At 37.9% G+C, this 57671-nt stretch carries 47 protein-coding genes (1 of these 47 running past the window's edge); 22 read left to right on the top strand and 25 right to left on the bottom strand.

What is annotated here, in order from left to right; translation table 11 throughout:
* Positions 1–778, bottom strand: a 778-nt coding sequence (locus tag AC4D4B_RS12995) for an MFS transporter (RefSeq protein ID WP_491000123.1), incomplete at its 3' end; no start/stop codon positions are given.
* A 14-nt stretch (positions 779–792) separates the two neighbouring features.
* Positions 793–1221, bottom strand: a complete 429-nt coding sequence (locus AC4D4B_RS13000) for a MarR family winged helix-turn-helix transcriptional regulator (protein ID WP_491000124.1) — start codon at positions 1219–1221, stop codon at positions 793–795.
* Positions 1222–1588: 367 nt separating this feature from the next.
* Between AC4D4B_RS13000 and AC4D4B_RS13005 the strand changes: the two genes are divergently transcribed.
* On the top strand, positions 1589–2563 hold the full coding sequence (locus AC4D4B_RS13005; RefSeq protein WP_491000125.1) for a cation diffusion facilitator family transporter: 975 nt from the start codon (positions 1589–1591) through the stop codon (positions 2561–2563).
* Between the two features lie 51 nt (positions 2564–2614).
* Here the strand turns inward: AC4D4B_RS13005 and cydC are convergent, their stop codons facing one another.
* The 5 genes from cydC to AC4D4B_RS13030 all read right to left on the bottom strand — a co-directional run bounded on the left by cydC (position 2615) and on the right by AC4D4B_RS13030 (position 9695).
* On the bottom strand, positions 2615–4363 hold the full coding sequence (cydC, locus tag AC4D4B_RS13010; RefSeq protein ID WP_491000212.1) for a thiol reductant ABC exporter subunit CydC: 1749 nt from the start codon (positions 4361–4363) through the stop codon (positions 2615–2617).
* Between the two features lie 19 nt (positions 4364–4382).
* A complete protein-coding gene (gene cydD / locus AC4D4B_RS13015) occupies positions 4383–6122 on the bottom strand; it encodes a thiol reductant ABC exporter subunit CydD (protein WP_491000213.1) in 1740 nt (579 codons plus the stop codon).
* Positions 6123–6124: 2 nt separating this feature from the next.
* Positions 6125–7135, bottom strand: coding sequence for a cytochrome d ubiquinol oxidase subunit II (cydB, locus tag AC4D4B_RS13020; protein ID WP_491000126.1), 1011 nt, complete (start codon positions 7133–7135; stop codon positions 6125–6127).
* Positions 7132–8523, bottom strand: coding sequence for a cytochrome ubiquinol oxidase subunit I (locus AC4D4B_RS13025; protein ID WP_491000127.1), 1392 nt, complete (start codon positions 8521–8523; stop codon positions 7132–7134). Before AC4D4B_RS13025 ends, cydB begins: the two co-directional genes overlap by 4 nt.
* 398 nt (positions 8524–8921) lie before the next feature.
* Entirely contained in the window at positions 8922–9695 is a 774-nt protein-coding gene (locus AC4D4B_RS13030; RefSeq protein WP_491000128.1) for an STAS domain-containing protein, read from the bottom strand.
* 226 nt (positions 9696–9921) lie between these two features.
* Here AC4D4B_RS13030 and AC4D4B_RS13035 point away from each other — a divergent pair, with 226 nt between their 5' ends.
* The 3 genes from AC4D4B_RS13035 (at position 9922) to AC4D4B_RS13045 (ending at position 12780) form a co-directional block, all read left to right on the top strand.
* A complete protein-coding gene (locus AC4D4B_RS13035) occupies positions 9922–11715 on the top strand; it encodes a M3 family oligoendopeptidase (protein WP_491000129.1) in 1794 nt (597 codons plus the stop codon).
* A 129-nt stretch (positions 11716–11844) separates the two neighbouring features.
* Positions 11845–12324, top strand: coding sequence for a GNAT family N-acetyltransferase (locus AC4D4B_RS13040; RefSeq protein WP_066104721.1), 480 nt, complete (start codon positions 11845–11847; stop codon positions 12322–12324).
* Between the two features lie 18 nt (positions 12325–12342).
* Positions 12343–12780, top strand: coding sequence for a GNAT family N-acetyltransferase (locus tag AC4D4B_RS13045; protein WP_077248058.1), 438 nt, complete (start codon positions 12343–12345; stop codon positions 12778–12780).
* Positions 12781–12924: 144 nt separating this feature from the next.
* Here AC4D4B_RS13045 and AC4D4B_RS13050 read toward each other — a convergent pair whose 3' ends face one another.
* Positions 12925–13176 (bottom strand): ester cyclase, encoded by a 252-nt coding sequence (locus AC4D4B_RS13050; RefSeq protein ID WP_491000130.1) that lies wholly within the window; start codon positions 13174–13176, stop codon positions 12925–12927.
* A 439-nt stretch (positions 13177–13615) separates the two neighbouring features.
* Here AC4D4B_RS13050 and AC4D4B_RS13055 point away from each other — a divergent pair, with 439 nt between their 5' ends.
* Positions 13616–16312, top strand: a complete 2697-nt coding sequence (locus AC4D4B_RS13055; protein ID WP_491000131.1) for an ATP-binding protein — start codon at positions 13616–13618, stop codon at positions 16310–16312.
* A 378-nt stretch (positions 16313–16690) separates the two neighbouring features.
* Positions 16691–17500 (top strand): class I SAM-dependent methyltransferase, encoded by an 810-nt coding sequence (locus tag AC4D4B_RS13060; protein ID WP_491000132.1) that lies wholly within the window; start codon positions 16691–16693, stop codon positions 17498–17500.
* Between the two features lie 49 nt (positions 17501–17549).
* Here AC4D4B_RS13060 and AC4D4B_RS13065 read toward each other — a convergent pair whose 3' ends face one another.
* The 6 genes from AC4D4B_RS13065 to AC4D4B_RS13090 form a co-directional block, all read right to left on the bottom strand.
* Entirely contained in the window at positions 17550–18179 is a 630-nt protein-coding gene (locus AC4D4B_RS13065; protein ID WP_490996151.1) for a nitroreductase family protein, read from the bottom strand.
* 216 nt (positions 18180–18395) lie between these two features.
* The gene (locus AC4D4B_RS13070; RefSeq protein WP_491000133.1) at positions 18396–19418 is read right to left on the bottom strand and encodes a DUF2804 domain-containing protein; all 1023 of its coding nucleotides are present in this window, start codon (positions 19416–19418) and stop codon (positions 18396–18398) included.
* Between the two features lie 126 nt (positions 19419–19544).
* Positions 19545–20987, bottom strand: a complete 1443-nt coding sequence (locus tag AC4D4B_RS13075; protein ID WP_491000134.1) for a C40 family peptidase — start codon at positions 20985–20987, stop codon at positions 19545–19547.
* Positions 20988–21477: 490 nt separating this feature from the next.
* Positions 21478–23397, bottom strand: coding sequence for a PTS fructose transporter subunit IIABC (locus AC4D4B_RS13080; RefSeq protein ID WP_490996154.1), 1920 nt, complete (start codon positions 23395–23397; stop codon positions 21478–21480).
* Between the two features lie 12 nt (positions 23398–23409).
* Positions 23410–24321, bottom strand: coding sequence for a 1-phosphofructokinase (gene pfkB / locus AC4D4B_RS13085; protein WP_491000135.1), 912 nt, complete (start codon positions 24319–24321; stop codon positions 23410–23412).
* Entirely contained in the window at positions 24318–25070 is a 753-nt protein-coding gene (locus AC4D4B_RS13090; protein ID WP_491000136.1) for a DeoR/GlpR family DNA-binding transcription regulator, read from the bottom strand. Before AC4D4B_RS13090 ends, pfkB begins: the two co-directional genes overlap by 4 nt.
* Before the next feature lie 276 nt (positions 25071–25346).
* Here AC4D4B_RS13090 and AC4D4B_RS13095 point away from each other — a divergent pair, with 276 nt between their 5' ends.
* Positions 25347–25742, top strand: a complete 396-nt coding sequence (locus AC4D4B_RS13095) for a thiol-disulfide oxidoreductase DCC family protein (protein WP_491000137.1) — start codon at positions 25347–25349, stop codon at positions 25740–25742.
* 53 nt (positions 25743–25795) lie between these two features.
* Here AC4D4B_RS13095 and AC4D4B_RS13100 read toward each other — a convergent pair whose 3' ends face one another.
* A complete protein-coding gene (locus AC4D4B_RS13100; protein WP_490996158.1) occupies positions 25796–26413 on the bottom strand; it encodes a cyclase family protein in 618 nt (205 codons plus the stop codon).
* 32 nt (positions 26414–26445) lie between these two features.
* Entirely contained in the window at positions 26446–27930 is a 1485-nt protein-coding gene (gene zwf, locus AC4D4B_RS13105; protein ID WP_491000138.1) for a glucose-6-phosphate dehydrogenase, read from the bottom strand.
* A gap of 232 nt (positions 27931–28162) precedes the next feature.
* On the opposite strand from zwf, the gene rnz reads away from it, so the two are divergent.
* Both rnz and AC4D4B_RS13115 read left to right on the top strand, forming a co-directional pair.
* Positions 28163–29080, top strand: a complete 918-nt coding sequence (gene rnz, locus AC4D4B_RS13110) for a ribonuclease Z (RefSeq protein ID WP_490996160.1) — start codon at positions 28163–28165, stop codon at positions 29078–29080.
* 286 nt (positions 29081–29366) lie between these two features.
* Complete coding sequence (locus AC4D4B_RS13115) at positions 29367–29843, top strand: GTP pyrophosphokinase (RefSeq protein ID WP_491000139.1); 477 nt, start codon at positions 29367–29369, stop codon at positions 29841–29843.
* 120 nt (positions 29844–29963) lie between these two features.
* On the opposite strand, the gene AC4D4B_RS13120 is transcribed toward AC4D4B_RS13115, so the two are convergent.
* The 4 genes from AC4D4B_RS13120 to AC4D4B_RS13135 all read right to left on the bottom strand — a co-directional run bounded on the left by AC4D4B_RS13120 (position 29964) and on the right by AC4D4B_RS13135 (position 33795).
* Positions 29964–31679, bottom strand: coding sequence for a methyl-accepting chemotaxis protein (locus AC4D4B_RS13120; protein WP_490996162.1), 1716 nt, complete (start codon positions 31677–31679; stop codon positions 29964–29966).
* Between the two features lie 279 nt (positions 31680–31958).
* On the bottom strand, positions 31959–32357 hold the full coding sequence (locus AC4D4B_RS13125) for a hypothetical protein (protein WP_491000140.1): 399 nt from the start codon (positions 32355–32357) through the stop codon (positions 31959–31961).
* A 175-nt stretch (positions 32358–32532) separates the two neighbouring features.
* On the bottom strand, positions 32533–33552 hold the full coding sequence (gene namA / locus AC4D4B_RS13130) for an NADPH dehydrogenase NamA (RefSeq protein WP_491000141.1): 1020 nt from the start codon (positions 33550–33552) through the stop codon (positions 32533–32535).
* Between the two features lie 126 nt (positions 33553–33678).
* On the bottom strand, positions 33679–33795 hold the full coding sequence (locus tag AC4D4B_RS13135; RefSeq protein WP_077248053.1) for a YjcZ family sporulation protein: 117 nt from the start codon (positions 33793–33795) through the stop codon (positions 33679–33681).
* 297 nt (positions 33796–34092) lie between these two features.
* On the opposite strand from AC4D4B_RS13135, the gene AC4D4B_RS13140 reads away from it, so the two are divergent.
* Positions 34093–34479, top strand: a complete 387-nt coding sequence (locus AC4D4B_RS13140) for an NUDIX hydrolase (RefSeq protein WP_491000142.1) — start codon at positions 34093–34095, stop codon at positions 34477–34479.
* Between the two features lie 184 nt (positions 34480–34663).
* On the opposite strand, the gene proC is transcribed toward AC4D4B_RS13140, so the two are convergent.
* The gene (gene proC, locus AC4D4B_RS13145; protein ID WP_491000143.1) at positions 34664–35512 is read right to left on the bottom strand and encodes a pyrroline-5-carboxylate reductase; all 849 of its coding nucleotides are present in this window, start codon (positions 35510–35512) and stop codon (positions 34664–34666) included.
* A gap of 402 nt (positions 35513–35914) precedes the next feature.
* On the opposite strand from proC, the gene AC4D4B_RS13150 reads away from it, so the two are divergent.
* From AC4D4B_RS13150 to AC4D4B_RS13160, 3 genes are all read left to right on the top strand, one after another.
* Positions 35915–36874: an MBL fold metallo-hydrolase gene (locus tag AC4D4B_RS13150; RefSeq protein WP_491000144.1), complete on the top strand. Its 960-nt coding sequence runs from the start codon at positions 35915–35917 to the stop codon at positions 36872–36874.
* Positions 36875–36901: 27 nt separating this feature from the next.
* Positions 36902–37696: an SDR family NAD(P)-dependent oxidoreductase gene (locus AC4D4B_RS13155; RefSeq protein WP_491000145.1), complete on the top strand. Its 795-nt coding sequence runs from the start codon at positions 36902–36904 to the stop codon at positions 37694–37696.
* A gap of 352 nt (positions 37697–38048) precedes the next feature.
* A complete protein-coding gene (locus AC4D4B_RS13160) occupies positions 38049–38357 on the top strand; it encodes a hypothetical protein (protein ID WP_491000146.1) in 309 nt (102 codons plus the stop codon).
* Between the two features lie 55 nt (positions 38358–38412).
* Here the strand turns inward: AC4D4B_RS13160 and AC4D4B_RS13165 are convergent, their stop codons facing one another.
* Genes AC4D4B_RS13165 through AC4D4B_RS13175 form a run of 3 tightly spaced genes read right to left on the bottom strand, consistent with a single transcriptional unit; the run spans position 38413 to position 40077 of the window.
* Positions 38413–39207 (bottom strand): DUF4097 family beta strand repeat-containing protein, encoded by a 795-nt coding sequence (locus tag AC4D4B_RS13165; protein WP_491000147.1) that lies wholly within the window; start codon positions 39205–39207, stop codon positions 38413–38415.
* A complete protein-coding gene (locus AC4D4B_RS13170; RefSeq protein ID WP_066104661.1) occupies positions 39200–39760 on the bottom strand; it encodes an HAAS signaling domain-containing protein in 561 nt (186 codons plus the stop codon). Before AC4D4B_RS13170 ends, AC4D4B_RS13165 begins: the two co-directional genes overlap by 8 nt.
* The gene (locus tag AC4D4B_RS13175; protein ID WP_490996170.1) at positions 39757–40077 is read right to left on the bottom strand and encodes a PadR family transcriptional regulator; all 321 of its coding nucleotides are present in this window, start codon (positions 40075–40077) and stop codon (positions 39757–39759) included. The genes AC4D4B_RS13170 and AC4D4B_RS13175 overlap by 4 nt, the downstream gene beginning before the upstream one ends.
* Positions 40078–40670: 593 nt before the next feature.
* Between AC4D4B_RS13175 and AC4D4B_RS13180 the strand changes: the two genes are divergently transcribed.
* On the top strand, positions 40671–42422 hold the full coding sequence (locus AC4D4B_RS13180) for an ABC transporter ATP-binding protein (protein ID WP_491000148.1): 1752 nt from the start codon (positions 40671–40673) through the stop codon (positions 42420–42422).
* Complete coding sequence (locus AC4D4B_RS13185; protein ID WP_491000149.1) at positions 42422–44464, top strand: ABC transporter ATP-binding protein; 2043 nt, start codon at positions 42422–42424, stop codon at positions 44462–44464. The genes AC4D4B_RS13180 and AC4D4B_RS13185 overlap by 1 nt, the downstream gene beginning before the upstream one ends.
* Positions 44465–44840: 376 nt before the next feature.
* Here AC4D4B_RS13185 and AC4D4B_RS13190 read toward each other — a convergent pair whose 3' ends face one another.
* On the bottom strand, positions 44841–45995 hold the full coding sequence (locus AC4D4B_RS13190) for an endo-1,4-beta-xylanase (protein ID WP_490996173.1): 1155 nt from the start codon (positions 45993–45995) through the stop codon (positions 44841–44843).
* A gap of 766 nt (positions 45996–46761) precedes the next feature.
* Here AC4D4B_RS13190 and AC4D4B_RS13195 point away from each other — a divergent pair.
* The 7 genes from AC4D4B_RS13195 to AC4D4B_RS13225 all read left to right on the top strand — a co-directional run.
* Entirely contained in the window at positions 46762–47058 is a 297-nt protein-coding gene (locus AC4D4B_RS13195) for a WXG100 family type VII secretion target (RefSeq protein ID WP_490996174.1), read from the top strand.
* A gap of 145 nt (positions 47059–47203) precedes the next feature.
* Positions 47204–50764 carry a type VII secretion protein EsaA gene (gene esaA / locus AC4D4B_RS13200; RefSeq protein ID WP_491000150.1) on the top strand — a complete coding sequence of 1187 codons (3561 nt, stop codon included), beginning with the start codon at positions 47204–47206 and terminating at the stop codon, positions 50762–50764.
* Between the two features lie 31 nt (positions 50765–50795).
* Entirely contained in the window at positions 50796–51236 is a 441-nt protein-coding gene (gene essA, locus AC4D4B_RS13205; protein WP_490996324.1) for a type VII secretion protein EssA, read from the top strand.
* Between the two features lie 14 nt (positions 51237–51250).
* A complete protein-coding gene (locus tag AC4D4B_RS13210) occupies positions 51251–51502 on the top strand; it encodes an EsaB/YukD family protein (RefSeq protein ID WP_490996176.1) in 252 nt (83 codons plus the stop codon).
* A gap of 29 nt (positions 51503–51531) precedes the next feature.
* A complete protein-coding gene (gene essB / locus AC4D4B_RS13215) occupies positions 51532–52893 on the top strand; it encodes a type VII secretion protein EssB (RefSeq protein ID WP_490996177.1) in 1362 nt (453 codons plus the stop codon).
* 72 nt (positions 52894–52965) lie between these two features.
* Positions 52966–57504 carry a type VII secretion protein EssC gene (essC, locus tag AC4D4B_RS13220; protein ID WP_491000151.1) on the top strand — a complete coding sequence of 1513 codons (4539 nt, stop codon included), beginning with the start codon at positions 52966–52968 and terminating at the stop codon, positions 57502–57504.
* Positions 57497–57671, top strand: partial view of a hypothetical protein gene (locus AC4D4B_RS13225; protein WP_491000152.1) — the 5' portion only. The gene runs 200 nt beyond the window's last position; the window shows 175 of its 375 coding nt (coding positions 1–175); the start codon lies at positions 57497–57499; its stop codon lies off the right edge, out of view. The genes essC and AC4D4B_RS13225 overlap by 8 nt, the downstream gene beginning before the upstream one ends.

Consider the following 57671-nt stretch of genomic DNA (forward strand, 5'->3'; position numbering starts at 1 on the left):
TTAGTATTAAACAAATAGAATACATGACAAAGAAGAAGCCTGCTGTCGATACTAAATTAAGCTCCTGAGAATATGAAGTTAAATAAGATAATATACTCGAATATGTAAATCCAATGACTCCAGCTGTAATAGCAATTGGCAGTGCGGCCAGCTCAAAGTAATCACTTATTTTATGACCTTTCATTGATTCGACTTGCTCAGCTGTATATTGCATCTTTGGAATATTCAAGAAAAGAGTGGCAATAAAACTTAACGAAGCAAAGACAACGGCAACCGAAAAGACAATTGTATAAGAAAAGGAATTGCTGATCATTAAGCCTAGAAACGGTCCAATGGCCATAGCCAGGTTTGTACTCATCGCGAAATATCCCATCCCTTCCCCTCTTCTGGATGAAGGTAATATTTCGGCCACAAGTGTTCCTGTAGCAGTTGATGCAAAACCAAATGAAATACCATGGATTAAACGAACGATTAGTAAGAGTGCTAGACTTGAAGTCATGAAATAGAGAATAGTTGCTACTAAAAATAAGGCTAGACTGATAGTAAGCATTTTTTTTGCTCCGACCAAGGCAATTCTTTTGCCAGCAATAGGCCTTACTAGCACAGCCCCGATAACAAATATACTTGAAGCGAGCCCAGCTATACTTTGGCTCGTATGAAAAATAGTAATTGTATAAAGTGTTAAGGTAACCATTAAGCTATAAAATGTTAAAAAGATAAATAAATTCGCTGAAGAGATTAATAGGAAGTTTTTTGTCCAAAGTCTTGGTTTTTCCATTTATAGTCACATCCTTATTCATGTTGTAATTGATTCTGCATTTTGCCAAGTATTTTCATCATAATTTTTAGTTCATCCTCTGATACACTTGACATTACTTTTTCTTCAAATTCACTGACATGGTGTATGCAAGTGATATAAATTTCACTTCCTGCTTCTGTTAATTGAATTCTTTTTTCCCGTTTATTATCACTAGGAATCTGCTCGATAATATCCCGCTCTTGCAGTTTGGAAACGGTTCTTGTAATAGTGGGCTTTTCCACATTCAAATAATTACTAATATCCACGAGGGTGGAAGGTCCATGGTGCTTTAAATAATAAATAATCGCCCATTGTGAATGGTATAGATTATGCTTGGCTAATTGATCATTCAATCGTTTTGTATATAATCGAGCTGTCTGCAAATATTGATGAAAAAAATACTGGTGCCCGGAAATAGACAATTGTACCACCACCTCGAAAATAGTTACCTAGGTAACTATACGCCCGTATTGATGTTAAATCCAGTAAAAAGCATCAATAAATTCATTTAGATTCTTTCTTCAAATTTAGTGTAAATACACTAGAGATGGGGAATAAAATGATGAGATAATTGAGGGAACTTAGAAAAAAGGTAAGGAGGTGGAGAAAAAACTGAAACATAGGAAAATAGCGTGAATCACTGAAGTGTAATCCAAAATGTTTAATGCTATTTTAAATCCTCGTAGTAATGGAATAGCTTAATAGTTTTCATTACAAGGATTGCCTAATCTTTACATATCCAGTTTTTCTATCTACATGTTTCTAATTTGAATTAAAGGAGTAGGGTCCATGGGTGAATTATTTCAGTTACTAAAAAAAGGAAATACAAGCGCAATTACAGCAGCAATCGTCAACTTAGTAATATCTATTATTAAAGGTGCAGCTTATATGTTTACTGGTAATGTGGCATTATTCGCGGAGACACTTCATAGTTTGGGAGATTCAGCCAACCAATTCTTTGTGTTTATCGGGTCAGCGTTAAGTAAAAAAGCACCTACAGAACGTTTTCCAAATGGATTTGGCCGCCTGGTAAATCTGGTTCTTTTAGGAGCGGTATTAATAGTAGGAATCATGTCTTATGAAACGATAAAAGAAGGATATATGCATATTTTACATCCTAGTGAATCCAGTTATTTTTGGGTGAGTATTGGTGTTTTAGGCATCAGTGTAATCCTTGAAACTTTTGTATTAGTAAAAGCAATGAAGGAAATTATGCATGAAGTCGGAGTGGAAGCGAAAGGCTTGTCCTTCCTATATAAAAGCTTCTCCTATTTTGGTAAAGCGAAGCCGGCAACAAGACTAGTGTTTTTGGAAGACCTAGTTGCTACTGCAGGTGGGGTTTTAGCGATGATTGCAATTGTCATTTCACATTTAACGAATCTGCACGCAGCTGAGGGTATTGCCTCCATTCTTATCGGAATGATGATGTTGTTTGTAGTGGGTAAAGTATTCCTTGACAATGCAGCCGGTGCCCTTGGTGAAGCTGATGAACTGATGGAGCAATATATTGGTGATCTGGTTCTTCTTGATAAAGATATCAAGGATGTACAGAAGGTAGTCGTAATTAAAGAAGGCGAGGATTTTCATGTGGAAGTCTGTGTTGAAATTGATTCGGCTTTAACCGTTGCCAATATGGATGATATTAAAGATCGTCTGAAAAAACAAATCTTAGCGGAAAAAGGCGTTGTGGATGTCATGATCGAATTCGATGAAGACGATGGCCTGGTAAATTGGAATCAAGCTGAGAAATTGTCGGCAGAATAAAAATAAAGCGCTTGGTGACGAATATCGTCTCAAGCGCTTTTGTTTTTAATTTTATATCTGTGGCATATCCAATTTATATAGTTTTGAATAATGGGGCACTGTTTGAAGAAGTTCTTCATGAGAACCGTTCATACTGATTTCCCCGTCTTGAAGAAACAGAACTCTGTCCATTTTTTCCACACCCATTAAGTGATGGGTAATCCAGATAATTGTTTTACCGTGTAACGTCTTAAATATGGTTTCAAGGAGGCTGCGTTCGGTTTGCGAATCAAGACCGACAGTTGGTTCATCTAGAATAACAATCGGATTTTTTTGCAAAAGTATTCTCGCAAGCGCAATACGCTGTCGTTCTCCGCCTGAAAAACGTCCTCCCAATTCATGCATACGCGTTTGATACCCCTTTGGAAGAGATTCAATATAATCATGCATCCTAACTAATTTAGCAGCTTCATATACCTCTTCATCGCTGGCATTTGGATTGCCCAGCCGTATATTATTCATAACGGTAGTATCAAATAAATGTGGTTTCTGATGCAGTACAGAAATGTAGCTTGTAATTTGAGAATCTAAAAGAGAAATATCTTTATCTCCTATACTGATTTTTCCTTGATCAGGTTTATATGCACCTAATAAAAGCTTTACGATTGTACTTTTCCCAGCTCCGCTTTTACCCAGCATCGCAATTTTTTCGCCAGGCTGTATGGTAAAGTTTAAATTCTTCAATACCTTTTCATCCGTAGAAGAATAAGAAAAACTAATCTGATCAAAGGTGATAGGCAATGCAGTTTGTGCCTTCAAATCATCAAATCCACTTGTATTTTCATCGCTTTTTAATCCCGTTAATTCTTTTGCTTCCTGTAAGCCATTCATTCGCTCCAATGAACTTTTATAACTGGAGACCTGGCTAACAGCATCGGATAATGGGGCAAAAGCATCGATTAATGGGAACACTACTAGAATAAAAGCTGCAATCCAAATAGGAGAGAATTGTCCGGCTTCCACCTGTAAGGTAATCCAGCAGGCAAGTGCCACAGTAATAACCAATATGACAGCTTGAAAAAGAAAATTACGTTTTCGTTGAAATTGATTGATCTTCGCTTCAAGTACATCAACCTTTTTTTCATCTTTTTCATAACGTTCGATAAAATCGGACTGCCTGCCACTAATCATCCAATCACCAATTCCCATAACAGCATCTGTCAGAGATTGATATAGTCCATTTCTTGCATTTTTCATTTGTGCATGTCTTGCTCTCGTCACTAATAGTGATATGAGAGGGAACAAAATAATCAGGACGAATAACAATAGAAACATTAAAAGCGCAAAAGGAATAGAAAAGAATCCTAGAGCCAGCACAATTAACATATATAAACCGATGCTAATGATAGATGGAAAGATTGTTTTAATATATAAATCTTGAAGATGCTCAATATCATCAGCCATTACACCAAGCAAATCGCCGGTTTTATATCGGGATTTGAAATCTAAAGCATCCGGTTCAAGTACCTGATATAAACGGACGCGCATACTCGATAGTATTTTTAAAACAAGGCTATGGCTGCTTAAGCGTTCAGCATAACGAAAGGCGGGCCTTGATACTCCAAACAGTCTTACCAGGACAATCGGTACATACACAAGGAGGATGTTTTCTGGTAAAGTGGCAGATTTAGATATTAAATAGCCAGATGTAAACATTAAAGCACCTGCGCTAAAGAACGTGCCAATACCAAGTACGATTACGATAGTTAAGAGCCACTTATTTTGGGATAAATAAGGACCAACCCAAGAGTTAGTGAGAATGGATATATAGTCTTTTTTCTTAGCCATGGTGCACCTCATTTCCCCCTAAGTGTTCTTTAACTAATTGATAATAATGGCCTTCTTTATTCAATAGTTCCTCATGACTTCCGATTTCAACGATACGACCTTGATCTAAAACGATAATTTGGTCCATATCTGTCATCCAATGAAGTCGATGAGTTGCAAAGAACACAAGATGATCGTCAAATAAAGGAACGATATTTTGCTTTAATTCATATTCCGTCTCTATATCAAGGTGAGCAGTTGGCTCATCAAATAAGAGGATTTTTCTGTTTTTATCAAGGAATGCCCGTGCTAAAGCAACTCGCTGTTCCTGACCGCCGCTCAGCATACGGCCGCTTTCTCCAATTTGTTCATCCAAACCATTTGGTAGGGAGTCAACAACTTCTCTTAATCCAGCTCGCTCAATAGCCAACTGAAGTTCTTCTTCACTGGCATTTGGAGTGTAAAATGTAATATTATTTCGTACAGTATCGTTAAATAGATAAGGATGCTGTGGAATATATAGCAATTGATCCTGCCAGCTCATTTCTTCAAAAGAGGAATGGGAATGATTGTTAATAGTTACTGTGCAGGATGTAGGGTTTAAAAATCCGCCAAGTACATCAATTAAGGTAGATTTTCCGGCACCGCTTGCGCCAATAATACCGATTTTTCCGTATCCCTTCCATGAAAATGATAGATCTTTCAGAGCGGATTGATTGGATTCCATATGTTGGACTGTCAAGTTGCTAATGGTTAAGGAATCCTGATTTGACCAAGTAGAGAATTTGGTATTTTGTTTTTGTTTTAGATCAAGCGGCCAATTAATAATCCGTTGAATAGCAGACATGCTGTTTTTTCCGTCTAAAGTAGCGTGGTAATCTGTTCCAAAATCCCGAATCGGTAAAAAGTATTCAGGAGCAAGGATTAATACCGTAAGTGCCGGTCCTAATAAAATTGCACCTTCCATAAGCCGAACACCCAGGAATAAGGCGACAATAGCGACTGAAAGGGAGGTGAAGAAATCGAGCGCAAATGTTGAAAGGAAAGCAATTCGCAATGTCCCCATCGTTGCTTTTCGGTAACGTTCACTTACGTTTTGGATATTTCGATCGTACTTTTTACTTAAGCCCAGAAGTCGTAAAGTTTCCAAGCCACGTAAGGAATCAACAAAATGGTTGGAAAGGATTTGATAGGATTCATATTGTTTATCAGCCTTACGCTTTGCTGCAATACCAAGCATAGCCATAAAGAATAAAAGAATAGGGAGTACAATGATTACAATTCCCGCAGAAGTCAAATCAAGTGTCAGCATAAACCCTACAATTAACAGAGGAATCAGGAACATACTCATCATCTTGGGCAAGAATAACTTTAAATACGTTTCAACCTGGGAAACACCTTCCAAAGCCATCGTTACTAAGCTGCCTGTTCCTTCGGATTGGGTGAATCGCGGGCCCAATTCAAATAATTTCTTCAATAATTCTTTTCGCATCGCTGTACCTGATTCGGAGGCAAAGCGATCCATCCATTTATCACGAATAAAAGTCAAAAGGTGGCGCCCCAAAAAAGCTAATACGAATAAAAGGAAGGGGATAAGCTGTTCAGACAGCTTTTCCCCATTAAATAAGTTTGTAATTCCTTCAGCAAGGTAGATGGCCTGAATAATAATGGCAATCCCCTGTACTAAAGAAATCACGAATAGGAATGTCATGGTGCTCTTTATTCCTTTTATAGATAAAATCTCTTTGTTTATCATTAATGACTCACCGGTTCCTTATCAGAAATACGCTTTCTGAATACATAATAGCTCCATATTTGATAGCCAAGAACGAAGGGAAGTAATATTAATGCTACGATGGTCATCACCTTAAGGGTATATGGTCCACTGGAAGCATTCAAAATAGTTAAGTTATATTCGGAACTAATTGAACTGACCATTACTCTTGGGAACAGACCAACAAATAACATCGTAACAGTAAATAGCATAGTTAAAGCCGTCATAGTGAAGGCTAAAGCTTCCCTTTTCTTTGCTGAGAATACATAACCTAATACGGTTGTTACTACTGCACCGACCAGGAATAATGGTGTAGCGAGCGGCCGTACTTCAAATAAGTCAGTCATTGTATAGGTTAGTACAGCGAAAACTATCAGACCTGCTAATAGAATTAAATATATTTTTGATACTAAAGAACGTGCACGATCACGAATCTGTCCCTCTGTCCGAATGCCGATGAATGTTAAACCATGCACAAGGCATAACACAATCATCGCAATTCCGCCAACAATTGAGTAGAGATCAAAATAATCTCCAAAGCCTGCATACATATTTTTAGATGCATCAATTGGCATACCGCGTACAAGGCTGGTGAATAGTACACCCAGCACAAATGCAGGAATGATACTGCCGACAAATATCATCCAATCCCAGAAACTGATCCACTTTTCATGGACTTTATGTCTGAATTCAAAAGCAACTCCTCGTACAATTAAGGCCAACAGGAATAAAACAAATGGTAGATAGTACCCACTGAACATGGTTGCGTACCATTCAGGGAATGCCGCAAAAATAGCACCGCCTGCAGTAATCAACCATACTTCATTTGCATCCCAGAAAGGCCCGATGGTAGAAACCAACTGATTCCGCTCTTTTTGATTACGTGCGAGAAAACGAGTTGACATTCCAACACCAAAGTCAAATCCTTCTAAAACAAAGAAACCAACAAATAATACTGCTACAAGGATAAACCATAACTCATTTAAACTCATGCTCCAAAGGCCTCCTTGTCAAATAAATCTACATCTGGTTTTGTATCGTTTGTATGATATGGACCCTTTTTGATTTCTTTCACAATCAGAGTGATTAATACGAAAGCAAGAATGGTATAGGCTCCTAAAAATACAATGATTGATGTTAAAAGCTCTCCTGCTGTTACATTTGGAGAAACAGATTGTGCTGTCGTATATAAACCAAAGACTGTCCAAGGCTGACGACCGATTTCAGTCATAATCCAACCTGCTGTATTGGCCATAAATGGAAGGGCAATTGCGCCAACCATAGCTTTTAAATAGAGTGATTGATTCACTAGGATATTTTTCTTTAAGAATAACAGCCCCAATGCTGCTAATCCCATTATTATTACCCCGGCAATTACCATAATGCGGAAGCTCCAATATACAGCTTCAACGGGTGGAATATAATCTCCCTCACCATAAAGCTCCGTGTATTTCTCCTGGAGTGTATTCATTCCCTCTACAGATCCCTCAAAACTGTTATAGGCTAAGATACTTAAGGCATAAGGGATTTCAACAGACCATTTGTTTTCACGATTTTCTTCATCAATATTAGCGATTAGCGACCAGCTAGCCGGGTCACCGCTATCTTCCCATAGACCCTCACTCGCTGCCATTTTCATAGGCTGTGAGGACATTAAATGCTGTGCCTGCCAGTGACCAGTAAAGGCGATTCCCAGTCCTGAAATCATTGCTACAATCATTGCAATTGTAAATGATTTCTTAAAGATCTCTATGTTTTGTTTTTTCAGTATTTTAAATGCGCTGATACCCCCGACTACGAATGCTCCAGTAGCAAAAGCTCCAAAGACAGTATGAGGAAATTCAACAAGCAGCTGAGGATTTGTGATAAAAGCCCCGAAATCTTTTAGTACTGCTTTTCCATTCTCCACTGCAATCCCAACGGGTTCCTGCATAAAAGAATTCGCAGCGAGAATAAACAAGGCAGAAAAAATTGTACCAATCGATACAAGCCATATGGATAGTAAGTGAACCCATCTTGGCAATCGGTCACGTCCAAACATCCATACACCAATGAATGTGGATTCTAAAAAGAAAGCCAGTAAGGCTTCAATAGCCAATGGAACACCAAATACATCTCCGACAAAGCGGGAGTATTCTGACCAGTTCATTCCAAACTGGAATTCTTGGATAATTCCTGTAACTACTCCGACAGCAAATGATATGAGAAAGATATTTCCCCAAAACTTTGCCATGTCCAAATAAATTTCTTTTTTCTTAAAAAAATACAATGTTTCCATAATAGCAACTAAAAATACCAATCCAATGGATAGTGGTACAAAGAAGAAGTGATAAATAGTAGTTGCTGCATACTGAAACCTAGCGAGATCCAATACTTCCATTTAACTGTTCACACCTTTCAATTCTTATGCATTGTTCATTCATTCACAAAACAGACGAAAAAAAACCATTTATAAAGTGCTGTCACCTCTATTATAAAAGTAACTAATTATTTTTGCGTGAATGAAGAGTTGGCTTAAATAGTTTAAATTGTTTAGTAGGTTATCCCTATGTATATATTAATAATTAGTTAAATTTACAATGACCTTGTTTATATTAGATATAATAGTCCTATAATTTGCAAATATCTATAACTAAACTAAAATTACTATAATTAATTCAAATTTATGAAACAATATTGTCACAAAAGCTGCGGAAACGAATTGTCATTCGTTTGCAAATCAGTTGACAAAAAGAACAGCTTGATTTTAATAAATCAAGCTGAAGAGGAAGATCAAGATTAATATTTTACCAACTTGTAGCCTTTTATTTTGCAGATATGATTCATAGCCTGATTAAACGTAGCAAATGTTTCATTCTTTATTTTTGTTCCCTGGTTTACGATTTGGCGGACAAGAGTAGTGGACAGGCCTGTATATATAGCTTTTGTACCCAATAAAGCAAGGGATTGAGAGATGACCTCCAGCTCTGCCACAATATATTCGTCATCCAGTGAAGTTACGCTAGTAAAATCAATCACCATATAGGAAGCCTGTTTATCAGAGCTTTCATATAAAGCCTTCTCTTTGATCTTATGAAGACGATCTTCAGACAAAAATCCAGTAATGGGCATTAAAAGTACATCATCCAGAATTGTTTTGATGATAGGAGCATACATTTCTTCCATCATCGAATGTCCTTTATGTATTTCTTCTTCATAATCGGTTACATCCTTCCAAGTGAGCATATAACCTGTTAAACCATTGTTGAATGTAAAGGGACTTATTGCAATCTTAGCTGTGTATTTATTGAAAAATATAATTCTGATGGTATTGGGGAAGGAATCGTTTTCGAGTATTGTCCTCTTGCAGTTCCCCCCTTGATCAAATTCTGCTATGTTTCTCCCGATATATTCTTCCTTACTTGATAAACCGGTAAAAGGACTTAGACATTGAATTAATTTGTCAGCGTAACGATTGATAAATATGATGGTTAATTGATCATCACAAATAAAAATATTTTCTCCTACTGCATTTAATAATTGATAAGTCTCCTCTGATTGAAAATATCCCATAACCTGTCTCCTTATTTTCTTCGTGCTGTATTAACTCTCATTATACGGAAAAATATTGGATAGATAAAAAGTTTTACTTTATATATTAAAAAGGGTAACCAATCAAGAGGTTCAAGAGGATGAGTAGATAGCATATGGGAGACAGTACTATTATTGAGGAAAATATATATCCAACTGGTAATAAAAGTTGTATACTGAAAATTGTGAAAAGACAGGAGGTTTTTGAATGAATTACTCTCTAACATGGAATTTGGATAACATATTTCCAAATGGCTCTGAGTCACCTGAATTACTATCAAAATTAGCTGAAATCAAAGAGCTGTTAAATACATACAAAGGGGCAGTAAAAGCTTGGCAGGCTCCTTCAGACGTTAGCGGTACCAAAGAGATTGTTTCTATATTAAAACAAACAGAGGTACTGCAAAAAGCAATCTATCAGGTATCGGCATTTCTTGAATGTGCTACTGCCCAAAATGTCCATGATACAAAGGCGGATCAATTAAATGGAGAAGTATACACATTAATAAGTGAATTCGAAACAGTTTTTACAGGATTTACAATTAAACTTGTCCAAATAAATGATGCTGTCTGGCAAGAAATCATCGAACAACCAGAAATCAGTGAAATAGCTTTCTATATTAATGAGCAAAGGGAACATGGTAAGGAACAATTATCGGAAGCTGAAGAAGCACTCATTAATGCATTGCGCGTAGATGGATATGTCGGGTGGAGTACCCATTACGATTCACTTGTAAAAATGATTGAGATTCCTTATACAAATGAAGATGGCGAGACTGTTCATTTATCAGCTGGCCAAGCTTTTAATAAGATGCACGACGATCCTAATCCAGAAGTCCGAGCGGAAATTTTCAAGAAATGGGAAAAAGCCTGGGGAGAAAAAGCCCCTTTGTTTGCTGACACGATAAATCATTTAGGCGGCTTCCGTTTGGCTAATTATAAAATGCATGGTGTTGAAGATTTTATGAAAGAGCCCTTGCAGTATAACCGAATGAAGAAAGAAACATTGGATGTAATGTGGGATGTCATTGCAAAAAATAAGCAGCCTTTTGTAGAGTTTCTTAACCGTAAGGCAAAGCTTTTAGGTAAAGAGAAATTGAGCTGGGTAGATGTTGATGCACCGATCGTAACAACGGAACCGATGCATTACACATTTGATGAGGGAGCAAAGTTTATCATCGATAATTTTGCGAAATTCGGTGATGAATTGCCTAAATTTGCCCAGGAAGCATTTGAAAAGGCGTGGATTGAAGCAGAGGACCGTCCTGGCAAGCGTCCTGGAGGATTCTGTACAAGCTTTCCTGAAACAAATGAATCACGTATCTTTATGACCTATTCAGGCTCACCAAGCGGTGTGGCAACGCTTGCTCATGAACTGGGCCATGCTTTCCACAGCCATGTATTAAATGATAAGCCATTCTTTAATACAGATTACGCGATGAATGTCGCTGAAACAGCGTCTACATTTGCTGAACAAATTTGCTCTGATGCCAGTGTCCGTGCTGCTGTATCTGATGCAGAAAAAATCACATTGCTCGATAACAAAATACTAAATGCGATTGCTATGTTCATGAACATTCATGCCCGTTTTATTTTTGAAAAAAATTATTATACAGAACGCAAAAATGGATTGGTTTCCGTTGAGCGCTTAAACGAAATGATGGCAACTGCACAAAAAGAGGCATATCAAAATTCTCTGAGTGAATATCATCCAACCTTCTGGGCAAGTAAATTGCATTTCTATATTGCAGAAGTGCCATTTTATAATTTCCCGTACACGTTTGGATATTTGTTTAGCTTAGGGATTTATCACTTATCTTTAAAAGAAGGTAAGTCATTTGAAAAGAAATATATTGCATTATTGCAGGATACAGCTGCTATGACAACAGAGGAGCTTGCGATGAAACATTTAGGTGTAGACCTAACGAAACCAGATTTCTGGCAGGCTGGTGTGGATCTTGCAATTGCTGATGTAAATGAATTCCTAGAATTAACGAAATAGAGAGGATAACATCCTTTTCATGGCATTGTCATTCCTTAGAGGGTGGCAATGCTTTTTGACTTTGATAGATCATTTAAGCGTTTAAAGAGTAAAATATAGGATAGATGGTTGAAAAGGGGATTAGATTAAATGGTCATACGTTCATCAAGAATTGAGGACTACGAACAATTAATAGAACTTGAAAATTTAATTTGGAATTATACAAATACACCGATGCCGATTGTTTGGGAATCAGTAGCCGATTATGCTCAGCATTTTCCGCCGGGAAGCATGTTTGTCGCAATTGAGGACGGGAGAGTTGCGGGCTATATGTCTGTTAAATATCCTACTCCACTGGAGAGCAATTGTCATGTATGGGAAATGGCGATTGGTGTCCATCCTGACTTTCAGGGAAAGAGTATAGGCAGTAAATTACTGCAGTTTTTAGATGAAGAGGGGAAGAAGCGTGGGATTCGAAAAATTTCTTTAAGAGTATTGTCCACAAATACACCAGCTATTTCTTTCTATAAGAGGAATGGCTATATTGAGCAAGGGGTATTAAAGGGAGAATTTTTTCTGAATGGTCAGTATGTGGACGATATACTAATGTATAAAGAACTCGTTGATTAAGAAGGAGAGGTTGTTTGAGTGATTAAAATAGAGCTCGGCACCGAAGGAGATCAAGTGTTTATCCGGGAACATTTAATTGATTTTAATCGCCAAAAACTGCCGGAGCATAATAATACAGCTTATGGGAAAGTCACCTATGTGGTAAAGGACGACCACAATCATATACAGGGCGGAATCGCAGCTCATTACAGCTGGGGAAGAATGCAGATTGATTTCCTGTGGATTGACGATCAATTGCGACAAAAAGGAGTAGGGAAAGAGCTTCTGGCAAGAGTTGAAAACTATGCAATAGAAAAAGGATGTACACTTCTGATGTTGGATACATTCAGCTTTCAAGCGCCAGACTTCTATAAGAAAAACGGATTTTCCGTATTTGGAGTGATTGAAAATCATCCAGAAGGACATCATCAATATTTTTTACAAAAAAGAATCAGAAGTGTTAATTCATCTAATTGATTATTAAATTCTACTACCAAAATATTACTATATTACAGTGGATGCGGTTAAAATCCGCTGTTTTTTTTTATATGGAACAAATCGGAAAAAATGGATTAAAAGAGCCATTCAGTGGAAATTCTTAAAAGAATAGCTCTACATAATTTAGTTTGTAGCAAATTTAACTCCTAACTGCTGAATAAGCTGTAAATCACTCATTTCACACCATTGTTCGGCAATTTTACCATTCTCGATTCGAAATATGATGATACCCGTTTCTTTAACCTGTTGATTTTCAGAAGGAATATCCAGTAATCCGCCTTTATAAATGCTATATCCGCTATAGCATGCAACGATTTTATCCCCTTCTTCAATCGTGTCATGAACGGTCCATTCGCGCTCAAAAAAGAGGTGCAATACCAGGATAGCCAATTTTTAAAGTGCTCGATACCGACATAGCCCTCGTCATTTCCCTGAGAATGAGTAACCATATCCGCTGATGCAATATCTTTTAAAATATCTGTATTCCCGTCCGTAAATACATCCCGAAACCATACTTTAACGATTTCTTTTTTATCAACGCTTCGCAAAGTAAACACCTCCATTTTATCTCATTATACAAATTCGAAACGTCGCCAAAAAAACTGTATTTCTTTTCAAAATAAAAGCTGTAATATTGGAATACAGAGAAGTTGCTCACTTTTTTTGATTACTATTTTCTTATATATAGCTTGTTGATTGTTGTTCAATCAGTCATACAGTATTTTGTATGAACTGGCTAATAATACCGGTATAAATAGAAAACTTAGGATATTAAAATAGTTAGGTTGAATACTAAGCGTAGAGGATGAGGATGATGATTAGCAGTAAATTAGGATTTGGAAGGAGATTCCAAATTTCTATAATCCTGATTATGGTGGTAATCGTACTCTTTTCGGTAATGACCATCCAGAATTTAAATAGCTCCCGTGAGGACTTATTAGAAATTGTAGAAAATCGATATAAAAAAGTGAATTATACTTATGAGATAGAAAAGAACGTCAGTTCATCAAAAATGTTGGTTGGGAGTATTGCGAATGATCTATCAGGAGTAACATCAGCTACTATACAAGATAAACTTGCTGAAAATCATGTCAAGATTGAAGAACATTTTGCAAAAATCCATGGTATGACACTAAATGAGGAAGCTAGGGAAATATTAATGGATTGCGCATCCCTATATCGTATATACAAAGAAAACGAACGAATAATCATAATGGAACTAATACAAGACAATGAGTACGTTAGTAAAAATTGGAAGAAAATAGAGGAATCAAGTTCTAAGCTAACAGAGTCAATAGAAGAGTTTATTAGCTATCAAGAGGAGATGATGGAGGGCGCATTTAAACGGGCAAGTGAAAAGTACAATCATTTGTGTCAGGTTGTTTTCTTGTTAACAATAACTTCCTGCGGGTTAATTGGGTTAATTGGATACTGGGTTATTCGTTCAACAACAAAGGACTTAAAACAAATAACAACTGTATTGAAAGAAATTGATTTAAATGATCCATCGACCCTCCACAGGCTTGAAGTAAAAACGGATGATGAAATAGGTCTGATTGCTGAAGCTTTTAATAATATGTCCGTGTCTTTAAAAATCTACAATAAAAATGAGAAAGCGTATTTGAAAGATATCAAGATACAGAACTGGGTACTATCAAAAATTAATGAAATAACAAGCTTAACACAAAGTGTCTTTGATATAAATGAATTTGCAAAACGTCTTCAAGGGAAGCTTGCACCATTAGTAGGTGCTTCGATTGGGGCGCTCTATTTGAGGGGTCAAGCTGATGAAACATGTTTTTATCGTGCAGCATCCTATGGTGACGGTGGAAAAGATCAATTTAAAGTTGGTGAGGGGATTATTGGGCAGGCTGCTATTGATCAAAAAATAGTTATGTTAGAAGATTTCCCGGAAGATTACCAACTACTTTCAACGGGCTTATGTGAGGCAAAACCAAAAGCTTTCTTAATTGTCCCAATCATTTATGAAAACAACACGATTGGGGTTCTTGAATTTGCAAGTATAACTGGCTTTTCAGATATACAATACCAAGCCATTCAGCAGGTGAATGAATCTCTCGGTTTGGCCATACACAGTGTTCTAAATAGAATGGAAATTGAATGCTTGCTAAATGAATCAAAAGCAATGACTGAGGAATTGCAGGTTCAGACGGAAGAGCTTCATTCACAGTCAGAAGAATTAATGACAATAAATGAACTTCTGGAAGAACGTGAGCAAGAAGCTATACAGAAAACGAAGGAACTCGAAAAGTCCCAGGAAGAATTAAGAATTAAGAATGAACAATTAATGCAAAGCTCAAATTATAAATCTGAATTTCTTGCGAATATAAGCCATGAACTTCGTACTCCTTTAAATAGTATTTTAATTCTTGCAGAGATGCTAATAGACGTAGATAGTGATTGTTTTTCAGCAGAGGAAAAAGAGTATATTGAATATATTTATTCGGCTGCAAATAGTTTAACATCTTTAATTAACGATATACTTGACCTTTCAAAAATAGAAGCTGGAAAGTCTGAAATCACATATAGCAAAATGAACATCAGTGAGTTAGTTGAAACCTTTAATATATTTTCGCCACAAGCCGAAAGAAAACAACTTGGATTCACAATTGAAATAGATGAGAATCTACCTTCCTATTTTTATACAGATGTACAAAAAATTCAGCAGATCGTAAAAAACTTACTATCCAATGCTATTAAGTTCACAGAACGAGGAAAAGTGTCTGTGAAGTTGGAAAAAATAAACCATACATGTGAAAAAAAAGCTAACCATGATATGTCCCAATCTGATGAGTGGATAAGAATTGTTGTAATGGATACAGGTATAGGAATCCATCAAGATAAGCAACAAACCATTTTTGAGGCCTTTCAACAGGGAGACGGATCTACTGTACAAAAATACGGTGGAACAGGCTTAGGTTTATCAATCTGCAAAAAATTATCCGATTTGCTTAACGGTCATATATTTGTTGAAAGTGAAGTAGGTAAAGGTAGTACGTTTACTCTTTATATACCGTATCTACAGAATCAGAATGTAAATCAAGAAAATCAATATAATCAAATGATTGTTGAAGTAGCTGCGGCTAAAGAAATAAATGATGATATACAATTGGACATACTCCATGGAAAAAGAGTGCTTATTACAGATGATGATCAGCGTAACATATACTCACTAAAAGCAATTCTTGAAAAAAAGAAAATGGAAGTCTTAGTAGCTCATAATGGAATCGAATGCTTGGAGATTCTAAAAAAGGATTGCCAGATAGATATGATCCTGATGGATATTATGATGCCTGAATTGAACGGATATGAGACGATGAAACGTATCCGTCAGAATTCAGAGTTTGCATCACTACCGATTATTGCCTTAACAGCAAAAGGAATGAAGGGCGATCGTGAAAAATGCTTAGCGGCTGGTGCATCAGACTATATCAGTAAACCAATTAACCTGGAGCAATTAATATCCGTGATGAGAGTATGGATGAATTAAAAGGAAAATAGATAAGGATTCATTTCAAAAAGTTAATGTTTTTGCCGCTCAATTGGAGTCAATTTGAGCGGCTTTTTTTATGGAAGGACAGAAAAGAAATCTTCTGTAATATAGGTTTATTCTCTACTAGTAGTAGGTTCATTCAGTAGACTTGGAGTCAAATCATTGATTGTTAATTTGTGCTTCTATGGCACTAATTCCTCTTTGAAGGATTTTAATTTTCTAATCTATTTTAGTTCTTTATCATAAATCACAAGCATAGAGGGAATGGTTGTTTTCCTGCTTCACGAATAATATTTTTAACAATTAGGAGGGTTTTAAGCTCTCTTTCTTGAACATAAGTAGTCAAATCGTTTTATAGTTTAAAGGGGGATCGGTATGAATGAGATTGTTGATTACTATAGTGAATTTGATGAGTGGGGCAGATTAGACAGGGAACCAATTGAGTTTCAGGTGAATTGGCATTATATTAAAAAATATTTAACTCCATCAGGTACTGTTTTGGACAATGGAGCAGGCCCAGGGAAATATTCGCTTAAGCTGGCTGAAGAGGGGTATCGCGTTACCCTGTCGGATCTGACACCGAGCTTGGTTGATATTGCTGAAGATAAAGCGCGGGAATTGGGACTGTTTGCCCAATTTGATGGGTTTTATAACATAGATGCAAGAGACCTGTCTGCAATAGAAGATGAACAATTCGATGCTTCATTAATGCTAGGGCCACTATACCATTTGCAGCAGGAAGAGGATCGATTGATGGCGGTAAAAGAATTATATCGTGTAACCAAGAAAAACGGCCTTGTTTTCATAGCATTTATGCCAAGAGTAAAGCATATGTTAAATTCACTCATGTCTCCTGAAAATTGGCGACCAAACAACACGGTGGAAGCCATTCGAAAGTTTACCGAGACCGGCTGTTTTAATCACGCAGAAAGTGGGAGATTTACGGGTGCATTCTATTATCGTGTAGAAGATATAGATCCATTTATGAAATCAAGTGGATTTGAAAAAGTAGCGCTAATAGGATCTAATATAGGTTCTATGGTTACGAATCATCAGTGGAATTATTGGAGAGAGAAGGGTGAAGGCGAAATGGGAAAAATAGTAGACCTGTTGATTGAGTATGCAACGGAACCATCCCTGCTCGGTACTTCTTCACATTTACTTTATATTGGTATGAAAAAATGAAGAATAGAGCTGCCAACTAGTGTGACAGCTCTATCCTTATACATCTTAATTAGATAAATGTAGTAATATCTTCTACAGGTAAGCGTACGGTTTTAAAGTAATGATCACCCTCTGCTTTACCAATTGCGATTAATACTAATGGAATATATCTTTCATCCACATTGAAATTTTTAGCAAAAGCAGTTTTATCGAAGCCGCCCATAGTAATGGTATCCAGCCCGCGATTTTTCGCTATCAGCATCAATTGCATGGAAACTAGACCGGCATCAAAGCTTGCCATATTAGCTCTTGTTTCTAAAGGTGCACCCGGATAGACCCGTTTAACATCATTAACGAGCCTTTGTCTATTTTCTTCGTCAACATAGCCTGCTTCAAACATCATATCGTAGATTTGATCTGCTTTTTTATACATTTCAGTATCCCCAAGGACAGCAATAACAGCAGATGCATTTTCAGCCACCTTTGCATTGTTACCATATAAGGCAAGATCTTTCTTTCTATCCTCATCTTTAACTACGATAAAGCTCCAAGCTTGCATATTGCTAGAAGATGGAGCTAAAGTAGCTTCTTCAAGGATGCTTTTTAATTCTTCTTCGGAAATTTTAAAAGAAGCATCATACTGTCTGATTGAATGACGTTCCTTAATGATCGTTGATAAGTCTTTATGTAGATTTGACAAAGTAAATCCCCCACAGTTCTATAAATAAAGTTATTATTATATGTTATGCTTATTTTTAGTAAGTAACAAGTAAATTGTAATGGTGTCACTTATATTTGTCAACTCAATTGCTAGTTAGGTAAGCTAACGTTCTTGATTGAAAAAAATATGAAACATGAAACCAACTTTTAATATATACACATTCGTATAGTTGTATTTGAATAAGTGAATATCAATCTACCATAATGCTATGTGTTCTTCAATACAGCCAAGCATTTGCTGGATTGTCAGGATCGTGTTGTCCGGTAAGCGTATTTCTCCGTTATAGTGGCCTACCATTTGATGTACTTCTGATTTAACTATAATAGCATCTGTCTTGGCGATGCGTTCATATAGAGGTGTAAAAGTGAGCCTCACACAATCTGTCGCCAGAGAGTCAATCCTCCATGGCTGCATGAAATCATGTTTATTATAGTGAAACTTCATATCCTCACTGATTTTTGTCAGCCGTCCATTAACTAATACGGCATTTTCATTAAAGCCTGTCCCATCAGTCCATTGTCCGCCGAAATTCAGACCAATTACATCATTTCCTTGGTTGTCTGAAGCCATACCCCAATTCCAGGTACAATTTCTTGGCCAGACACCCCGTCCGTAATCTAAGCTGGCATAGCTTTCAGCAGGATTAAATTGATAGGTTTTAGACCCAATAGTCAGCGTCCCTTTAGTAGGAAGACAGTGCATTTTCGTTGTTAATTGAAATGTTTGATCACTCCAGGGAATGACAACACTCAACGAATCGGTTTCAGGATAAGTGATTTCAAAATTTGCCAGTAACGGCTTTTCGTTAAAATTAGGAATCTCCACGTTTAGCAGAAAACGATTGTTTTCCCATACTATATCGATGTCCATTTGTTTGGATGTAAGTTTAGTGCTTGCCAATACATCATCAGGGAGCGCTTTATTACTTTTAAAAGGAAATAAGGCAGTTTTCTCAAAAAATGTATTGGTGTTTAAATCCAGATAATAAACAAAGCAAACCATTGCGAAATCTAAATGACTGATTGTAGCTGAAAAAAGAACATCTTTATTTGTAATACACCAATAATTCCATTTCTTTTTACGAAGAAAGTGTCCGGTGACATTTCCGCTGATAAGAGGCTTTCTCGACCAGCCTACGCTATCAGGTTTTAAATTACCTTTCTCATCGCATAAATGGACAGGTTCTATTATTTCTCTTTCATTATATATGTGACTCATACTTAACAACCTTTCTATTAGAATCACTATTTGTAGTGCAGATATATTATTAATTTACCATTAGAGGGAAGGCGAGTCTATTGGTGAAAAAACAGCGAGCGGGTAATAGAACCCGCTCGCTGAATCTTAATTAGCGTATAATCGCTTATAACTATCAAAATGTTTTTTATAATAGCTGTTGTTTGTACTAGTAATACGTACTCCGCTGTTATCAGCATGAATAAATTCATTATTTCCTAGATAGATGCCTAAATGGGAGATTCCTTTCTTATATGTACCGGAAAAGAAAATGAGATCCCCAGGCTGAGGAGAACTTACATAATAGGAACGATTAAAGAAGCCTTCAGCAGTGTATCTTGGCATAGAGTGTCCTGTTTTATTAAAGACATAATAAAGAAAACCACTGCAATCGAACCCAGATGGTGTTGTTCCTCCCCACACATATTTTGTGCCGATAAAGCTTTTGCTGATGGATATCAGTTTAGATGTAAAAGCTGGGTTTCCTATCGTTTCCTGAGCGGAAGAAGACCCGCTTGAAGGTTCGGAAACAGAAGGCAAATCACTTGCTGCCTTTGAAATTTTCAGCTTTTGCCCCACATAAATTATGTCGGACTTTAAACCATTCATCGACTTAATTTGTGAAACAGTCATAGAATATTTTTTTGCAATTTTACTTAGTGTATCTCCCGACTTAACTGTATAGGTCGTCGAAGTAGCAGTACTGCCGGAAGAGCTTGAAGAGCTGTTTGACCCAGTAGTAGAAGGCTTAGACACCTTTAACACTTGATTTGGATATATAATCGTACTGGACAGGTTATTCCAGCTCTTAAGTTGACTGACTGTAATCGAATACTTGTTGGCAATTTTGCTTAAAGAATCGCCAGATTTCACCGTATAAGTAGTAGCAGATGAACTACTGTTGGACGAACTAGAAGAACTCGAACTGCTAGATCCAGAAGTAGTTGAAGACTTTGATACCTTTAATGTTTGATTCGGATAAATAACCGTACTCGATAGGTTGTTCCAGTTCATAAGCTGACTGACCGTGGCTGAATATTCACGGGCAATTTTACTTAATGTGTCTCCTGATTTCACCGTATACGTCTGATTGGAAGTCACTGAGGTGCTGCCGGAAGACGAATTACCGGTGTTTGAGGAGGAACTGGAAGCACCTTCGGCCACTTTGATAATTTGACCAGGGTAAATGAGATCATTCTTTAAATCATTCCAGCTCTTTAGTTTACTTACAGTCGTAGAGTGCTTAGCAGCTATTGCTGATAATGTATCTCCAGATTTAATGGTGTAAGTTTTAGAACTGGTAGAACGTTCGGTAATACCGGATGATGATGTACTGCTAGATACTGTGATGACTTGGTTTGGATAAATAATGTCACCCGTCAAATCATTCAACTTCTTTAAATTCGAAACCGTTGTTTTGAATTTTGAGGCAATAAAAGAAAGTGTATCTCCCTTTTTAACTGTATATGTCGATGCTGCAGAGGCTTCTTGAGCAAAAGCAGTCGACATGATTGCAGCTGCAGTGAGAGTCACAACTTTTATATGCTTCATTTTAATCAACTCCTTTACTAGCTATTTGATAAAATACAATATCGTTATTATATTAGCATAGTAAAATTTTAGATTAAAGTTATAAGTACTAATTTTCGATGTTGTAAGAATATGAGATAAATAAAATTTAGAAATAAAACTTACTATTTTTTATTATTTTAGAATAATTAACAATAGGAGGGATTTAATACCTGAGAGGGGGAAAGTGAATAATCTGATTGCAGTCGTACAAATTTAAATGAGTGTATATTCGATGTTAATTTTATGATGGTGAACCATTAGACTGTTTATACAGCTATAAGCCGGTTAGAAATAATGATAGTTACTACACGAATTCTTGTTTCACATAATCGACCGATAAAAAAACGATTGCTGAAAACGAAGACTTAAGCTCAGCCGTCATCAAAAAAATTAGATAGTAGTTTGGACAGGTAAGGCAATTATATAAAAAAAGAATGACCTTAAGAGAATCCAGGTCATTCTTTTTTGCTTATGCTACATCCTTAATAGTTGCATTCTTTTTCCAGAAGCCTAAAAGTACTGCTGTTACAAGTGAACCGATCAGGATGGCTAGAAGGTACATAAAAGGATTATCTATTAATCCAACAACGAAGATACCACCGTGTGGGGCAGGAGTCGAACAGCCAAATGCTGCAGATAAGGCTCCAGCCGTGGCAGCGCCTATTACAGAACTGACGATGACTCGAATTGGATCTGCTGCTGCAAAGGGGATTGCTCCTTCCGTGATGAAGGAAGCACCCATAACATAGTTTGTAAGACCAGACTTACGTTCCGAGTCAGTGTATTTATTTTTAAAGAATGTAGTGGATAGTGCGATACCAAGCGGTGGCACCATCCCCCCAGCCATAACAGCTGCATGAGGGACACCATTGCCGGCAGCAATTGCTGCTATACCAAATGTGAAAGCAGCCTTATTAATAGGACCTCCCATATCAACAGCCATCATACCGCCAACGATTAAACCAAGGAATACTGCGTTTGTACCGCTTAAGTTTTCAAGCCAATTAGTCAGTCCTTTATTCATGGCCACAACCGGGTCATTAATGATGAATATCATAATTAGGCCGGTGATTAATAGGCCAAATAAAGGATATAGCAGTACTGGTTTGATACCTTCCAAAGAAGCTGGCAGCCAATTGAAAGCTTTTTTCACGCCAAGAGTCACATACCCTGCAAGGAAACCAGCGATTAATCCACCAAGGAAGCCTGCGCCGGCCGTTGCAGCCAATAATCCGCCGACCATACCGGGCATGAAACCTGGGCGATCTGCAATCGAGCTCGCAATGAAACCGGCAAGTACGGGTACTAATAAGAAGAACGCACCCTTGTCTCCTCCGCCAATGGTGTTAAGTGCTGCCGCAAATTCATTGTAGCCAGGTAACGTTGTATCGGTCGGTTTAATTCCGCCGAATAAGAAGGAAAGGGCAATTAAGAGACCGCCTCCGACAACAAATGGAAGCATATTACTTACACCGTTCATGAGGTGTTTGTATATTTGAGCGCCTATCCCTTTTTTCTCCTGATTCCCGCTATCCTGATTAGTGGATCCGCCTTTGGCTTCATAAATTGGGGCATCCTGTTTTAGGGCACGGTTAATTAGTTCTTCTGGCTTGCGGATTCCTTGTGCTACAGGAACTTGAATCACATGTTTGCCATTGAAACGATTCATTTCAACGTTTTTGTCTGCAGCAACAATAATCGCACTTGCCTTTTGAATGTCCTCAGAGGTAAGAGGATTTTTGATTCCGGTGGAACCATTTGTCTCTACTTTAATATTTACATTCATTTCTTTCGCTTTTGCTTTTAAGGCATCAGCTGCCATATAGGTGTGCGCTATTCCAGTTGGACAGGCAGTGACGGCTAACACATAACCTTCTTCATTGGCCTCTGCAGTATCCGGTGCAGGCTGATCCTTTGAATCTTCATTTTCAAGCTCATTCTGTTTGGCATTAATAATAGAGAGGATTTCATCCTCTGAAGAAGCTTTCAAAATAGCCTGACGGAAATCATCATACATTAACATAGAGGAAAGCTTTGATAAGGTATCAAGATGAGTATCATTTGCTCCGTCCGGCGCAGCTATCATAAAGAACAGGCGAGCGGGCTGTCCGTCCAATGATTCATAATCAATTCCGTCAATGGAACGCCCGAAACATAAGGCCGCTTCCTTAACAGCTGCCGATTTAGCATGGGGAATCGCAATCCCTTCACCGATTCCGGTTGTACTTTGCTCTTCACGTTTCATGATTGCTTCATGGTATCCTTTACGATCTTTCAGTTTGCCTGCTTGATCTAGTTTGCTGACAAGTTCATCAATAACGTCTTTTTTGTTACTGGATGAAAGATTCAGGATCATCGTATCTTTCTTTAACAGGTCTGTGATTCTCATGGTTTCACTTCCTTATAGTTTTTGAATTTCAACTTGCGGGAGAAGAGCTTCGATATGTTCTTTTTCGGCAAGGTCGTAGTTGAATGCAGTTGCACTTCCAGAGGCAACTCCATATTGAAATGCTTTTTGTAAATCTTTCGTTTGGTCCCACTTCCCAATAAATCCAGCTACTAAAGAATCGCCTGCACCAGTAGAGTTTTTCACATCTCCTTTTGGAATCGTAGCTGTATAAACTCCATCTCGATTAATAAGTAAAGCTCCTTCGCCTGCCATAGAAACAATCACGTTTTTAGCACCTTGCTCAACAAGAATACTACCGTACTGAATGGCCTCCTTGGTTGTTTCTATTTTCGTATCAAATAGTTCCCCAAGTTCATGATGATTTGGTTTCACAAGAAAAGGGTGTTCTTTTACAACATCGAGTAAGGTTTTTCCGCTTGCATCTACGACTACCTGAATGCCTTGTGCTGCATATTCTCTTGTTAACTGCTGATACAAATCTGGCGAAATGGAAGGAGGGATGCTGCCTGACAAAACGAGAATATCCTCCTTAGTCATGTTTGAAAGCTTTTGACGGAGTTCGTCCATTTTTTCGGCGCTTATGTAGGGCCCTAATCCATTAATTTCAGTTTCTTGCCCAGTTTTTAGCTTTATATTGATTCGGGAATCTTCATCAACATGGATAAAAGCTTCAGGTACGTTCTCTTTTCTCAAAGCATCGAGAATGAATCCACCCGGAAATCCACCGCTAAAACCAAGTGCGGTTGTTTTTGAACCAATTCGAGAGAGGATACGTGAAACATTTATTCCTTTTCCTCCTGGATATTTAGCTTCTTTGCGCATTCGATTTAAGCCGCCAAGTTGAAATTGATCGACCTCTACGATGAAGTCTACCGATGGATTTAGTGTTACGGTATAGATCATGATTTCACTACCTTTATTTTTGTATTCATCTTATATTTAGCCAATTTGGCTGAATCCATCCCACTGGTAATAATGATTGCTTGATTCAATTCAGCCACTCTTGCAAAGGATGTTTCATCAAATTTGCTATAATCGGCTAATATAAAAGCTTCTTTCGATAAATCGATGGCTGATCTTTTTAATATGGCTTCCTCAGGGTCGGGTGTACTGAAGCCCCAATCTGGATGAATGCCGTTTATACCGAGAAAAACTTTATCAAACCGATAGTTGCTTATATTATTGACAGCCTGACTACCAATTATTGCATTTGTAGATTTCTTAATGCGGCCACCAATTAAATACGTAATAATATCGCTTTCCTGAAGTGCGGCTGCCTGCATGATTCCATTTGTGACAACGGTAATGGGTTTATGTTGAATGAATGGAATCATCGCAAGGGTTGTTGTACCGGCATCAAGATAAATACAATCTCCATCATCAATCATATTCGCAGCTTCTTTGGCGATCGCTTCTTTTTCGGTTGTTCTGAAAGATGATTTTTCCAGGATTGTTGGTTCAATACTGCGTTTTTTTACAAGTTCAGCTCCGCCATGAACCCTTTTTAAAACAGACATGTCTTCCAACTGGCTTAAATCTCTGCGAATTGTCGATTCTGATGTATGTAATTCTTTTACTAGCTCCTGTATTTTGATAAAGCCATTTTGGTTGATTTTCTCGATGATATATTGCTGTCTTTCTGAAGTCAGCAATCCAATCACCTCCCTACCGTTTAAATATAATTTGTTTATAAATAAAAATCAATCAAATTCATTCATAATCAATCATAATGTATCATAAAGTTATCGAAAACTATCAAAATGACAACTCTTTTTTAAATTTGAGGTGTATCCAATTAATAATAGGATGGATTTAGTATAATCAAATAGAAGAATATATATATCGAGGTAACAAAATTGTCTATATCACAATAAAGAGGGTAACTTCATTATAAATATAAACTAAAGGACATTTGAGAAGGGGGGAGGATGAAGATGATAGTATTGTTTGATGGGGAATGCAATTTCTGCGATAAGAGTGTTCAATTTATCATTAAAAGAGATCCGAAAAGAATTTTTGCATTTGCCTCCCTGCAGAGTGAAGCAGGACGACAGTTATTAAACGATTATCAAGTTCCTGATGAAATAGACAGTATAATTTTACTTGAACCAGATAATCACAAATACTATATGAAGTCTTCGGCTGCCTTAAGGATATGTAAACATTTATCGGGTTTATGGAGTATGTTGTATGTCTTTAAGCTGGTTCCAAGAACTATTAGAGATAGAGTGTATGATTTAATTGCGAGAAACAGAATTAAATGGTTCGGTAAGAAAGATCAGTGTATGCTGCCTTCACCGGAAATTCGTAAAAGGTTTTTATGAGGGCCTACATCAAAAAATCCACTTTCGCACGCGAAAGTGGATTTAATCATTTATTAAAGCATACCATCCAATAATAATACACGAGATGGAGCAGCATCAATGCCTACCAATTTAAGCGGCGCTGCGACCATAAAGTATTCACCGGCAGGGACATCTTTCAAGCGCAAGCCTTCAATAACAATTACATCGTTTGCAAACAGGGTTCGGTGAGTAGGGTGTCCAGGTTGAGCGCGTTCAACGCCAAGCCCATCGATACCAACCCCATTAATGCCAATCTCAGACACATGCTTCGCACCAGACTCTCCCAGCGCGATAAATTCAAAGTTAAATTCTTCATCGAAAGAGTTTTTTGTTTTTAAAAGAATGAAGTCACCTTTTTCAATAGGTAAAGACTCAAGATCTTCTTTTTCAACTAACCCTGTTACATGAGTTAAATCAAATACTTTACACTTACCAACGAGACGTTCAAGTTCAATTGTTTCAATAGTAGCACCATCATTCATCATATGAAGCGGGGCATCTGTATGAGTTCCGACATGGGCATCAAGAGTAATGCGGGATTCGGTAACATGTCCGTTTGTTACAGTGTTGAAAACTGGCTGTTTGTCCTCAATATTTTTATAAACGGGCATTCCAGTATAAATTGGCATAGAAACATCATAAATTTTCATATTGGTTTCTCCTCCACAACTTTATTTTTAATTTACTCGTCTTCTTCTTCAATTGCCCACCAATGGAAGCCATCTTTTGAGAGCAGTTCATCTGCGCTCTCTGGTCCCATTGAACCGGATGGATAATTAGGGAAACATCCAGCAGGTTGACTTTCCCATGCACGAGAAATTACATCTGTGAACTTCCAGGACAAGGCTACTTCATCCCAATGAGAAAAGTTTGTTGCATCTCCGCGCATCGCATCGAAAAGCAGGCGTTCATAGGCTTCAGGGGTATTGAATCGGTCGTATTTGGAAGTCCTGAAGCTTAATTTAACTGGTGTTTTTCCGCCTTTTTTAGCATTAAGGTGAAGCGTGATTCCCTCTTCAGGCTGGATATTAATAACTAGTAAATTAGGGTTAAGCTGCTCTTCAGTTCTATAAAACAGATTCATCGGCACGTCTTTAAATTGTACGACAATCTGTGTAGACTTCGCCGCAAGCCGCTTACCGGTACGGATATAGAACGGTACACCGGCCCATCTGAAATTTTCAAATAATAATTTACCAGCTACGTAAGTTTCTGTATTGGACTCTGGGTCAACCATATTTTCGGAACGGTATGCTGGTAAAAGTTTGTCACCGACTTGACCTTCACCATATTGACCGCGCACAAAGTATTGATCCACTTCATCTTCCTTTATAGAACGGAGGGAGCGAAGCACTTTTACTTTTTCACTGCGAATTTCGTCAGTCGTTAATTTAATCGGAGCCTCCATCGCAAGCAATGAAACGATTTGCATAATATGGTTTTGAACCATATCCCGCAGGGCACCGCTGTTCTCATAATATCTGCCTCTATCTTCAACTCCAAGTGTTTCTGTAGAGGTAATCTGGACATTGGCTATGTAGTGATTATTCCAAAGGGGTTCAAAAAATGCATTTGCAAAGCGAATAACTTCAATATTTTGAACCATTTCTTTCCCTAAATAATGATCGATACGGTAAATTTCATTTTCAGAGAATGAACAACGCAACTGATTATTAAGCTCCTCGGCTGATTTAAAATCATGGCCGAAAGGCTTTTCGATCACTAAGCGTTTATATCCTGCTGTATTAGTCAATCCATCTTCTTTTAATCTTGTGGCAATCGGTCCAAAATACTCAGGTGCCATCGCAAGATAAAATAGTCGATTTCCGTTTAACTCATATTTTTCATCCAATTGGTCTGCCAGGATACGCAGTTCTTCATATGATACATTTGCTTGGCTTACATCCAGTGATTGATAGTAGAAATGACCGGCAAATTCAAGCTTCTCTGAATCAGTGCCATGCTCATCGGCAATCGCTTCCTGGATATGTTGTTTAAGACGATCTGTTGTCCATTCGCGTCTGCCAATTCCTATACAGGCGAAGTTCGAAGATAGTCTGCCTTTCGTGTATAGACGGAATAATGAAGGGAAAAGTTTCCGTTGCGCTAAATCTCCAGTAGCCCCAAATATCAATATTAATCCTGATTGTTTGTTAATAGTGGGCATTCAGAACCTCTCCTTATATGGTAATTACGATAGTTTATTTTATCTCTAATCCAACTGTTTATCAATGGATTCAATTTTCTCCATCTATACTTAGTTTACAGATAAAAAGGGAGAAAATAAAATATTTTATCGCTATATTAAAAATGTAGAAGTATTCGGATTTTATCAAAGGCTGAAAAAAGATGAAGAGTGCTGTAAAATAGATGTATTCAAATAGGCTGGAGGAATTAGATTGGAATTCGTATTTTTAGGAACAGGAGCCGGTATACCGGCTAAGCAGCGAAACGTATCTTCGCTTATCCTGCAGATGAATGAAGAGAGAGGGGCAAGCTGGATGTTTGATTGTGGGGAAGCGACTCAGCATCAAATATTACGCACGCCTGTCAAAACGAGAAAAATAGAGAAAATATTTATTACGCATCTGCATGGTGATCATATATATGGGCTGCCTGGCTTACTTGGCAGCCGTTCATTTCAGGGGGGGATAGAACCGCTGACCATTTATGGACCGGTAGGAATCAAAGAGTATGTGGAAACATCCTTGCGTTTGAGCCAAACTCACTTAAAATATGATCTTTCATTCGTGGAAATAGTAGAAGATGGTCTTTTATTCGAGGATGAGACATTCAGAGTAGAGGTATTGCCTTTAGATCATGCTATTTTAAGCTATGGGTATCGAATCGTCGAAAAAGATAAACCCGGAGAACTACGGGCTGATTTATTAAAAGAAGCCGGAATTCCGCCAGGCCCATTATATAGCAAGCTGAAAAAAGGTGAAACGGTCCAATTGGAGGATGGCCGCATAATAGATGGCAGAGATTATATCGGAACACCTAAGCCGGGCAGAGTTATTACCATATTAGGTGATACCCGCCCTTGTGAAAATACTGTCAACCTGGCACTGCAGGCTGATTGCATCGTTCATGAAGCTACTTTTCAAAAGGGACAGGAAGAAATGGCCACTGACTATTTTCATTCGACTACCATTCAGGCAGCAGAATGCGCTGTTAAAGCTGGTGCAAAACGTTTAATCCTTACTCACATCAGTTCCAGATTTACTATGGATGATGAAATAGAGCTTGTTAATGAGGCCAAAGCTGTTTTTGCCAATACTGAAATAGCGAGAGATTTTTCAGTTTTTAAGCTTTAAAAATGAATCGGTAAACTAATAGTAGAGATAGCAGGAAGCCGTATATCCTGCTATCTTTTTTTGTCAGGGAGGCGTAGTTTTATTAGTTTTAATCAAAAACTCCTTTGTAAGAAAATGTAATACAATTATAGTGTACATATATAGGAATAATAAATATTCTCTTCTTGATATAAGAGAAATGTTATTTTTCTATGAAATTTAATGAAAGTGACCCATTTCTTATTTCATTCCAAATGAAGTTATAATATTAATATAATATTTAAAAAAGAATGGGGGACGGATTAGTATGTCTGAGGAGTTATTAGACTTAGCTATTAAATTAGCTAAAAAGTATCATAAGGATCAATTTGATAAGGGTGGCAATCCATACATTAATCATCCATTAGCTGTAATGAATAGGTTAGGCACGGCAGAAGAGAAAATTGTCGGAGTGTTGCATGATATTGTTGAGGATACAGAGCTTACCCTTGATGATTTAAGGGAATATGGCTTTTCAGAAAAAATTTTAGCCGGTATTGATTCTGTGACTAGAAGGGAAGGAGAAGAGAGGGAAGCATTTATATATCGCGCCAAATTAAATGAGCTTGGTCGATTAGTTAAAGTAGCGGATTTAAAAGAAAACAGTGACTTATCCAGAATTCCTAACCCACAGGAAATAGATTATCAACGTGCAGAAAAGTACGAAAGAGAAATTAGAATTCTAACAGAAGATAATTGGATTTATAGAGATGGAGAATGGATAGAGATTTTGGAAGAGAAATGACTTTGAGTACAATGATAGATTAGATACTAAAAACCTCTCCCGTATAGAATGGCGCGACCATATATGAGAGAGGTTTTATTTAAATTCTAGTATTGTTCAGGTTTATTTCCATAGCCTTCGTTATAATTTAAATTTCGCCATCTGCTCCTGTAACTCTGATGAGAGCTTGGATAGAGAGCTTGAGGACAGGCTGATTTCTTCGGTGGCTGCAAGCTGTTCTTCAGTAGAGGCAGCTATATTAGTTGTATGCACCGACACACTTGATATATCCTCTGCTACTTGATTAATGGAATCCGATACAAGGTTGGAGCTGGCCGAAATCTGTTGGACTGAAGCGGCCATGCTATTCACTTCTTGTTCCATTTGAACCATGTAAGCCACAATTTCTTTGAAAGCCTCTTCAGTATTATTGATAACAGACATCCCTTCTTCAACCTCAGCCTTGACCTCATACATGGATGAAATCGATCCTTCCATATTTGACTGGATTTCTTTAATAAGGTTGACGATTTGGCTGGACGAGGATTGAGATTGCTCAGCAAGCTTTCGTACCTCATCTGCGACAACAGCAAAGCCTCTTCCATGTTCTCCAGCTCTGGCTGCTTCAATAGCCGCGTTTAATGCTAAAAGGTTTGTTTGATCGGCAATGGCTGAAATCGTTCCTGAAATCTTGCTGATTTCACTGGAACTGGTATCCAGCATTTTCAGGATTTCTTCGCTTTCAGTGGCTTTCTTGTAAATAAACTCTATTTGCTGAATGGTCCTGGATAATAATTCATTCCCATGATTTGCTTTTGATACGACCTTGCTGCCTGTTTCGGAGATTTCGTTTGATACACCTGCCAGACGCTGGATAGAGGTTGTCACTTCCTCAAGAGCGTGTACACTTTCCTGAAGTCGAGTATTGGCAGAATCAGACACATCGGCAACATGATTAATTGAATTGGATACTTCTTCAGTGCTGTGAGTTGTTTCCTCCGAGCTTGCAGTCAGTTCTTCGGAAGCTCTTGCAACTTGTTCAGTTGAATGGTTAACCTGTGTAATCAGTATTTTTGTGTTATCTACCATCGTATTAAAATCATTAGCCAATTGTCCTAATTCATCCTTGCTTTTATTCTTTAATGGAGAGATTGAAAAGTCACCGGTCGCAATCCGATTTAGGCCCTTACTAACCTGTGAAATCGGTTTGGCTATTTTTCCAGAAAAGAAGTAAGCAGTACAACTGGCAATGATGACAGAGCCAATCGATATTACAGCCACTAACCAGGCAAGCTCAGATGATTTAGACGTAATTTTTGCGACGGGTTTGCTGGATATAATCGTCCACTCCCAATAAGGTTCCTTTTTAACATAAGCTATTTTTTCAACATCACCCTTTTTGGAAGGATACGATATGAAAGCCCCATTCTCACCTTTCTCAAGTATCAGCTGGTCTACTGGTTTGTCTCCGTTTGTTTTAAGGTCTTTATAATTTGTATCTGCGTTTTTAGTATGTAAGGTAAGAGTGCCATCTTTGTCGATTGCAGATAGTTCTCCATCTTCTCCAAAATCATAGCCTTGATAAACTTGCTCTTCTTCTCCCAGAATCTCTTCACTTAATTGTTGCTGTGCATCCTCTAAGGAAATATACCCGGCACTTACTTGTTGGTGTAAGAGTCCAATCATTCCAATTGTCATATCAGTGTTTGTTTGGAGATTTTCTTTCTCTGTTTCAATCAATTGATCTTTTGAGATAAAAAATACGCTGATACCGATAACGATAACAGGAATGATTAACGTTGTTAAAGTTAACATCAATAATTTAATCTTGATTGAACGAGCTTTTTTCGTTTTCAATATATTTTTCCTCCTATCAATTAGGAAAGTCACAATGGTCTTCAATTAACTATCGGCATTCATTTTTTTGTCTTAACATGAAAATGATGTAATTGTTGTGAAAATAAATTCTGATAAGAGTATTGAAGAAATGTTTGTCCCTTGTTTGTAAAGGAAATCATCTGGCGGAGAAAAAATGTGGAGTTATAAATGAAAAAATAGGGGTTTGATAAGTAAAGAAGGGACTAAGAATTTTTATGTCTGCCCCTTTGGTACTTGATGTGAAGGAGAAAATTAATTCTACAGCTCCTTATCCAATTGTTCCAACAGGTACTCACTTAATTCCAGTTTAAGATCTTCAATGGATTCATCCAACAGGTTCCCTAGAATCTTACTTCCGGGTATATTTTTAGAAATTGGCATTCCTAAAAAATAGCGGTGGCATTCCCAAATAAGTATTCGATACAATTCTAGATGTTCATCTTCACCAAAAATCCCCATCGTCATCGAAGAACTGTATATAGGAATAAAAGGATCAATTCCTGTTCGGTCAAGTGCAATTTCAAGATCTAAACCTTTCTGTGCAAAGGCAAGCTTATATTCATTCGAGAGTTTTTCTATTAAGTCACTTAAGTCCGCTTCAATCGTTTTGATCTTTTCTTTTAATTCGCTTGAGAATTCTTTTTCTAGGTATTTCATACGTAACCCTCCACTGAACTCATTTATTAATAAATTCGTTGTTATTTTGTATTCTCCTGTCGAATTTTAAGATTCAAAAAAAGAAAAAGCACCGTTCTATAAAAACGATACTTTTTCTTAATTAGTTTCTTGTATTTTATTAAATCAAAACAATGATTTAATCGAAGGAAGGGAATTACCAACCGCGACCGTATTGCACAGGAGCATCAACAGAAGCACGCAGTTCCTTGGCAGCATTTTTAGGCCAATATGGATCACGTAATAATTCTCTGCCGATAAAAATCAAATCAGCACGGTTGTTTTGTAAAATTTCCTCTGCCTGTACGCCAGATGTGATCAATCCGACGGCACCTGTAGCAATGTTCGCTTCATGCTTGATTGTCTCGCTCATTGGGACCTGATAGCCTGGGAAGCTTGGTACCGGCACTGACATCACACCACCGGAGCTTACGTCAATAAGATCGATTCCGTCTTCTTTCATCCAACGGGTATATTGAATATAATCTTCCGGTTCATATCCGTCCTCGTGATAATCCTTTGCGGAGATTCGGACGAATAATGGGCCGTCAAAAACAGATTTAATGGCAGTAATGATTTCTTTTAGGAATCGATAACGATTTTCTGCTGATCCGCCATATTCATCGGTACGAGTATTAACGGCAGGAGTCAGGAATTCATTGATTAAGTATCCGTGTGCACCATGAATCTCGATAACCTCAAATCCTGCCTTTTTGGCACGAATAGCGGCTTGTTTGAAGGCTTCAACTGTATCGGCAATATCCTTTTTGGTCATTTCTCTAGGAGTTTTCATTTTTTCATTAAAAGGTACAGAAACAGGTGCAATAATTTCACCTTCAAGCTCAGCTTTTCGCCCTGCATGAGCGAGCTGAATCCCGGGTACTGTGCCATATTCCTTCATCATGGCAGTTAGCGTATGTAAACCTTCAATGTGATCGTCACTCCAAATGCCTAAATCTTGAACAGAGATTCTACCTTGTGGAGTAACGGCAGTTGCTTCCACGATGATTAAACCAACCTGGCCGACAGCTCGGCTTGCGTAATGAGTCATATGCCAGTTCTGTACTTTTCCATCACGTTCGTAGCTGGAGTACATGCACATCGGTGACATGACAATCCGATTTTTAAGAGTTATATTTTTAAGTGTATATGGTTCAAATAATAATGATTTAGTCATTGATGACAACTCCTTTCAGTAACCAAGTATAACAGTAGGGATTAAGGGGTGACTAATCAAATGCTTCAAATAAAAGGAAGAGAGCATGTAACCCGGGAATCCCCGAGTACATGCCCCTTATCTTACTTAGTAACCGCCGTAGCCGCCTCCAACATAAGAAGCACCGACAATAATTAACAAGATGAAAAGTACAACAACGAAAGCAAAGCTTCCTACACCTTTACCACCATAAGAATCACTCAATACAGACACCTCCTGTTCATTGCTGCAATAATGGGAGCGAATTCCCATTACATAGCCATCATATGGTTTAAATTAGTAGATGGATTGGACAAAAATAAAAGTTGGGACAGCCTAAATTTCAGTAGCCATCATACTTAGAGAATTAATGGATTTAAAATTAGCATTAGGAAATTCCTCTTTAACTTATTGATATGTCACGAATGTTAAAAGGTCAGCTTCATTTTGATTTAAGTCAGGGTTTTATATAAAAAATACTTGTAAACAGAGAGGAGAATGGCTATGAGAGATCGGAGCTCGGTGGTAATTATAGAAAACAATCAGGTCTTACTTATTAAAAGAAGTTGGAATGCCTCTGTTTATTATGTTTTTCATGGAGGAGGCATAGAGAATGGTGAGACACCTGAGGATGCAGCTAAAAGGGAAGCCAGGGAGGAACTGGGGGTAGGTGTAAATGTTAATGAATGTATTTCAAAAGTAAAATATAACGCAAATAATCAATACTTTTACAAGGCAGAAATTTTATCTGGAACTTTAGGCACTGGACAAGGTGATGAATATACAAACAAAACAAGAGGGAGAGGAACGTACCTGCCAATATGGGTGGGTCTTGAAAAGTTATCGTCTATTGACGTAAGACCGGTGGAGGTGGCCATAAAAGTTCAATCATTATTTCATCATGTTTGAGGAGAGAGATGGATTCTAACATTTGCTGGGCTGAATGTTAAAGCCTACTGGAGTGGTAATATAGTAATAAAAAAGAGAGGATAGTAAAATCCTCCCGTTAGATGTACTGATTGACCATTTTTTGAATGGGCTCAGAGAAGTGCTGTAATAGATACGCACACGTTTCATCTCATAACTATTTATTTTACTCATATAGGATTTTTTCTTTGATCTTATTCCCCAAATCCTTGCCCATGCGCTCTGATTGGAGGGTAGCCTCTTGTATACATTCAATAAAGGCTTCCTTAACGCCATGTTGTTCAAGAATATGGATACCTGCTTCAGTGGTTCCGCCTGGACTTGTTACCTCGTAACGCAGCATTTGAGGAGTTTTATCGGAGGAGTGGACCATTTCGGCAGCTCCCATTAACGTTTGAATGATCAGAGCTTGAGCCTCCTGATGATTAAGGCCAATTTGTTGAGCCGATTGCTGCATGGCTTCAATTAAGTAATAAATATAGGCTGGTCCGCTTCCAGATAGGCCTGTGACGGCATCCATTTTCTCTTCTTCTGTAAAAACGACCATCCCTACCGTTTTGAATATTTCTTTAGCCAGTGTAAGGTGTTCTGGTTTCATATAGGTGTTTCCTGAAATAGCAGTTGCAGATTTTCCAACAGCCGCAGATGTATTTGGCATAGCACGAATGATTGGTATAGGATTCTCTATGATGGCTTCAATGCTTTGAGTAGAAATTCCTGCGGCAACAGATATAAGTATCATCGTACTGGTTAGATAAGGTTTTGCTTGCTGTAAGACTGTATAAACATCCTTCGGTTTAACGGCTAGCAGGATGATATCTGCGTCAGTTAAAAGGGAGGACATGTTGCGGCATGGGGTAACGCCATAGTTTGTTTTCAAGCGTTCTAATTGAGAATCATTGTTCCGATTGCAGACCCAAAGATCTCTGGGTGTAGTTGCCCCTTTTTTTACAATGCCTGCAATCAATGCTTCAGCCATAGAACCGGCTCCAAGAAATGCGACTTTTTTATTCATGCTCCTGCCTCCTTTGTAAAAATAAAAAAGCCCTTCATCCTGTAAAGGACGAAAGGCTATTCTTCCGTGGTACCACCTTAATTTGCGAGCATTCGGCTCTGGAATGCTTGCATCTTTATACCGGATAACGCCCGGTCGGACGGCCAGGTTTGCCTGACAGCTCGAAAGGCAGGTTCAATCATCAGTGGGCGGCGAAACCTTACAGCCAATGGGTTTCACTCTCTTGCGCCATACATGATTTACTATTCTTTCTCGAACGCTTGTATAAGTATGTTTATTTGATATTAATAGAAATTATGCAAAAAAATAGCTTGTGTGTCAAGAATATTCAAACTTTATAATGGAATTTTCATACAAATTATGTAAAAATAATTACTAAAATACATAACAGGGAGTAATGAGATGAGCTCGATTACAAGGATAGCTGAAAAAATCATTATACCGACTCCATTTGCTGTCGGAGATGTAAATACGTATCTCCTAAAAGGAGATGCTTTAACTCTGGTAGATGCCGGAATTAAAACAAAAGAAGCAAAAGAGGCACTTGAACGGCAGTTAAAGGAACTGGGATATAGGCTATCTGATATTGAACAGGTAATATTAACCCACCACCACTCTGACCACTGTGGATTAATTGATGTATTTCAAGAAGCTCCATTGTATGGGCATGAAGATAATCAGCGGCATCTTAAGAGGGATCCAGCATTTATGAAGGAACAAAAAGAATATTTTACAAGTATGGCAAAGCAATTTGGTGTACCGCCGCAATTTATGAAACATGCCAATGATGTAGAATCCCTATATACGTATTCAGGTTCAAAACCGCTCACACATTTTTTGAAAGAAGGAGATTGGATTCCTGGCCATCCTGGCTGGAGAGCAATGGAAACCTTTGGTCACTCCCAGGGTCACTTATCCTTTTATCATGAAGAGTCAGGTGTGCTGATTGGCGGAGATTTATTATTGGGTAAAATTTCACCTAATCCGATTCTGGAGGTACCGAAAAGGGGACAGCGGGAGAGATTGAAGCCGCAGCTACAGTTGAATGATAGCTTGCGTCGATTGCAAAATGAAAGACTGACAATCGTATATCCAGGGCATGGAAAGGACATTACTGAACCATACCAGCTAATTGAGAAACGTTTAAAAAATCAGCATGAGCGGGCATTTCATGTTAAAAGCCTCATTGGGGAAGACCGTCGGAACGTCCTGGAATTAGCTATACAATTATTTCCGAAGGCTGTTAAGAGAGATCCGGCACTGGCATTGTTTGAGACATTGGGACAGCTCGATTATCTAGATAGTCTTCATGAAATAGAAAGTGAAATGGTTGATGGTGTCGTATGGTATTATAATAAATAATGGACCATTAATGAGGAAGTGAAGTACATGAATGAACGAATTCGCGGGAAAATTGTTACGATTACCGGTGCCTCAGGCGGGTTAGGTGAACAAATTGCCAGGCACGCTGCTAAAAGTGGAGCCAGATTGGTCTTAATAGCACGGAGTTTGGATAAATTAGAAAAAATCCGCAAAGAAATAATGACTGATTTTAAGTGTGAGGTCTATGTATATACATTGGATGTATCCAATCGGAATGCTGTTGAACAGACATTTGCCCGCATAAAGAATGAAGTAGGCGATACCGATGTTTTGGTGAACAATGCTGGCTTTGGAATTTTCGAAAAAGTATTGGACGCAAGTTTAGATGATACAGAATCCATGATTAATACAAATGTCGTTGGACTCATTGCCTGTACGAAAATGGTACTGCCTTCGATGGTGAAAAAGAAATCAGGCCATATTATCAATATAGCTTCCCAGGCAGGGAAAATGGCGACGCCTAAATCAAGTGTATACTCAGCAACGAAGCATGCGGTTCTTGGATTTACGAATGCCTTACGTATGGAAATGCATACGGAGAATGTATTTGTTACATCCGTTAATCCAGGACCGATTAAAACGAATTTCTTTAATATCGCAGATAAAGAGGGTACATATATCAAAAACATTGAACGTTTGATGATTGATCCGGTTAAGCTAGCAGAAAAAATCACGAATGTCATGCTTAAAAATAAGCGGGAAATTAATGCTCCAGGCTGGATGAATGCAGGAAGCAAGATCTACAGTCTCATCCCGAGGACGGTTGAAACGCTCGGACGAGGTCAGTTTAATAAAAAATGATAAAGAGAAAATCCACCTAAAAAAAACAAGGTGGATTTTTTTGTTCCTGTAACTACTTAATAATATATCCGTTTTTATTTTATATAAAAAGATTAGTATTTCCATAACATAGCGATGAACTGGTGTCCTGCACCAACTGTCCAAAACATAACATAATCTCCCCGCATAAAACGTGTTAGATGCTTATGGGAAAAATGAATGTACATAGTGGTAAAGGATAAAAAATTATACAAACATAATACATATTTATTGATAATATAGTTAATAATAATTAGATTAATGGGTATATAGTTAATATAGTTATTATAGAATAATATTTAAAAAATATAAAAAGAGAGAGGGTGGCTTAGTAATGAGTCGTCAAATGATTAATATTTTAAAATGGGTATCAGGAGGTATTGAAGCATTATTAGGTATACCTGTTCTTGGCGGAACGATTATCCTAAGCATGGCATGGGTACCCTTATTTATTATGCTTGCTTTCCACATCATCATTGTAGTCTTTTCATACAAAGCCGGAATCAAAGCTAACGGTAATATACTGGGAATTGTAACGTCCGTTGTTGGCTTCATTCCTGGCATTGGAATGATTATGCACTTATTGTCAGCGGTGTTCATCCTTGTGGATGCTGCTCAAAATCAAGCTAAAACAGCTGTTTAATAGAATCGAAAATAAACCCGATAAAGCCCTTGAAGGTTTTATCGGGTTTGTTTCATTAATCAGTAACACGAATACTCCCGGTCTCCGTGCTCAGCTGAACTGTAATGCTTCCATCCCCACTCATATAACTTCCAGTTTTTTTGCCAAAGATTCGTTTACTGCCAATATCAGAGTCTGCTGAAATTAAGATATTTTTTGGATCCCGATTGATTGTTAAGTCGATTTCTCCAAGTTCATTTTTGGCGATAAGCGGTTCAGTGATTTCATCCGTCGAAATATCGATCGAGCCAACTTCATTATCGACCTGGAGCTTGCCGCTGTATTTTTGTATCTTAATGTTCCCTAGCTCAGAAGAAGCGATCATTGAAGTGGAGGATACATCGCTTATATGGATGCTCCCAACTTCTGATTCTGCATTTAAGTGGGCTACATCAATCTGAGAGATTGTAATTTCACCGACTTCATTTGAAGCTGAGATTCTGTCATACTGTTTTCTTGGCAAATAAACTGTAATATTCTCAGATGATTTTTTAAAATTAACACCGAGAGAAATAGTATGATCCGCCTCGTTTGTAATGGATAGGGTTTCACCGTTCTTATCTATTTTTATAGGATTGGACATTTTAGACCCAATTGTCTCAACAATAATTTCATCTCCAGATGTTTCTGCCAGCTTGATTGTCCCTACGGTATTATTGACATCAATCGATTGTATCTCTGAACTTTGAAACTGCTTCGTTTGTTTTTCATTCTCATGTTGAAGTGAAAAAAACGATTTTGCTGTCAGCAATGCTCCTGAAAAGCCAATAACGATGAGTATTCCAGCTACAATCAGCCACTTTTTATACATGCTTCATACCTCCCTTTACAACAGAAACATTCCATTTGCAATATTTAATAAACACTTTAGAACTAAAGATGGTTACATAATACATGCCAAACAAGAGGAGAATTCCTAAACCGCTAAACCCGATTGAAAGAAAAACTTCAAATGCATAGGCCTGATTGAAACCCAATATAATACCAATCAGGTGGAGGAATGGTGATAATATGAGACCGATACTTGCCCCCCAACCGCCTAACAATATACCTCCAAGAGCTATGGCAGGACCAAGGACAAAAATTAGATTCAGAAAGCTCAGTCCAATTGTTAATCCAATCGCACCAAAGACGTTTGAGAAGGTCATCTTCCTGTCTATCTCGGCAAATGTATTCGATATATTTAATTCCTTTGCGATTAATTCAGGAGAACCAAGATTATCTGATATTTCACTCTCGGACTTGCCCTCTAATAAACCATTTTCAAAATACTCATTATAATCATTTAAGATGTCATTGCGTTCCTCTTTAGGCAGGGCACTAAGATGGTTAGATAATTGTTGCAAAAATTGTTCCCGATTCACTGTACTTCACCTTCCTCAATAATTTGATTAACACCTGTGGAAAATGCTTGCCATTCTCTTACCAGCTGCTTCATGTAATCCCGGCCTTTTTCTGTTAGATGATAGTATTTACGAGAGGGCCCCTCTGTAGATTCCTGTAAATAGGTCGTGAAATATTCTTCTTTGGTAAGTCGTCTGAGAAGCGGATAGACGGCTCCTTCGGAAATTTCAAATTTATCGGAAATCCCCTGAACGAGCTCATATCCATAACGATCCTTGTTATTTAACATAACAAGTACGCAAAGCTCTAAAACGCCCTTTTTGAATTGGACATTCAATCGTAAAGCCTCCTTTCCTTCGCTATTATACATTGTATAGTAGTAACTATAGTATTACACATGGTACTGTTTAATGCAAGGTAGTATGGATGTTTTTGTAAAAATAATTCACTGAGCGAACATGCAATTAAATTTCGGAAAATATTTTAAATTTGTAATTGACTAACAATTCAAATAGTAGTAATCTGTGTAAAGACTTACCAATTTAGTTATCAATGAAAGGAGGACTGTATGATGAGAAAATCAGTGATTGTTGTAGCGTATCATCGAGTCGATATGAGTTTTGTGCAGTCCTCCCGTTTAAATAAGATTTAACACGTTTTAAACGAAAAGACTGCACGTTGCCGTGAATACTTTTGTCTAACTCAAAAGTAAAGATTGGACGTTTTTACGTTCGAATCTTCTTTTGATTGGAGGAAGTATCAACACGTAATCGTTGCAGTCTTTTTTTGTTGGTAATTTTAAGTTGCATTCAAAAAAGGAGGAAGAAAAATGGTATCTAATGTGATCAATGTAAAAAAATTAAGGGACATACAGGCAAACAGCACGTAGCAATTAAAATGTTCTTCGGTTAAGACAAAGGAGGAGATGGAATGTTTTCGGTTTTAAAGAAATTAGGATGGTTTTTTAAAGAGCACTGGATTCGGTATACAGTCGCAATCGCGTTGTTGAATATCGTAAATGTGCTGGAGGTTTTGCCACCGATGATTGTTGGGATGGCCATAGATGACATGAGTATTGGGGAAATGAATCAGGAGACACTCATGACCTATGTTTGGTGGATGATCGGGTTAATGGTCACCCTCTATATACTAACTTATATATGGAATTACCAGTTATTTAGTGGAGCGTATGTATTGGAGCGGAAGCTGCGCTCAGGATTTATAGGTCATTTATTAAAAATGACACCAACCTTCTATGAAAAGAATCGTACAGGCGATTTAATGGCGAGAGCAACCAATGATCTTAAATCTATATCCGTTACAGCAGGATTCGGTATTTTAACGTTAATGGATTCTACCTTGTATATGATTGCGATTTTAGCAACAATGGCCATTACAATTAGTTGGGAACTTACGCTTGCCGCAATCTTACCTTTGCCGATTATGGCATGGGCAGTAAAAAAGGGCGGAGAGCGAATCCATGAGCACTTCACAGTAGCACAGGATGCTTTTGGTGAACTGAATGACAAGGTCCTTGAATCTGTCGCGGGTGTCCGTGTCATTCGTGCTTATGTACAGGAACGAGCGGATGAAAAACGCTTTGAAGAGATGACAGAAGATGTATATGAGAAAAACATGAAAGTAACGAAAGTAGATGCCATGTTTGATCCAGTTATCACATTCGTTATTGGTATCAGTTATTTAATCAGTCTTGGATATGGAGCCAATCTAGTATTCGCTCAAGCCATTTCAATTGGGCAGCTTGTAACCTTTAACGTATATCTATCGATGCTGATTTGGCCGATGATTGCCATTGGCGAATTAATTAATGTCATGCAAAGAGGAAATGCCTCTCTCGATCGCATGAACGAAACACTATCTTCTCAGGAGGATGTCAAAAATGATCCGAATCCAGTGGAGGTTCCGGAACTGGAGAATGTTATATTTGATCAAGTAGTATTCCGTTATCCTTCTTCAAAGGTGGATAATCTAGCCGATATCAATGTCAAAATCGATAGCGGGGATACCATCGGAATCGTCGGAAAAACAGGAAGCGGAAAAACCACATTTGTGAAACAATTGCTCCGTGAATATCCTGCAGGGAACGGAATTCTTTCCCTATCCGATGTACCGATTGAAAAACAAAATCTTGAGGATGTTCGGGAATGGATTGGATATGTACCGCAGGATCATGTTTTATTTTCTAAAACAGTTCGGGAGAATATTTTATTTGGAAAAATAGAAGCAACTGATGAAGAGTTTTGGAAAGCAGTTCGCCTCGCTGATTTTGAAAAAGATATAGAAAGACTGCCGAACAGACTGGAGACGCTGGTTGGGGAAAAAGGAATTGCTTTATCTGGTGGACAAAAGCAAAGGATTTCAATAGCCAGGGCGTTAATTAAAGATCCGGAGATTCTGATTCTCGATGACTCCCTCTCTGCGGTGGACGCCAAGACAGAAACAACGATTATCGAAAATATTCGGAATGAACGAAGCGACAAAACGACGATAATCACTACTCACAGATTATCAGCAGTACAGCATGCAGACTGGATTATTGTATTGGATGATGGAGTAGTGATTGAGGAAGGCACACATGAAATGTTGCTCAATAAGAAGGGCTGGTATAAAGAACAATTTGATCGCCAGCAAATTGAAGCAAACAAGGAGGTGAGCGCCTAATGAACGAACATTTGGAACAAACGGAATCCGGTTGGAAGACAGGAAAACGTTTATATCAATATGCAGTGAAGTGTAAAGGAACCATTATCCTAGCACTAATGATGTTATCCATCTCGGTAGGGGCCGACTTAATCGGACCCTATATCGGGAAAAACATGATAGACAACCATATCATGGGGATTGAATCTCCATGGGTGGAAACGAAGGATACAGAGGATGCCGTTCACTATCAGGGGAGCACATATAAACGTGAGGCCTATGTAGAGGATGGGGAATGGACCGGAAATGAGGTTGCCATTCAACAGGTTGGGACGACGTTTTTATTCCTGAACCAACCGATAGAGTTTGATGGGAAGAGATCCTATAAAGATGGGCAGCTGGTGATTACTAGCGGAGAAAAAAGAGCAACCTATGAGGCTCAGAAATTGTCAGGGTCACAAATCATGGCGTTTTATCAGCCAGAGATCAGCCGTATAATGCAATTGCTTGCTCTGTATTTCGGAATTATGGTTGTGGCATTCTTCTTTCAATATGGGCAGAGCTATTATTTACAAAAAGCAGCGAATCGAATTATTCAAACAATGCGAAAGGACGTTTTTGCTCAGATTCAAAGACTGCCGATTCGCTACTTTGATAATTTACCGGCAGGAAAGGTAGTGGCACGGATTACAAATGATACCGAAGCAATTCGGGAGCTTTATGTAAGGGTTTTAGCTAACTTTTTCTCAAGTACGGTTAATATTATCGGAATTATCATTGCTCTATTTTTACTTAATGTAAAGCTTGGAATGGTGACATTGATTATTTTGCCGCTGCTCGTTGCATGGACATTATTATTTCGTAAATTTGCTACAAAGTATAATAGGGTCATTCGGGCGCGTATAAGTGATATTAATGCCATGATTAACGAATCCATAAACGGGATGAATATCATTCAGGCATTCAAGCGGGAGAAAGAAACAACAGAGGAATTTGAAAAACTGAACACAGAGCATTATGTATACCAAAGTAAAATGCAAAAATTAAATTCCTTGTTAAACGGAAATCTTGTAGGTGCTTTGCGTGTTATTACATTAACACTATTTATTTGGTATTTCGGAGGTATGGCAGCATCTGGTGAATCAGTCGTCAGTCTCGGCGTTTTATACGCGATGGTGAATTATTTAAATCGTCTGTTCCACCCAATATCAGGAATTGTCAATCAGTTTGCAAATTTTGAACAGGCGATGGTAGCCGGTGAACGTGTATTTGCGCTTCTGGATGAGGAAGGTATTGATGTTGAAGATCAACGTAAGCCACGTTTTAAAGGGCATGTTGAATTTGACCATGTATCTTTTAGCTATAAAGAAGGAGAAAAAGTATTAAAGGATATTCAGTTTGAGGCTAGTCAGGGTGAAACAATAGCCCTAGTGGGGCATACAGGATCAGGGAAAAGCTCCATTATGAATCTGTTATTCAGATTTTATGACTATCAGGAGGGGGCTATCCGAATTGACGGGACAGAATTGAAAGATATCCCTCATCAAACCTTGCGTGAGCATATGGGAATCGTCTTACAGGATCCATATTTGTTTACTGGAACCATCCTTTCGAATATCACACTTGATGATCCAAAAATTTCGCGAGAAGTAGCTGAAAAAGCGTTACGAGATGTGGGAGCTGACCGCGTGTTGGCCAATCTTGAACATGGATTTGATGAACCGGTAGTTGAAAAAGGGAGTACTCTTTCATCAGGACAGCGCCAATTAATATCCTTTGCCCGAGCTTTGGCTTTTAATCCGGCCATCCTGATTCTTGATGAAGCTACATCCAGTATCGATACAGAAACAGAAAGCTTGATTCAGGAAGCAATGGAGGTGCTAAAGAAAGGTAGAACCACTTTTATTATTGCACACCGTCTTTCTACTATTAAAAGTGCTGACCAAATCCTTGTTCTTGATAAAGGAAGAATTGTGGAGAGAGGAAACCATGATGAACTCATGGAATTAAAAGGAAAGTATTATCAAATGTATGAGCTTCAGATTGGAAAGCTTGCAGGTTAATCCATTGAGTAAAAAAAGCCATTTGTAGATAAAACAATGATAACAGGTTAATTAAAAGAATGTATATACTGAAACTAAAAGGAGGCTGGGATATAAGTATTTCAGTCAATGATAAATCCGACCTATTAGGTGATATTTTAATAAATATTTCGCCTAATAGGTCGGATTTTTATTTGTTTTCAATAGATTGGTTACTTCTGTATACCATTAGTAAACTTAGTGGAATGGAACGACCTTTTTTTCCAACTTAACTCTTTAATAAGTAACAAAGTCAATTAGATATCGTTCGTCTTTTCAGGATCGTTTATAAGTTATGTCCCATCCTCTATAGTAGGTACCTAAAGATTCTTCTACTATACTATTCTCGGTATCTATTCTAGTCCATTATTGCCCAATAAGCAGGCTTAAGATTATAATCCGGATCAAAGACAAACGGTGCATCTTTTCCAACACCATTATTATATTCCTCGGCACGGTCGTCTAGCCATGTATGATTATCTGCAATTCCCCAGAATGTCACGTTACTAATCTTATCTCCTAATCTCTCATACATTTCAAATAACTCATTATACCTGGCAGCTTGACGCTGGAACTCTTCTTCTGGAATTTCCTCATATGAAGGATAAGCTGGTCTTGGTGGCCACCCGTATAAGCTGACATCTAATTCAGTTATTTGATTATCCAGACCAAGAAGGGCGAAACGATTAATAGATTCCTCTGTTTCTGCAATAGAAGGCCAGCCTAATTGAATATGAGCTTGGTGGCCAACCCCGTCAATAGGGACTCTTTGGTCCAGCAACTCAACAACTAAATTGTATAAATGAGTCTTCTTGGGTTCTACCTCTGTATTGTAGTCGTTAATATACAGTTTTGCATCCTTTTTTGCATATTTTTTAGCGGTTTTAAATGCTACTTTAATATAATCTGTGCCCGTAATTTGATACCATGGGGATTCGCGCAGTTTCTGATCGTTAGAAGCATATTCGTCAATCACTTCATTTACAACATCCCAAGAGTCCACATCATGTTTATACCTCTTCACAATTGTTTTTATATGTTTTTCTAAACGCTGTAATAAAAGTTTCTTATTTTTCTCCCGCTGTTTTGGATTGGTTTCCTCTATCATGCTATTCCCTTTCTTATCAATAAAGAACCAATCAGGTACCTGACTATGCCATACAAGGGTATGAAAACGAACATCCATATCATTTTTCTTGGCGAATTTCACAATTTTATCAGCTTCTTTAAAATTGAATTTCCCCTCTTCTGGTTGGATGGATATTGGCTTCATTACGTTCTCTGCAACAATACTGTTATAGTGACGTTTTAATACATCACCACTCTTGCCCTTTAATTGATCGGGTTCAACAGCAGCCCCAATCGTAAAAGAATCTTCGTACCTTTCATATAAAGGGGAAGCTTTTAAAGCACTTAATGGCTTAGCACTGGCAATATCAGTGGAAAAGACAGGAGTTACAAGAGCAATAGCTAATCCGAAACTAAGAAACTTACGTGCTAATTTGTTGGTCATATTCTAATCTCCTTTTCGATTTAATTAGAAAGCGGTTACATAGCTGTGTTAAAGTTTATTATAAAAGCATTCAACTTAGTAAGTCTATAAAACAAACTAAGTTGATGGAAAAATAGGACATAAATCATGATAAGGATAATATATTACCGATTAAATCAGGGACTAAATACATCATTGTATTCATCTAGCCAACATCTATCATAATCTCTTTACCTCTCATTTCAACCTATCTGATCTAATCCGGAGTTTCAATTTTGTGACGACATCAAATAAAGTGAGGGTTTATAAAAATCTAGGTCAGATGAAATCTGATTATGATGAAATGTTTATAGCCGGAAGATCTTACTCTATGAGAATAGGTCTTTTTGTAATGTTATGGATAGATTTCTATTATAGCGAATGGACCTATTCTAATAGATAAAAGAGGATAATTTCCTCATTAATCCCTAAAGTAAATAGCAAAAAAAGTCTTGATCACTAGCTAAATATCCTGCCTTTTTTGTTATGAATTAGTCAAAAAGACCTATTTTTGATTAGGTAAATTCAAATTCCCAAAAAATATGCTAGTCATTTAGAATGATTTTTTGGATTTTTTATAAAATATTTGTCATTTGAGGTTAAAATTGTAAAAAGTATGGGTATATTTGTAAATGCTGAGGATGTTGTGCCATTTTTCTGGTTTCTTATACAAAAGTAGCAGTGTGCCTTTCTCTCAGTACCCATACTTAGAAAAAATATAAGGAAAATGAAAAGGAGTGTTTAGTTAATGTCAGGACAAATTCGTATGACCCCAGAGCAACTGAAACAAAGAGCAAAAATGTATGGAAACAGCTCGCAGCAAATCGAGCAAATTTTAAGGGATTTAACAAATGTCCAAAGAGACTTGGCTGCTGAGTGGGAAGGTCAAGCATTCGGTAAGTTTGATGAACAATTTAATCAGCTTGCTCCAAAGGTTCAAAATTTTGCGACCCTTTTACAGGAGATTAATACTCAATTGGATAACACAGCTGAAGCTGTTAGACAACATGACGAGCAATTGGCTAGAAACTTCGGTCTTCAATAAGTTGTTTCCAGTATTTTTATGATTCCTGGGTGCAAAGGCCACGCTTATATTTGTGTGGCTTTTGCTCATCTAATAGGATCCTATCTTTATAGAAAGATAAAATGATTAGACATTGTACATAAAAGAAATAATCAGGGGTGTTGGCATGAATAAGATAGAAAAGGGATTTTTGCTGTTTCTTGCATTAATCATTGCATTAACGGGAGCTATCTCATACCTTGGCTTGGTCCAAACTTCACAGATTGATGAAACAAAAGCAGAGGAAAAAATGACGATTGCCCTTGTAAATGAGGACGAGGGGTCCATTTTAAATGAAAGAAAATATGATTTTGGCAGTGAATTTGTTAAAAGTATAGAAAAAGAGAATACTCATAATTGGTATGTTGTCAGTCGTGGAGTAGCGGAAAGTGGTATTAAACGAAATGCGTATAATATGATGATTGTTATTCCCAATGACTTTACTGAAAAAGCACTCAGTATAGATTCTAAATCTCCAGAAAAAGTGACACTGAATTATAAGATTAATGCCTCGGAAAATACAATTATTAAAGAAAAGGCGGAGAAAACTGCCAGCTCAATTTTAAATAATTTTAATAAACAAATCATAGATGTTTATTTTGCAAGTGTAATCGGAAATCTGCAGGAAGCGCAGGACAATGTTAAAAAAGTAGTGGACCAAGAAGAACATTATACAGGCATTTTTAATCGCTCTATTCATAACCCTCTCAGCAATTATACCTCACAGTTTGATGTAATTCAGAGTGGAGCCGTAGCCTCAAAAACAAGTTTTGAAGGACTAGAAGAAATCCTTGCATCATTTGAGGATACCCTCGGAAATGGCGTACAAGCTAACCAGACCTACTATGATCAATACACGCAATTCGCACAATTGAATGAAACAAATGGCACGATGGCAGCTGATTTTGGAAATCAATTAAGTCAATTAGACCAAACCATGAACAGCGGGGATGTCATTGCTCAATTTACAAATTTAGTATCAGCTAACCAAAAGATTAACGATCAGTTCAAGCAGGATGAAATGAATGCAGCTGCCAATATACTGACAGAGTCAACAGCTATCAAGAACCATTTGGCTAGCACTCAAGAGCAGTTGGGGATTTTTAATGATGAATTACTAGCTACATTAAATACAGAGGATGAAAAAATAAAACAGCAAGTAAAAGAAGATTTGAGTAAAACAATTAAAGAAAACTCTAATGAGACAGTAAGTATGTCCACTTTCTTTGATGTGCCCAATTCGAATATGCAAGCAGCCATCGCAAATCAAATTCTGAGAATACCAACATTAGATGCCGGACAAATTGACGATTTAACATTAGATGATGAGGCATCAAAGCAATTGAAAGATATTATTTATATAACTAATAAATATATATCTGAGTTTAATCCTACCCCTAACCCATCAAGTGGAAACCTTCCATTAATTGATAAGATCAATTCAATTAAGGATGATTTAAGACAAAATGGTATTACATTAACGGATGAAGTTGAGATACCTGCCAATCGAAAAAAAGATCAGAAATTCACTATTACCTTGCCGGATGGGTTTTCACTGGAGACGTTAACTCTCAAATTACCGGGTAGATTTCCAAAAAATTATTCACCGGGCGAGGATGGCAGTGTTTATTTGCCAAGATCTATTAAAGGCACTTTTAAAGTAAAAATGGATGTTAAATTAAGAGGCGATGCAGATAAGATTGATATTTTTCAGCCGATTAAATGGAAATGGAAAATTGCCCAAGAGGATGCAAATGGCGGTGAGGATGAGCCGGAAACGGAAGCACCGGAGAATCCTGAACCAGCACCTGATGAACCTATTGAGTCAGCTCCCGATACTGAAATACCGGGTACTCCACCAGCTGAACAACCGGCTGAATCTGCTTCATTAAATATCATTCAAACCACTGCTGTGAAAGGGAAAGAAGAACAAGCAGAACAAAGTACTGATGAGAAAAGCAATGCTCCTGATGCAATAGAAGATACCACAACTGACCCAACTGCAGGCGATGGTAATACAGAACCTGGAACAGGCATTGACCCAGCACCAGGTGACCAGCCAAGTACTGTCCCAACACCGGATGACAAACCGGGTATTGACCCGGTACCAGGTAACCAACCAGGTACTGACCCACCATCTGGTGATCAGCCAGACACTGATCCAACACCAGGTCAACCAGACAATGATCCTGAACCAACACCGGAGCCAGTCTTAATTGAAAATAATACGATTTCTCATGAGATATTGTCACCAATAAAAACCATTAATACGAGTACCTTAATTAAAAGCGTCAATGAGTCACTAAAAGAATATTATCGTTTAGCCAAGCTTTATGATATTTACTTTGGTATTAGCGGAAATGAAACAAATTGGTTATCGACTGGCGAAAATCTTAAAGATCGTGCAACACCAGATTCACTCTATTACCTGTTCAACAAACAGGATCTAGTTGATGTTTTATCTGGCTATATGTCACAACAGATTTTATCAGAAGTGAAAAGAGAAACAGCGGAACTGAAAGCCAAAATCGACTCTTACCTTGCAATTGTTGACGAGGCTGGAAAAAATTCCGAGCAGCTTGCTGATTCAATCGCAAAAACAATGGCTGAAGCCGAAGTATTAAATGATTCACTATCCAAAACACTTACTGATGTAGAGAAGTGGAGAGAGCAGAGTTTGAATTTGCTTGATAATCAATCCACTATTATATCCAAACAGGGTGAAGAGCAGAATATGGTCCTTACTCTTGATGATGCTCTTCAATCATTATTGGACATGAGCGAGTCACTGGTAACGCAATCAAGGGGAAATAAAGAATCAGCTGATGGTGTTTATCAGACCTTTGATGATTTAGAAAAAGATGCAAAAGACATTCAAGTGAGTGGTGTAACTCTTGTAAAAAATGCGGATAACTTGCTTGGTGATATGTCCGAAAAAGTATCAGATGATAAAAACTTTGCGCAAAACTTTGCGGGTGTTCTTGCCAATTCACGGATTGGAGATCGCCAAAATGAAGATTTACTTAAATTCCTTGCTAATCCTGTTCAAACGAAAAATGGCGGAATTATCACAATTGAAGAGACATTTCATCCGTATTTTATGGTTTTGATCTGTTTCATAGTGGCTTTGTTCTCAGCTTATGTCCTATCAAACAATGAGAAAAAGCGACTTTCAAAAGACTCATTTGAGACAGAACGAGCTTTGTGGAGCAGTAATCTACCAATCACACTGTTGACTGCTGGAGTGGGCTTGGTTGAAGGACTTTTGATTAGTTTGCTATCCGGCTATTTCTTAAATATGTCGCAGAGTTATTTTATTCAGTGGATCGGTTTGGTCACGCTCGTTATGCTTTCAATGACCGTAATTGCTACCTATCTGTTAAGACAGCTGAAAATGGCAGGAATGTTTATTTTGCTAGCTCTGTTCAGTATGTATCTGTTTTTTGCGGACGCGCTTGGATTGCATTTTGATAAATTATCTGCTGCTGCTAAATTGAAGGAGTTTTCTCCATTGCAGCATATAGAACAGTTACTTGTCGCCTTTTCAAAGGGATCTGATTTAAATATATGGGTCATTATTAGTTTGATAGCAGGAATCGTACTGGGAATTGCTTTGAATTTATTTGTGGTAAACAAATTCTCAGGAAACAGGGAGGTAGAGGATCCTGAATCGATTAAAGCTAGTTAATTACTGTTTTATCCTCATTTCCGGATTAATTCTGGTTGCGGGTGTTCCTGTACAAGCTGAAGGGGACCTGGATCATGATGGAAATATGAATGTAAAACAGGACAGAATTAGTCAGGATGATGAACCAGTAAAAAAAGATTCGAAGCAATATGAGGAAAACGAATTGGAAAAAAGGATTCCGGGTCTGTTCAAAGAACAAACCCGGAAGACAATCCAAGAAAATCAAATGAAATTAGAAAAAGAAAAGGAAGATCTGAAGGACTCTTTATTTATTTTAGAAGTGGAAGCAAATAAAGCTTTTAATGAAACAAAGGTCTCTTTGTTTAACGAAAGTTATGAAGTACCTATTATAGCGGCTGAGGATGAAGAAAAGGATAAAAAGATTGGACCGACCCTGCTGGCTTCTCTCTCAGCAATTGTCTTATTCATTTGTGGCGGAATATACACGGTAGTTAAAAACATGATGAGTTGAGAGGAGATGCAGTGTTGCCTGGTGTTACTCATATTAACGTAACAGTCGATTTTACTAAAAAACAGTTTGGACGATATGATTTGAGAATTCCTGTTCATCAACCGGTAAAACAGTTACTGGCTAATTTAACGGAAACGTTGGAAATTAATGTTGAAAATGAAGGTTTATATACGTTAAAAGTACCTGCAAAGTCATTGTTGTTAACGGATGATGACCGATTATCTGATTATCCAGTTACAGATGGTGATATATTGGTAGTTTTATAAAAAACAGGTCGTTAAAGGAGTTAAAGGACATGCAAGAAAAAGAAATTCATATGGAGTCCAATACTTTTCATTTTACTATTCTGGATGATCGCTGGGCATTGAGAATGCCAAAATCGCAAACACGCGTGAAAGATATACGCCATCTTTCGCTGCTGACAGAGAATAGGGATTATTTTATACCAGCACAGGTAGATGAGGATGATGATACATATACATTTTTTTATACTTTGAAACAGGGGGACAAACATTGGAAGGATGTACAGGCCTTAAATCGGACTGATAAATTGCGTTTGTTATGTAATCTAGCGCGTTTACATAAATTCCTTTCTACGAGAATTACATTTTTCATGCACCCGGATAATCTTATTTGGGATGATAATTTGATGCCATCTATTATTCATCGCGGAATCAGGGATTTAGTGCCACCATTTGAGGTGGACGAAGCGTCATTCTTTCAGCAGTATAAGTGTTTAGCGGTTGCCATGTTTTCAAAAAAGTTTAATTTTGATGAGCTTTATACAGGATCTATACATAATGCAACAGATACTGATTTTGAGAAACAAATATCTGGGGCAGAGCATTTGGAGGCGTTAATAACCCTGCTGGAGGCAAATTATATAAAAGAAAAAGCAGAATCTGAAAAAAATTTGCAGCTGGTACCCCGAAAAAAGTTCCGTTTATTTAAACAATTATCATTCTCCATGATTGCGGTGGCTGTCATTTTAATCATTCCGCTGATCTATCTGTTTTTTAATAGATTACCGGAGCAAAATCATTTACTGCAGGCACATACTTATTTTTTAACAAATGACTATGGGAATGTAATTTCTGAGCTGGAGAGCAATGAACCAGAGGATTTACCATACTCCGCAAAATATATATTGGCCTATTCTTATATTCAGACAGAAAAAAAGATGTTAAGCCCGGAGCAAAAGGAAGTCATCATGAAAAACATCAGCATGAAGAGTGATGAAAATTATTTATTATATTGGGTTTATAACGGACGTGGAAATTTTACTGAATCTATGGATTTGGCCATGTATGTGGATGACCCGACATTAATATTGTATGGGCTTCTTCAACAAATTGAAGCAGCTAAGAATGATCCTGACCTTAGCGGGACCGAACGTGAGGAAAAGATACAAAAATATGAGGAACAATTAAACGAATATGCAGAGAAAAGTGGACTTGATCCTCAGAGTGTGACCAATGATGATCCTGTAGAAGAGGCAACACCTGTAGACAGCTCTATTCCTGTGGAAGAAGCACAACCTATGGAAGAGAAAGTTCCTAGTGAGGAGAAGCAACCGGTTAATAAGGAAGAAAATGAAAAAACTCCAGAGAAGGAAGCAAGCAAAACCGACAAGGCTGATAATAATGCAAAAGATTAATTGGATAACGATTGAATGTCAATCGTAGAGTATCCAATTCATTTTTATTTGTAAGTAGAGAGGGAGAGATAGATGGCACAACGATTATTACTGATGTCCTACAAAGAACAATTGCATAAATGCCACTTATCGGAGGAAGTACCTCAGAAAATCACGCTGGGGAATGATGGCGGTCATACGATTACTTGTGCAGGAATGATGGATACAAAGTGTATAGATTGGGATGGTCAATCATGCTGGTTGGATGGGCGACAATTGCAGCTGGATGAGCATCTAATCCTGGCGGATGAGGGGGATGGGAAGATCTCTATGAGACTGATAGATCTATCTAATCCGATTTTCTATGATACATCTAGCCGAACCAGTTTTTCAATAGGGCCCAAAGACTATGATGATATTCAAATCAGTGGGGGATCGAGCGAGGTTATCCTTCACCGGGATAAAGTGATTAACCCTTTTAGGATAAGTATAATGAAAGGCTCGGTTTATCATAACTTTACAAAAGCAGATGGAGAAATCACCCTTGAGGATGGCGATCAGCTTTATATAGAAGGGATGTTAATCAAATTAGGCAAGAACGCGATTGAGATAATTGGTCATGATGTAATTCAAGCAGCAAAATTAGTGCGTTTATTTGAACAACCTTTAAGTTACTCACCTGACTATCCAGATTACCACCGTTCACCGCGAATTATCTACAGGGAACCGGAGGATAAACGGCAAATAGCCAGACCCTCTCCTAAACCGCGGAAGCCAAGTGAACAAATAGCCCGTATCATTGTACCGCCGATTGTCATGGTTGCTGCATGTGTAATCGTATCGATGTTTAATGGAAGCGGAATTTATTTGATCGTCATGCTTTCTATGACAATTGTAACCGTTATTTTTTCCATTACTTCATATATTAAGAGCTTAAAAGACTACCGAGCCGAAACAAAGGAGCGGGATGTCAGTTACCGAGATTATTTGAAAAATAAAACCAAGGAATTGTATGAAGCGAGTAATAACCAGCGTCATGCCTTGAATTATCATTATCCAAGCATTAAACAAATAAGAGACATGGCTGTGAGTGTCAATTCAAGAATCTATGAAAAAAACATGTTTCATCATGATTTTTTAATGTATCGAGTTGGAATCGGTAATGTGAAGACTAGCTTTGAGGTCGAGTTAAGCGTAGAGGAATTCACGCAGGAAAAGGACGAGTTAATGGACGAAGCACGCAAGCTCCGTTCACAGTATGAAGAAATCAAGGGTGTACCGTTGATCACTTCCCTGATGAATGGACCGGTTGGATATATCGGGCAGCGGCATCTCGTTGTCGAACAGCTTCAATTGCTCGTTATGCAAACAGCCCTTTTTCAAAGTTATCATGATGTGCAGTTTATCACCATATTCCCTGAGGAAGAAAAGGATCAATGGAATTGGATGCGTTGGCTGCCCCATGCAAGCATTCAGGGAATTAATGTAAGAGGATTTGTTTACCATGAGCGCACCCGTGATCAAGTTTTAAATTCACTTTACCAAATCATTAAAGATCGAAAATTACAGGTGGATGAAAAGAATAACAATGAGAAAATCTATTTCTCTCCGCAATTCGTCGTGCTTATCACAGATGAAAAAATGGTGCTCGATCATTCTGTAATGGAGTATTTAAATGAAGATCCAAGCAATTTAGGGGTCTCTGTTGTATTTGTACAGGATGTTATGCAGTCATTGCCTGAGCATGTGACGACTGTTGTGGATATTAGGGATTCCATGACCGGGAATATCATTCTGGAAAATGGTGAACTTGTTAACAGGCGCTTTCAACCAGATCATTTCCCAAAGGATTTTAATAAAGAAGATATGTCCAGGGCTCTTGCACCGCTCAACCATTTGCAAAACTTAAAGAATTCAATTCCGGAAGCAGTTACATTCCTTGAAATGTATGGAGTGGAAAAAGTGGAGGATTTGCAAATTCATCGGCGTTGGAAGGAAAACGAAACCTATAAAAGCCTGGCAGTACCACTGGGATTGCGTGGGAAAGAAGATATTGTCAATCTGAATTTGCATGAGAAGGCTCATGGTCCACATGGTCTTGTTGCAGGGACAACAGGTTCCGGTAAATCAGAAATTATACAATCCTATATTATCTCGCTGGCAGTTAATTTTCACCCATATGAAGTTGGCTTCTTGCTGATTGACTATAAGGGTGGAGGGATGGCCAATTTATTTAAAGATCTTCCTCACCTTATGGGAACAATCACGAATCTGGATGGAGCACAATCCATGCGTGCATTAGCCTCTATTAAAGCAGAATTACAAAAAAGACAGAGACTGTTTGGGATGCATGACGTCAACCATATTAATCAATATCAAAAGTTGTTCAAATTAGGTGAAGTACAAGAGCCGATGCCACATCTATTCTTAATTTCGGATGAATTTGCGGAGTTAAAATCAGAACAGCCAGAATTTATGAAGGAATTGGTATCCACTGCACGTATCGGGCGTTCATTAGGAATCCATTTAATCTTGGCCACTCAGAAACCAAGCGGGGTAGTGGACGATCAAATTTGGTCCAACTCTAAATTTAAATTGGCACTTAAGGTCCAAAACAGCTCTGATTCCAATGAAATTCTTAAAACACCTGATGCGGCAGAAATAACTTTGCCAGGACGTGCCTATTTACAGGTTGGTAATAATGAAATCTATGAATTATTCCAAAGTGCATGGAGCGGTGCCAACTATACACCTGAAAAAACAGATGAAGATTGGATGGATACGACCATCTACGCTATTAATGAACTCGGGCAATACGATATTATTTCTCAGGATTTAAGCGGGTTATCTAAAAAGACAGAGATTACTACTGTGCCGACCGAATTGGATGCCGTTGTGGATCATATCAGAGATTATGCCACTCGACATGATATTGAAGAGTTACCGAAGCCGTGGCTTCCTCCGTTAGAGGAGAAAATTTTCTTGTCTAATCTGCATCCACTGGACTATCGACAAACTTGGACAGAAGAGAAGAAACCGCTCGAAGTTACGTTTGGTTTCCTGGATATTCCTGAAATGCAGTCTCAGGAGCCGTTAAGGTTGAATCTTTCAAGGGATGGACATATTGCTGTATTCTCCAGTCCAGGTTTCGGCAAATCAACATTTTTACAAACGATTGCGATGGACCTGGCAAGGCAGCATAATCCAGAAAGGCTTCACATCTACTTAATTGATTTAGGTACTAATGGATTGCTTCCGCTAAAGGATTTACCACATGCAGCAGATACGTTTATGGTTGATGAAGAGATTAAAATCGGAAAGCTTTTAAGACGCTTAGAGAAAGAGCTAAAGAAGAGAAAACGGAAACTCAGCCAATATGGAGTGGCAAATATACATATGTATGAGAGGGCGAGCGGAGAAGAAGTTCCAACCATTCTCATGCTGATTGATACATTTGACTCCATCGTGGACGCACCTTATCGCGAGGAAATGGAGAGAATTATTACACAGATTGCCAGGGAAGGCGTCAGTGTCGGTGTTCATATGGTTGTGAGCGCAGGGAGGCAAAATGTATTGCGTGCGCAAATACTGGCAAATATTAAGCATCAAATTCCTTTGTATTTAATTGATGAAACAGAGACAAGAAGTATTGTCGGAAAAACAGATTTAAAGATAGAGGAAATCCCAGGACGAGGCTTAGTTAAATTGGAACAACCTACTGCCTTTCAAACGGCTCTTCCTGTACGAGGTGAAGAAGCACTGGCAATCATTGAAGAGATACATAGGGAAAGTGCCGAGATGGTTAAAGGTTGGAGTGGAAGCCTGCCAATTCCAATTCCAATGGTTCCGGAGATTATGGAATTTGAAGCATTAATTCAAAAGAAACAATCAATGGAAATGCTCCAAAGAGGAGGAATCCCGTTTGCAGTTGATTTTGAAAATGTGGAACCAATTGAAATCGATGTCATAAAAGATTCGAATACATTAGTTCTCGGAGATATGATGGACTCGGTTGAAAATACATTCCTAACATTGCTATCAGGCATTCCGCGGAACAATGCCATTGATGTAGGCATGTTTGATAATGCCTCTAGCAGTTTTAGAAGATATCGAGATAGAGTGGATTTATATGCCGATCAAGCAGGAGAAATGGACTCCGTGACTGAAAAATTGCAGGAACTATTTGAAGCGAGAGAAGACGCATTCCGTCAGGCTCAGACAGCTGCAGGAGGAAATATTACGAGGAAAGAATTCTTGAATACGCTCCGTCCGATGGTCATTTTGATTACAGATGCAGTCTTCGTAGTCGATACCATGTCGATGATAAATCAAACAACACTTGCCAAATTAATTGAAAACGGTGGAAGAGTTGGTATTTACTTTATCCTCGGTGCGGTCTTTGGAGCAATCGATAGAAAGTACGATGACATTATAACCATTATGAAAAAACAAAAAGTTGGTGTATTAATTGGCCGAATTACAGATCAAAACATCCTGGAAGTGATCAATCGACCATACCGTGAGCAAAACTTACTACCTTATGAGGCATATTTTATTAAGCACGGCAAAGCCGAGAAAATAAAAATTGCTGCTCCTTACCAAAAAAGAGAGGAAGTGAAGGTAAGTGTTTAATTGGTTGGTCAGAACACCGTCTGAAGGGAAAAGAGATGACTATGAGAGGTTATATACCAAATTGCAGGATGCTATATCGGATTTTGACAAGCATGTTTCTAAAGCCGATTCATCTTATGATTCCTATAATGGCTCGGTACCCAATCTTTCCAACTCGAAAATTCCAT

The organism is Pradoshia sp. Z6_59, assembly GCF_058267515.1.

Bases quoted from the DNA above. Each gene is read 5' to 3' on its own strand.
- AC4D4B_RS13095 (WP_491000137.1), top strand. From the start codon at position 25,347: ATGAAGATGATAGTATTGTTTGATGGGGAATGCAATTTCTGCGATAAG.
- AC4D4B_RS13080 (WP_490996154.1), bottom strand. From the start codon at position 23,397: ATGAGAATCACAGACCTGTTAAAGAAAGATACGATGATCCTGAATCTT.
- AC4D4B_RS13055 (WP_491000131.1), top strand. From the start codon at position 13,616: ATGATTAGCAGTAAATTAGGATTTGGAAGGAGATTCCAAATTTCTATA.
- pfkB (WP_491000135.1), bottom strand. From the start codon at position 24,321: ATGATCTATACCGTAACACTAAATCCATCGGTAGACTTCATCGTAGAG.
- AC4D4B_RS13195 (WP_490996174.1), top strand. From the start codon at position 46,762: ATGTCAGGACAAATTCGTATGACCCCAGAGCAACTGAAACAAAGAGCA.
- AC4D4B_RS13150 (WP_491000144.1), top strand. From the start codon at position 35,915: ATGAGCTCGATTACAAGGATAGCTGAAAAAATCATTATACCGACTCCA.
- namA (WP_491000141.1), bottom strand. From the start codon at position 33,552: ATGACTAAATCATTATTATTTGAACCATATACACTTAAAAATATAACT.
- AC4D4B_RS13180 (WP_491000148.1), top strand. From the start codon at position 40,671: ATGTTTTCGGTTTTAAAGAAATTAGGATGGTTTTTTAAAGAGCACTGG.
- AC4D4B_RS13070 (WP_491000133.1), bottom strand. From the start codon at position 19,418: ATGAGTCACATATATAATGAAAGAGAAATAATAGAACCTGTCCATTTA.
- proC (WP_491000143.1), bottom strand. From the start codon at position 35,512: ATGAATAAAAAAGTCGCATTTCTTGGAGCCGGTTCTATGGCTGAAGCA.
- AC4D4B_RS13060 (WP_491000132.1), top strand. From the start codon at position 16,691: ATGAATGAGATTGTTGATTACTATAGTGAATTTGATGAGTGGGGCAGA.
- AC4D4B_RS13190 (WP_490996173.1), bottom strand. From the start codon at position 45,995: ATGACCAACAAATTAGCACGTAAGTTTCTTAGTTTCGGATTAGCTATT.
- zwf (WP_491000138.1), bottom strand. From the start codon at position 27,930: ATGCCCACTATTAACAAACAATCAGGATTAATATTGATATTTGGGGCT.
- AC4D4B_RS13155 (WP_491000145.1), top strand. From the start codon at position 36,902: ATGAATGAACGAATTCGCGGGAAAATTGTTACGATTACCGGTGCCTCA.
- AC4D4B_RS13100 (WP_490996158.1), bottom strand. From the start codon at position 26,413: ATGAAAATTTATGATGTTTCTATGCCAATTTATACTGGAATGCCCGTT.
- AC4D4B_RS13005 (WP_491000125.1), top strand. From the start codon at position 1,589: ATGGGTGAATTATTTCAGTTACTAAAAAAAGGAAATACAAGCGCAATT.
- cydB (WP_491000126.1), bottom strand. From the start codon at position 7,135: ATGAGTTTAAATGAGTTATGGTTTATCCTTGTAGCAGTATTATTTGTT.
- AC4D4B_RS13115 (WP_491000139.1), top strand. From the start codon at position 29,367: ATGTCTGAGGAGTTATTAGACTTAGCTATTAAATTAGCTAAAAAGTAT.
- AC4D4B_RS13075 (WP_491000134.1), bottom strand. From the start codon at position 20,987: ATGAAGCATATAAAAGTTGTGACTCTCACTGCAGCTGCAATCATGTCG.
- esaA (WP_491000150.1), top strand. From the start codon at position 47,204: ATGAATAAGATAGAAAAGGGATTTTTGCTGTTTCTTGCATTAATCATT.
- AC4D4B_RS13185 (WP_491000149.1), top strand. From the start codon at position 42,422: ATGAACGAACATTTGGAACAAACGGAATCCGGTTGGAAGACAGGAAAA.
- AC4D4B_RS13025 (WP_491000127.1), bottom strand. From the start codon at position 8,523: ATGGAAGTATTGGATCTCGCTAGGTTTCAGTATGCAGCAACTACTATT.
- AC4D4B_RS13160 (WP_491000146.1), top strand. From the start codon at position 38,049: ATGAGTCGTCAAATGATTAATATTTTAAAATGGGTATCAGGAGGTATT.
- AC4D4B_RS13035 (WP_491000129.1), top strand. From the start codon at position 9,922: ATGAATTACTCTCTAACATGGAATTTGGATAACATATTTCCAAATGGC.
- AC4D4B_RS13125 (WP_491000140.1), bottom strand. From the start codon at position 32,357: ATGAAATACCTAGAAAAAGAATTCTCAAGCGAATTAAAAGAAAAGATC.
- essB (WP_490996177.1), top strand. From the start codon at position 51,532: ATGCAAGAAAAAGAAATTCATATGGAGTCCAATACTTTTCATTTTACT.
- essC (WP_491000151.1), top strand. From the start codon at position 52,966: ATGGCACAACGATTATTACTGATGTCCTACAAAGAACAATTGCATAAA.
- AC4D4B_RS13040 (WP_066104721.1), top strand. From the start codon at position 11,845: ATGGTCATACGTTCATCAAGAATTGAGGACTACGAACAATTAATAGAA.
- AC4D4B_RS13165 (WP_491000147.1), bottom strand. From the start codon at position 39,207: ATGTATAAAAAGTGGCTGATTGTAGCTGGAATACTCATCGTTATTGGC.
- AC4D4B_RS13030 (WP_491000128.1), bottom strand. From the start codon at position 9,695: ATGGGATATTTTCAATCAGAGGAGACTTATCAATTATTAAATGCAGTA.